The following is a 57,241-nucleotide window of genomic DNA, read 5'->3' as shown; positions in this document are numbered from 1 at the left end:
CGACCTTGCTCTCCAGGCCGTCGACCTTGGTGGTGAGCGCGGCGAGGTCCTCCTTGGTGGCCATCCTGTTCATGATCTCTTCGAACATCGGGGAGGTGTAGGCCATGACCTCCTCCCGGATGACCGCGGGGAGATCGTCCAGCCTCTCCTTGAGGCCGGCGAACTCCGAATCGTGCCTGAAGGCCCAGGCTTCCAGGTCCGCGATGCGCTGACCGGTGGTTCTGATCGCCACGCCGGGCATGCTACCTCCTGATCGGGGGGATGGAGGGGAGGACTACCGCCGGCCGAGGGCATGGCCGTGACGGAACGGAGCCAATTGAACACGTTCGGCGGTGATCGCGTCAGGGTTTCGCGAGTTCCGGCTCCGCACCCCGACGGAGTGGTCCGGCATCGCGTTCCGGCCCGGTGACCCGAGCCGGGGGTCACCGCCGGTGGCCGGTCGTGGCACCACCGGCAGCCGTTTCTGTCCCGGCCCGGCCCGGCCGTCGAACGGGCTCCGCCCCGGCTCGACCCGGTCAGCCGAGCAGTTTGCGGGCGGCCGCCTCGATCTCGGCCTCCGACAGCAGCACGTGCTTGGCCGCCTCACCGAGCGGGATGAAACTGTCGGCCGAGGCCACCCGGGTGATCCTGCCGGTGAAGCCGGCGTCGAGCAGCTCGGTGACGATGCCCTCGGAGACGCCCCCGGTGCGGCGGGTCTCGTCGGCGATCAGCACGTTGCCGGTGAGCTCCGCGGCGCGCATCAGGTCTTCCACCGGCAGGGGGGAGAGCCAGCGCAGGTCCAGCACCCGGCAGCTGTGCCCCTCGGCGGTGAGCCTGACCGCGGCGCGCAGGCTCATCCGCAGCCCGTTGCCGAAGGTCACGATGGTCAGGTCGCGGCCGTCACCGTAGCTGCGGGCGCGCCCGACCGGGATGTGCGTCTCCGCCCAGCGGGCCGGGGGGACGTACGGCGCGAGCCAGCCGTTGTCGCCGTCCTCGAACATGTCGCGGGTGTTGTACAGGGCGATGGGCTCCAGGAAGACGCAGACGCTGCCGTCGACGCGGGCGGCGGCCAGGCAGGTGCGGAGCATCGAGGCGGCGTCATCGGGCCGCGCCGGGGAGGCCACCACCAGGCCGGGAATGTCGCGCAGCGCGGCAACGGAGTTGTCGTTGTGGAAGTGGCCGCCGAAGCCCTTCTGGTAGGCATAGGAGGCCACGCGCACCACCATCGGGTTGTGGAAGGCGCCGCGGGAGAAGAACGAGAGCGTCGCGGCCTCGCCGCGGATCTGGTCGAGCGCGTTGTGCAGGTAGGCCAGGTACTGGATCTCGGGCACCGGCAGCAGGCCGGAGACCCCCGAGCCGAGCGCCAGGCCGAGCACGGCCTGCTCGTCGAGGTGGGTGTCGAACACCCGGCCCAGCCCGAAGCGCTTCTGCAGGCCCCGGGTGACCCCGTAGACGCCGCCCTTGCGCGCGACGTCCTCGCCGAAGACCAGCACGTCGGGGTGGGCGGCCAGGACGTCGGTGAGGGTGCGGTTGATGGCCTGGGAGAGGGTGAGCGGCCCTTCCTGCTCGGGAAGCCGCCCGCCGAAGGCCCGGCTCCGCGCGTCGGACGAGACCGCCGTGCTGGCCGCGGCGACCGCCTGGGGGGTGCGGGGGGCCAGCGGCTCCGTGATGTCGACGGCGGAGACCAGCCGGGGCCGCCGCGAGCTCTCCATGGCCATCTTGAACAGGTGCTCGCGGGTCGTCTCGTAGCGGAGGAGCAGCTCGTCCGGGGTGACCAGACCGGCCTCGACGAGTAGCCGGGCGGTCGCGACGAGCGGGTCGCGCTCCAGGTCGGCGTTGATCTCGCGCTTGGTCCGGTAGGACAGCTCCACGTCGGAGCCCGCGTGCCCCATCAGCCGGACGGTGCTGATGTGCAGCAGGGCCGGGGACCGGTGCGCGCGGACGTGCGCCACGGCGGCCAGCGCCGCGTCGTACACCTCGGCGAGGTCGCACCCGTCGGCCTCGAAGTATCGCAGCAGCGGGTGGTGGGAGGCCGCCACCCAGCCGCTCGGGGTGCGCACGCTGATGCCGAGCCCGTTGTCCTCGCAGACGAACAGGACCGGCAGCGCGAGCCCCTGGTAGGAGCCGTAGGCGGCGGTGTTGAGGCCCGTCAGGGCACTGGCGTGGTTGACCGAGGCGTCGCCGAAGCTGCAGACCGCGACGGCGTCGGCCGGCCACGGGCCCGGCACGCCGAGCTGGCGGGCGCGCTCGATGGCGAAGGCCACGCCCACCGCGCGCGGCAGGTGGCTGGCGATCGTGGAGGTCTGCGGGATCACCGCCAGGTCGGGGTGGCCGAAGACCTTGTGCCGCCCGCCCGCGATCGGCTCCTCGGCCGCGGCGGTCAGGCCGAGCAGCACGTCGCGCATCCCCTCCTCGGGCAGCCGGCCCGCCATGGCGGACCGGGTCAGGTAGAAGGCGCCCGAACGGTAGTGCAGCAGCGCGGGGTCGGTGGCGCGCAGCACGGCGGCGATCGCGGCGTTGCCCTCGTGCCCGGCCGAGCCGATGGTGTAGAAGCCCTGGCCCTGCTCGCGCAGCCAGCGCGCGGTGACGTCGAGGAGCCTGCTGCCGAGCTGGAACTCGAACAGCTCCCGGCAGCGGCTCCCGGTGAGGCCCGTGCCCTCCCGTACGGGCAGGGCGGGATCGCGCGGCGCCCCGGGGGACAGGGCGGTCACGGCCTCGGTGAAGTGGGTTTCAACAGTGTCGCGCGCCACAGCTCGATTATGTCCCTCCCGATGGATCCCGTCCTCAACCTTGACGGCTTTGATGTCGCAGAGTCAGCGGATCGGCACTATCGGACAGGCCGTCATGGCACGTTTCGGATTTGCCGCCCGGCACCCGGCGGGGCGCTCGGTGTCGTGATCGGCGGAAGCGTCTTTGCGGGCGCGAGCCGTAAAACAAGGAAAGTCTTGTGAAAGGCCACCTTTCACGGCGGATGGATCAGAGAAGTATGGAGGTGAGCGACGCGGGAGAGGAGCCGCAATGCGCGTACAGGACGACGAACAGCCGGTGGTGGTCGGATTCGACGGGTCACCGGAGAGCAGACGGGCCCTGCGGTGGGGCGTCGAGGAGGCCCACCTGCGCTTCATCCCGCTGCTCGTCTGCCACGCCTGGCAGTCGCCCTACCCCATGCTCTCCGTCACTCCCGAGGCCACGGACGTCGTGGAGCGCATGGGCCGGCACGTCCTGGACATGGGGTTGATCATGGCGCACGACCTGGCCCCCCGGTGGCCGGTGCGGGGCCGGCTGGTGGAGGGGTCGCCGGGGGCCGCCCTGGTGGGCGCGTCGGGCATCGCCGAGATGATCGTCATCGGTCCGCGCGGCGCGGGCGGCTTCGACGAGCTGCGGATCGGCTCCGCCACCCTCCAGGCCGTCGCGTACTCCCGCTGCCCGGTCGCCGTCGTCAGGGAGCCCGGCCATCCCCGCGCGGACCGCGTGGCGATCGGCGTGCAGGACGCGAGCCTGGAATCGGCCGAGCTCGGCCTCGCCTTCGAGGAGGCGAGGCTGCGCAAGGCGTCGCTGCTGGCGATCTGCCTCTGCCCGGAGGACTGCGTGGACACCCGCGAGGCGGCCGTACGGTTCAACACCAACGTCGCGGTGTGGGAGGAGAAGTATCCCCAGGTGCAGGTGGAGACCGCCGTCGAGACGAGCCCGCACCTGGAGGTGCTGCGCCACGCGGCCGACCGGTCGGATCTGCTGGTGATCCCGCGCCGGGAGAGTGACGACCCGGCCGATCTCCCCGTCGGCCCCGTCTGCCAGGCGCTGCTGCGCGAGGCGCCGTGCACGGTCCTGGCCACCCCGCCGCACGCCTCCGGCGCGGCCGCGCGCTGAGACCACCGGCCGCGGCCCGGGGTGCCGGGTCGATCGGCGCGGCTCGAGACGTGTTAGCAGTCGCTAACTTTGGGCGGCGGCCAGCGCGGCGCGCGCCATGCTCCGCAGTAGCTCGGCCATCGTCGCGGGCGGCAGCTCGTCCGCGCTGTGCGGGGTGGAGTTGAGCAGCCCGAAGACGGCGTGCGTCGCGGCGCGCAGGCGCGGCGGCGGGCAGCCGGGGTAGAGCTCGCTCAGCACGGTCACCCACTCCTCGACGTAGAGCCGCTGCAGCCGGCGGATCCGCCGCCTGGCGGGCTCGGGGACGCTGCCCAGCTCGCGGTCGTGCACGGTGATCAGCGCCGGGTGGTCGAGCGCGAACTCGACATGCCCCTGGAGCAGGGAGTCCAGCGCGTGCTCGGCGTCGGGCGCCTCGGTCACCCGGCGCGTCGCCGAGGTGTGCAGGCGCTCGCTGACGTCGAGCAGCATCTCCGCGAGCAGGGCCTCCTTGCCGCTGAAATGCCGGTAGAGGGCGGGGCCCGAGGTGCCGACCGCGCCGCCGATGTCCTCGATGGAGACGCCGTGGAAGCCGCGCGCCGCGAACAGTCCGGCGGCCGCGTCCAGGATCTCCGCGCGCCGTGAGCCGCGATTGCGGGTAGAGGTCTGGGCAGTCGTCACCCTCGCATGGTAGACGGTGGCGTTAATGATGACTAACATCGGCGGTGCAGTTAGTGACCGTTAACCCAGCGGCGATGGGGCCGGGGGAGGGGCGCGCATGAGTGGCTGGCCGGTGCTGCGAAGCACCTGCGACCCGGGAGGCGAAGACTTCAAGCGCAACGCCGAGGTCAACGAGCGCCTGGCCGCGGAGCTCCGGGAGCGCGTCGCCGTCGCCGGGCTGGGCGGCCCGGAGAGGTCGCGCGCCCGTCACGTCTCCCGGGGCAAGCTGCTGCCCCGCGACCGCGTCGACTCCCTGCTCGACCCCGGCTCGCGCTTCCTGGAACTCTCCCAGCTGGCCGCCAACGGGATGTACGGGGACGAGGCCCCCGCCGCCGGGATCATCACCGGTGTCGGCCGTGTCTCCGGGCGCGAGTGCGTGGTCGTCGCCAACGACGCCACCGTCAAGGGCGGCACCTACTACCCGATCACCGTCAAGAAGCACCTACGGGCCCAGGAGGTCGCCCTCCACAACAACCTGCCGTGCATCTACCTGGTCGACTCCGGCGGCGCCTTCCTGCCCCGGCAGGACGAGGTCTTCCCCGACCGCGAGCACTTCGGCCGGATCTTCTACAACCAGGCCACCATGTCGGCGCGCGGCATCCCGCAGATCGCCGCGGTCCTCGGGTCCTGCACCGCGGGCGGCGCGTACGTCCCGGCGATGAGCGACGAGGCGGTGATCGTCCGCAACCAGGGCACGATCTTCCTCGGCGGCCCGCCGCTGGTGAAGGCCGCGACCGGCGAGGAGGTCAGCGCCGAGGAGCTGGGCGGCGGCGACCTGCACGCCCGGGTCAGCGGCGTCACCGACCACCTGGCCGACGACGACCGGCACGCGCTGCGGATCGTCCGCGACATCGTCTCCACTCTCGCGCCGCGCACCCCCTGCCCGTGGGAGCGCGCCCCCGCGGCGGAGCCCGCGCACGACCCCCGCGACCTCTACGGGATCGTCCCCGCCGACACCCGCACGCCGTACGACGTCCGCGAGATCATCGCCCGCATCGTCGACGGCAGCAGGTTCGGGGAGTTCAAGGCCGAGTACGGCCCCACGCTCGTCACCGGCTTCGCCCGCATCCACGGCCACCCCGTCGGGATCATCGCCAACAACGGCATCCTGTTCGCCGAGTCCGCGCTCAAGGGCGCGCACTTCATCGAACTGTGCGACCGCCGCAACACCCCGCTGCTCTTCCTGCAGAACATCAGCGGGTTCATGGTCGGCAAGGCGTACGAGGCGGGCGGCATCGCCAAGCACGGCGCGAAGATGGTCACCGCGGTCGCCTGCGCCCGGGTGCCCAAGCTCACCGTCGTCATCGGAGGCTCGTTCGGGGCGGGCAACTACGCCATGGCCGGGCGCGCGTACTCGCCCCGGTTCCTGTGGATGTGGCCGAACGCCCGGATCTCCGTGATGGGCGGCGAGCAGGCCGCCAACGTGCTGTCCACGGTGGGCGACGCCGACCCCGACGCCATCCGCAGGCAGTACGAGGAGCAGGGAAACCCCTACTACTCCACCGCCCGCCTCTGGGACGACGGGGTCATCGACCCCCTCGACACCCGCACCGTCCTGGGCCTGGCCCTGTCCGCCTCGGCCAACGCCCCCCTCGACCCCGTCGGCTACGGCGTCTTCCGGATGTGACCGCACCCATGACCCACTCGGCAGCACCCCACCGGATGTTCGACACCGTCCTCGTCGCCAACCGCGGCGAGATCGCCCTGCGGATCACCCGCACCCTCAGAAGGCTGGGCATCCGCTCCGTCGCCGTGTACAGCGACGCCGACGCCGGGGCGCGGCACGCCCGGGAGGCCGACGTCGCGGTGCGGCTCCCCGGCGGCTACCTCGACGTCGACGGCATCCTCGCCGCCGCGGCGGCCACCGGCGCCCGGGCCGTCCATCCCGGCTACGGCTTCCTGGCCGAGAACCCGGCCTTCGCCCGGCGCTGCGCCGAGGCCGGGCTGGTCTTCGTCGGCCCGCCGCCGGGGGCCGTCGAGGCCATGGGCGACAAGATCCGGGCCAAGGCCACCGTCGCCGCGGCCGGCGTCCCCGTCGTCCCCGGCGGGGCCGAGCCCGGCGACGATCTCGTCGAGGCCGCCCGGCGCGTCGGGTTCCCCGCGCTGATCAAGCCTTCGGCGGGCGGCGGCGGCAAGGGCATGGTGCTCGTGCGCTCGGCCGCGGAGCTGCCGGACGCGCTGGAGTCCGCCCGCCGCACGGCCGCCGCCGCGTTCGGCGACGCGACCCTGCTGATCGAGCGGTTCGTGGAGAACCCCCGGCACATCGAGATCCAGGTGCTGGCCGACGCGCACGGCAACGTCATCCATCTGGGCGAGCGCGAATGCAGCCTCCAGCGCCGGCACCAGAAGATCGTCGAGGAGGCCCCCTCCCCGCTGCTCGACGCGGCCACCCGGGCGGGCATGGGCGCCGCCGCGGTCGAGGCGGCCAGATCCGTCGGCTACGTCGGCGCCGGGACGGTCGAGTTCATCGTCCAGGGCTCCACCGCCGACTACTACTTCATGGAGATGAACACCCGCCTGCAGGTCGAGCACCCCGTCACCGAGCTGGTCACCGGCCTGGACCTGGTCGAGCTGCAGCTGCGGGTGGCGGCCGGCGAGCCGCTCCCGCTGACCCAGGACGAGGTGCGTCTCGACGGTCACGCCGTCGAGGCCCGCGTCTACGCCGAGGATCCCTCCCGGGGATTCCTGCCGACCGGCGGCCGGGTGCTCGCCCTGCGCGAGCCCGCCGGTGTCCGCGTCGACTCCGGCCTGCTGGCCGGCGGCACCGTCGGCAGCGACTACGACCCGATGCTGTCGAAGATCATCGCCTGGGGGCCGGACCGGGCGAGCGCCCTGCGGCGGCTCGACGGCGCGCTCGCGGCCACCGCCGTGCTCGGCGTCCCCACCAACGTCGCCTTCCTGCGCGCCCTGCTCAACCACCCCGACGTGCTGGCCGGAGCCCTCGACACCGGCCTGGTCGAGCGCCACCTCGACGAGCTCGTCGCGCACGGCCCCGTCCCCGCCGACGTCCTCGCCGCCGCGGCCCTGGCCCTGCACCAGGAGCACGTCCCCGCCGCCCCCGCCGACCCGTGGGACGTCCCCGACGGCTGGCGCCTGGGTGAGGCCGCGTGGACCGTCTACCGCCTGGACACCCGCGACGGCGTCGCCGAACTGCGGGTGCGCGGTCTGCCCGCCTCCGGGGCCGAGGTCCGCCTCCCCGAGACCGGCCCGCCCGTCTCCGGGGCTCCCGAGACCGGCCCGCCCGCGGACGGAGCCCGCCACCCCGGCGCGGGCGCGCCGCGGGGGATCGTCCGGGCCAGGCTCGCCGCCGAGGGCGACGACCTGCTGGTCACCCTCGGCGAGACCACCCGGCGCTACGCCGCGGCCAGGGACGGCGACACGGTCTGGCTCGCCCGCGACGGGCACGCCTGGGCGCTCACCCGCCACCACCTGGGCGACCCCGCCGACCGGGCGGGCGCGGGCGCCCTCGCGGACGGGGTCGTCCGCAGCCCGATGCCCGGCACCGTCCTCGTGGTCAAGGCGGCGGCCGGGGACCGGGTCGCCGAGGGGCAGCCGCTGCTGATCGTCGAGGCGATGAAGATGGAGCACGTCGTGACCGCGCCGATCGAGGGCGTGATCGCCGAGCTGCCGGCCCGCGCCGGCCAGGCGGTCGCCATGGACGCCGTGCTGGCCGTGGTCCGGCGGGAGGGGGAGGCGTGATGCGCGAGCCGTACGCGGTCGCCGCGGCGGGGCTGCCCGAGCGGGTCACGGTCTACGAGGTCGGACCGCGCGACGGGCTGCAGAACGAGGCCGCGGTGGTCCCCGTCGAGGTCAAGGCCGAGTTCGTCGCCCGGCTGGCCGCCGCCGGGCACCGCGTGATCGAGACCACCAGCTTCGTGCACCCGAAATGGGTGCCCCAGCTCGCCGACGCCGCGGAACTGCTGACGCGCCTGGAACGGGTCCCCGGCGTGCGCTACCCGGTGCTCGTGCCCAACGAGCGCGGCCTCGACCGGGCCCTCGAACACGGCGTCGAGGAGATCGCGGTCTTCGCCAGCGCCACCGAGACGTTCGCGCGCAAGAACCTGAACCGCACGCTGGAGTCGCAGTTCGAGATGTTCGAACCCGTGGTCGCGCGGGCGCTGGACCACGGCCTGAGGGTCAGGGCGTACGTCTCGATGTGCTGCGGCGACCCGTGGGAGGGGCCGACGCCGATCGGCCAGGTCGTCTCCGTGGGACGCAGGCTCCTCGACCTCGGCTGCTTCGAGCTGTCGCTCGGCGACACGATCGGCGTCGGCACACCCGGCCACGTCGCCGCGCTGATCCACGCCTTCGGCGACCCGTCCCGGCTCGCGGTGCACTTCCACGACACCTACGGCCAGGCGCTCGCCAACACCCTCGCCGCCCTGCGGGCGGGTGTGACCGTGGTCGACGCCTCCACCGGCGGCATCGGCGGCTGCCCGTACGCCGAGAGCGCCACCGGCAACCTCGCCACCGAGGACCTGGTCTGGATGTTGCACGGTCTCGGTGTCGAGACCGGCCTGGACCTCGAATCGCTGGTGGCGACCAGTACCTGGCTGGCGGCCGAGCTCGGCCGCCCCAGCCCTTCCCGGGTCGTCCAGGCCCTGGGCGCGGGCCCGGCGCGCCGCGCGACCGATCGAGACGTCAAGGAGTGACCATGCCCAAGCTCGCCGACGAGTACGAAGAGCTGCGCAAGACCGTCGAGGCGTTCGCCCGCGACGTCGTGGCCCCGGTCATCGGGGACCTCTACGAACGCGAGCAGTTCCCCTACGACATCGTGCGGCAGATGGGCGCGATGGGCCTGTTCGGGCTGCCGATCCCCGAGGAGTACGGCGGCATGGGCGGCGACTACTTCGCGCTCTGCCTGGCCCTGGAGGAACTGGCCAGGGTCGACTCCAGCGTGTCGATCACTCTGGAGGCCGCGGTCTCGCTCGGCGCGATGCCGATCTACCGGTTCGGCACGCCGGAGCAGCGCGCCGAGTGGCTGCCCCGGCTGGCCTCGGGCGAGATGCTGGGCGCCTTCGGCCTCACCGAGCCGGGCGGCGGCTCCGACGTGCCGGGCGGCATGCGGACCACCGCCGTGCTGGACGGGGACGAGTGGGTGATCAACGGCACGAAGGCGTTCATCACCAACTCCGGCACCGACATCACCGGCGTGGTCGGCGTGGCCGCGATCACCGGTGAGGGCGCCGGCGGCAAGAGGGAGATCAGCACGATCCTGGTGCCGGCCGGCACGCCGGGGTTCACCGTCTCCAAGAAGTACTCCAAGGTCGGCTGGAACTGCTCCGACACCCGCGAGCTCTCCTTCGACGGCTGCCGCGTCCCGGCACGGAACCTCCTCGGCGAGCGCGGCCGGGGCTACGCGCAGTTCCTGCAGACCCTCGACGAGGGCCGCATCGCGATCGCCGCCCTCTCGGTCGGCCTGGCCCAGGGCTGCGTGGACGAGTGCCTGCGCTACGTCCGCGAGCGCCGGGCCTTCGGCCACCCCATCGGCCACTACCAGGCCATCCAGTTCAAGATCGCCGACATGGAGGTCCGCGCCCACACCGCCCGCCTGGCCTACTACCACGCGGCCGAGAAGATGCTGGCGGGTGAGCCCTTCAAGAGGGAGGCGGCCATCGCCAAGCTCGTCTCCAGCAACGCCGCCATGGACAACGCCCGCGACGCCACCCAGATCTTCGGCGGCTACGGCTTCATGAACGAGTACCCGGTCGGCCGCTTCTACCGCGACGCCAAGATCCTGGAGATCGGGGAGGGCACCAGCGAGGTCCAGCGCATGCTGATCGCCCGGGAGCTGGGTCTGTCCGGCCTCTGAGCGCGGAGGCACGCGGGGCGGCCCGCGGCCGCCGCGGGCCGCCCCGTCGCGGCTGGCCTCCGGGCGGCCGTACGGGCCGGCCGCCCCGGGGAGCGCGCTCCCCGGGGCGGGAAGCGCGCGTGGCGGTGCCCTGCCCGCTCCGGCCACGGCGAGCCGGCCGGGTCCGTCTCCGCGGTGCCCGCCACCGGGGCCGAGGTCCGGGCCGGACACGCGGGGGAGTCCTGAAACTTTCACCGGGTGGGGCGGGCGTCCGCACAGGTCAGCGTGGGCGGAAGCGAGGGGCGGGCGTTCGGGGGTTGCGTGCGGAACGAGCGGCCCGCCTATGGTGGGAGCGCTCCCATGCCCCCCTCGAAGGAGCCCGTCCATGCCAAGAAGGTCAGTTCCGGCCGCGCTCTGCGCGGCTCTGGTGGTCGCGTCCGGTGTCGCGGTCATCGCCGCCTCGGGCGCCTCCGCGGCCGATTCGCCCTTCTACGTCGACCCGGAGACCAACGCGGCCAAGTGGGTCGCCGCCAACCCGGGAGACTCCCGGGCGCCGGTCATCCGCGACCGGATCGCCGCCGTGCCCCAGGGCCGCTGGTTCACCGCCACCAACACCTCCACCGTGCGCGGGGAGGTGTCGGCGTTCGTCGGAGCGGCGGCGAGCGCGGGCAAGATCCCGATCCTCGTCGTCTACAACATCCCCAACCGGGACTGCAGTGGTGCCAGCTCCGGCGGCGCGCCCAGCCACACGGCCTACCGGCAGTGGATCGACGAGATCGCGGCGGGCCTCCAGGGCCGTCCCGCCTCGATCATCCTGGAGCCCGACGTGCTCCCGATCATGACCAACTGCATGAGCTCCGCCCAGCAGCAGGAGACCAACGCCTCCATGGCGTACGCGGGCAAGAGGCTGAAGGCCGGCTCGTCCGCGGCGAAGGTCTACTTCGACATAGGGCACTCCGGGTGGCTCTCCGCCGCCGAGGCCGCCGCCCGCCTGAACGCCGCCGACGTCGCGGGCAGCGCGGACGGCATCTCCCTCAACGTCTCCAACTACCGCTGGACCTCCACCGAGGTGGCGTACGCCAAGAGCGTCATCTCCGCGACCGGCGTCTCCCGGCTCCGCGCGGTGATCGACACCAGCCGCAACGGCAAGGGCCCGCAGGGCAGTGAGTGGTGCGACCCGTCCGGCCGGGCCATCGGCACGCCGAGCACCGACGCCACCGGCGACTCCATGATCGACGCCTATCTCTGGATCAAACTGCCGGGTGAGGCCGACGGCTGTATCGCCGCGGCCGGGCAGTTCGTGCCGCAGCGCGCCTACGACCTGGCCATGGCGGCCCCGCCGCCCACCGTCACCCCGACGCCGACCGTGACGCCCACGGCCACCCCGACGGTCACGCCGACCGGCGGCGCGGCCTGCACCGCGACCTACAAGATCGTCAGTTCCTGGCAGGGCGGCTTCCAGGCCGAGGTGACCGTCAAGAGCACCGGCGCCGCGGCGATCACGGGCTGGACGGCCGCGTGGTCCTTCCCCGGCGGGCAGACCGTCAACCAGCTCTGGAACGGCCTGCACACCCAGAGCGGGGCGAACGTCTCGGTCAAGAACGTCTCCCACAACGGCAGCCTCTCCCCGGGCGCCTCGACCTCCTTCGGCTTCACCGGCACCTGGACCGGGGCCAACGCGGCGCCCTCCTCGGTCGGCTGCACCCCCGCCTGACCCGGTGGTGCGGCGCTGAGCCGGTGCGGCTCGCGCGGCATGCCCCCGCGCGAGCCGCACCGGGCTGTCCGCGTCCCCGGCCGCCCGGGATGTCAGGCGCCCGGAGCCGGGGGCGCCGAGCGGAACGCGTGGCCGGAGGCCGACTCCATCGCGGCGGTGGCCTTCGTCATGATGCGTCTCATGGTCTCGACCTCCTCCGGGGTGAGCTGGTCGATCAGGAAGGCGCGGACGACGGCCACGTGCCCCGGCGCCGTCCGCTCCAGGCAGCGCACACCCTCGTCGGTCAGCACGGCGAGGACACCCCGGTCGTCCGACGGGCAGGTCGTCCGCTCGACGAGCCCTCTCTTCTCCAACTGCCCGATCTGGTAGGTGAGCCCGCTCTTGGACACCACGACCTGGCGGGCCAGCTCGGTCATCCGCATCCGCCTGGCGGGGGAGAGGGACAGTTTTGCCAGGATCTCGTACTGGGCATGGGTCAGACCGGAGGCGGCTTTCAGCTGTTCCTCGACGCGACGCTCAAGCAGGTGTGTGGCGGTGACGTAGGCCACCCATGCGTCCAGTTCGGTCTCGCTGAGCCATCTCGTGTCCTTCACCCGAACATTCTATCGTTTGTTCAAATTTGAACCATCCGCTAGGGTTTGGTGCAAATTCGAATGACAAGAGGGAGTCACCATGTTTGACCAGGCGCGACCGTATGCCCTGCTGCTCGCGCGGATCGCCCTCGGCGTGATCTTCTTGGTCCACGGCTGGCAGAAGTTCGCGACCATGGGGCTGGCCCAGACCACGGCGTTCTTCGAGTCGGTGGGCATCCCGCTGGCGGGCGTCGCCGCTCCGGCCGTCGCCGTCCTCGAGGTCGTCGGGGGCATCGCCCTCATCCTGGGCGCCGCCCTGCCCGTCTTCGGCACCCTGCTCGTGATCGACATGCTCGGCGCCATCGTCTTCGTCCACGGCGCCAACGGCTTCGCGGCGGACAAGGGCGGCTACGAGTTCGTCCTCGCCCTCGCCGCCGGCACCCTGGCCATCGCCTTCAGCGGCGGCGGGGCCCTCGCCGTCGACGCCCTGTGGCAGCGCCGCCGCGCCGCCGCGTAGGCGGGCGTCCGTCCCGCACCATAGGCCCCGGCCCCGGTTTCCCGTAACCGGGGCTTATCACATTGATACGTATACCGCGTGAAACGCGATGGCCGGTGTGATCCGAATGCCCGACAATGGGCATGAGAATGCTGACAACGCCCGACGACTGGGGGTCGACATGCGTTGGCTGCGGCGAATCGGAAATGATTTCAAGGCTCGGCAGCACATCGACGCGTACGCCCTCACGGTCGTCGTCTTCGCCTTCGCCTTTCTGTCAATCTTCAGCGACGAGCTCAACGACAATCTCAGATGGGCCGTGCTGCTGTCCGGAGTCGGTCTTCTCATCTACCGGATCACCCTCCCGGCGGACCCCCCGCAAACGCCCTCCCAGCTCCTGCACGACCGGTCGGTGTACGACACGGCGCCGCTGGCGTCGACGTTCGCCGACGTGCGGGACGTCCGGATCTTCGCGCCGTCCGCGGTCAACCTGCTCTCGGCCCAGACCTGCGAGCTCATGCGCAACACCGTGCTCGCCCGCGAGGGAGGGGCCGTCCGGATCGTCGTTCTCGACTTCAAGGAGAAGGAGGCCGTACGGCAGGCGTCCAGGCAGCTCGACGATTCGATCGAGTTTCCCGTGCAGAGACTTCCCGCCGCGCTGGACAGCGTGATGGAACGCCTCCGGCTGATGAACGGCTGGAAGACCGTGGGCCGATTCGACTACCGCCTTCTCGCCTACAGCCCGGGATTCAGCCTGGTGCTCTTCGACCCGGAAACCCCCAAGGGGAGAATCATCGTGGAGGTCCACGGTTTTCATAATCCGTCGACCTCCGCGCGCATGCACCTGGAGCTGACGCGCGGCCGGGACGAGCGCTGGTACACCTACTGGGTGGACCAGTTCGAGCACATATGGGAGGCGGCCAGGGCGGATGTCACGCCGTCTTCGGGAGAAGCTCCTCGGCCTGCTTCCGCAGATGCGGTGGAAGCCCGGGAGTGACCGCGCCGAGCGCCCGGGTGGCCAGGGCCACCGCCGAGGACGACCGGCCGAGCAGGGCGTGGACGCGCGCGGCCCGCAGCAGGACCGGCCCGCTGCCGGACTCCCCGGCGACCGCGTCGAGGATCTCCTGCTCCGCGGCGTCGAACCGCTGCGTCAGGGCCAGGGCCAGCGCGCGGGCGGCCACCGTGCCCGGCCGCTGGTGCTCGCGCACGCGCTCCAGGTCCCGCAGGGCGTCGCCGGCCCTCCCGAGGTCGGCCAGTATCTCGCCCCGCAGCGCGATCGCCTCGGCCGGAGGCTCGCCCGCGAGCGCCACGGCACCGTTGAGAAGCGCGAGGGCGGCGCGCGGCTGCCCGAGATGCCACAGCGCCTGCCCGAGCGCCAGCTGCGCGGACAGGTCGTTGGGCACCCACGACAGAGCGGCACGCAGCCGCTCCACCGCGGTGGTGTACCGGCCCTGCGCCAGCCAGAGCCGCCCCTCCGCGGTCAGCGCGGCGGCCACCCCGGTGAACCGCTGGAGCGTCGCGAACAACTCCGCCGCCTCCTCGAACCGGCTCCGGGCGAGCTCCGCCTCCCCCTGCGCCGCCGCGACCTCTCCCAGGACCACCAGGGCCTCCGCCCGCACCCACGTCTCGCCGACCGCCGAGGTACGCATCGCCTCCTCGGCGAGCCGGCGCGCGGCCTCCCAGCTCCGCCGCGCCAGCGCCGCCCGCGCGTCGTCGAGGCAGGTCGCCGGAGGCCGCGCCCGGCGCACCGAGCCGATCAGGCGGTCGTGCTGCAGCTCGTACCAGCGGACCCCCAGCCGGTGCTCGCCCCGGAGGACGTGACGGTCCTCCAGCGCCTTGGCGACGTGGTTCGGCATGCCGGCCGTCTCGTGCAGGCCCTCGTAGACGGTGTTGCGCGTGCCGTGCTCGGTGACGAAGACGTCGCGGAGCCACGACCGGATCTCGCCCGCGGTCACCCCGCACTCGTCCGCGACCTGCCCCAGCATGCGCTCGCAGAAGCCGACCAGGAACCGGTCGACGTTCACGTGCAGGTTCACGTGCTCCACGGTGATCTCCCGCGAGGCGGGCGGCAGCGACTCCCACAGCGCCGAGCAGACGACCTGGAGCTGGACCGGCTCGACCGTGTTCAGCGTCAGCGTGGTCTCCCGCCCCTCGTCATTGGAGATCGTGACGGTACGCAGGTCGTCGACGAGCCTCTCGGCGGCGCCCGGGGCGAAGAACCGGCCGGTGCGCTCCAGCGGCCTCGTCGTGGCGTCCAGCGCCGCCGCACGGGTGAGGGGTGACAGGTGGAACCGGGCCCGCGAGCCACGGCCCAGGGGGCGCTCGTGCGGCAGGACGGCGGCCAGGTACTCCTCGCGCAGGGACAGCAGCAGGTGGAGACCGTCATGGTCCCGTACGGCCTCCGCCAGCTGGAGCAGGAGCGCGGCCCGTTCCTCCTCGCGGTCGAGCGGACCGCCGAACAGTTCCTCCGCCTGGTCGACGGCCGCCAGGGTGGGGACCGGGTCGCCGTACCTGTCGGTGCGTTCCGGACGCCGGGCCAGGAACTCCGAGATCGTGAGCCCGGCCAGCGCCGGCAGCGGCTGCTCCGGCGCCCAGGCCGAGAGCAGCGCCAGCACGTAGGGGTTGCCGGACACCTTCGGGCGCAGCGAGGTGATCCCGCGCGGCGACACGCGGGCGACCGGAAGGACGTCGGCGCGCTCGGGTTCGAGGCGGGGCAGGACCCCCGCGTGCAGAAGGGACGTCTTGCCGACCCCGGACGGCCCGAACAGCACGGTCAGGCCGGTGGCCTGCCAGATCGTGGCCACGTCGCGGGCCTCGCGGTCCCGTCCGAAGAACAGCGCGTGCTCACTCGGGTCGTAGGGGCGCAACCCCACGTACGGCCGGGCGGTCCCGTCGCCGGCGCGCGTCGCGGTCGTCATGTCGTCCGTCCCATTCTCCGCCGGAGCTCCGTGCAGAACTCCGACGCGGTCCCGAGGAAGATCGAGATGTTCCAGCCGTCGAGGTAGTGGGTGAGGTAGCGTTTCGCCTTGCTCTCGGCGTCGCGCGCGGAACCGTTGATCTGCGGCATCAGCTGCACGCTCACGTGCCGCCGCTTGTTGCTGCGGGGGGTGCCGCGCGCCAGGCCGTGGAACAGCACCCGGAACGTCCAGTCCTGCAGGCTGTAGCCGACGAAGAGCAGGGGCCGCGTGGTCAGCGCCCGCAGGACCGGGGTCGGCAGCGGATGCCGTCCGTCGGTCGCGACGGCGTCGACCATGTTGACGAGGTAGGTCAGGTAGTCGGCCTCGGTCAGCACCAGCGACGCGGGCTCCGACCAGCTGCCGTGCAGGTGGTAGACCAGGGGCCGCTCCACCGTCGGCTCGGGCAGCGGCGGCGCGGCGGCGGGGTCGGTGTCCCACCAGGGGGAGAGGGCGACGTGCGGGTCCTTGCCCTCCGCCCGCAACGCCTCGGCCAGGAAGTTGTCGTAGTTCGTCGTGAGGAACGTCGTCACCGGGAAGCCGGCCAGCAGCCCGTGCGGCTCCCCCGGATCGCCCGGGGCGGGACTCCCGTGCGACCGCAGATGTCTGCAGACCGTCTCCTTGAGATCCACCGGATCCCGCACCACGGCCTCGCCGTACTGCATCACGCGGGCGAGGTTGTGGACGTCGGCGAACGGATAGCCGTAGTGCAGGGCGTACTGGTTGCTCAGGGCGGAGCCGGTGGGAAGCGTTCCGGCACAGGCTCCCGCCCCGAGAAAAGGGGTGCAGTCACCCCTGCGGAGCTGGGCGATCAACCGTTGCCAGTCGTCGTCGTCCATGGGCCACCCTGGTCACTGGGAAACAGTCCCTTATGAGACTCTATTTCCCGTCATGGCCGCACGGAAGTCAAGATCTTTCATATGGAGGATGTGAACCCGGCAACCGGTCCGGTGTTATCGTCATCGAGTATCCGCCGTAATGCATGCTTAAGGTGGAAATTGTCGACCCGGTCAAGGTCGGCCAAACTCAGCCCGGTCACGTCGACGAGGCCGCCTCCGACGAAAGCGGCATCCTCTGCGGTGACTTCCTCGTCCATGCGGACCCCCTCGCGTAGCACGTCCCGTGCGCGTCATACGGGCCGTGTGCACCCCATACGCCGTCATCTTTCCACGCCCGCCCCGTGCTTGTAACCCCGGCCGTGCGTTTGTTTCCCGATCACAACGAGAAAATGGTTCACGTCCTATCCCGAATTTGGCGTCCCGTCATGACACTCTGACTTCCCCGCGCATGCATCCGGCGCGTCCGGCGGTCTAGGCTGAACCGGAATCGGGCCAGCGGAGGCGGTCGCATGTCCATTTCTGAGGCTTCAGGGATTTACGGGGCGCCCAGGCGCCAGCCCCAAATCTGGGGCAAAGTCCCGCAGCAGAACAAGAACTTCACCGGCCGTGAAGATCTTCTCGACAAGCTGCACACCGGGGTCACCGCCGAGGTCACCGCGGTGGTGCCACACGCCCTCCACGGGTTCGGCGGCGTCGGCAAGACGCACGTCGCGATCGAGTACGCCTACCGCTTCCGGCACGAGTACGACCTGGTCTGGTGGATCCCCGCCGACCAGCCGATGCTGGTGCGCTCCTCGCTGGCCGCGCTCGCCCCCCACCTGGGGGTGCCCTCCTCGGCCGCGATGGGCGTGGAGGACGCCTCCGAGGCCGTGCTCGACGCCCTGCGCCGCGGTGAGCCGTACTCCCGGTGGCTGCTCGTCTTCGACAACGCCGAGCAGCCCGAGGACATCAACGACATCATCCCGCGCGGCCCGGGGCACGTCCTGATCACCTCACGCAACCACGCCTGGCAGAGCGTGGCCGACACCGTGCCCGTCGACGTCTTCACCCGGGCGGAGAGCATCGAGTTCCTCAGCAAGCGGGTTCCCCGGTCGACCAGCCTCGAAGACCGGAACCGGCTGGCCGAGCAGCTCGGCGACCTGCCACTGGCGCTGGAGCAGGCGGGAGCCCTGCAGACGGAGACCGGGATGCCCGTCGACCAGTACCTCCGGCTGCTGGAGGAGCAGACGGCCCGGCTGCTCGACGCCAACAAGGCGTCCGACTACCCGCTGTCCATGACGGCGGCCTGGTCGCTGTCGGTGTCGCAGCTCAAGGCGAAGCTGCCCGAGGCCGTGGAGCTCCTGCGCTGCTGCGCCTTCTTCGGGCCCGACCCCATCCCCCGTGACGTGTTCGGGGCGCTGCCCCACGACCTCGCCGCGGGGTCGCGCCTCAACCCGCTCCTCAGCGACCCGATCCTGCTGAGCAAGGCGATCAGGGAGCTGGGGCGCTACGCCCTCGCGCGGATCGACTCGGACAACCGGACCATCCAGGTGCACCGGCTGGTCCAGGCGCTCCTGCGCGACGAGCTGAGCTGGGAGGAGCACCTGTCCTTCCGCCACGAGGTGCACCTGCTGCTGGCGGCGGCGGCGCCGGGCCTGCCCGACGACAACAGCCTCTGGCCGCGCTACGGGGAGCTGATCAGCCACATGAGGCCCGCGATGGTGGAGGTCAGCCGGGACCCCCGCATCCGCCGCTTCGCCCTCGACGTCGTGCGGTTCCTCTACTCGTCGGGGGGCTACACGTCGGCCCGCGACCTCGCCGAGCGCTTCATCGAGAGGTGGCAGGCCGAGAGCGGAGACGATGACCAGCACGTGCTGTCCGCGCAGCGGCATCTCGGCATCGTCCTGCGCGAGCTCGGCGACTACCGGGCCTCCTTCGAGCTGAACCGCGAGACCCTGGCGCGCATGCGGACGGTCCTCGGGCCCGACCACGAGGAGACCCTCCTGCTCACCAACAGCCACGGCGCCGACCTCAGGACGCAGGGCGACTTCCAGGCCGCGCTGGTGCACGACAACGAGTCGCTCCTCCGGCACCAGGAGGTGTTCGGCCCCGAGCACCGCCGGACGCTGCGCGTCATGAACAACCTCTCCGTCGACTACATGCTGCTCGGCGACTACCCGAAGGCGTTCGAACTGCAGAGGAGGCTCTACACGCTGCAGCGTTCTCCGACCTCGCTGTCGAGCCCGCTGGTCGTCCTCGCGTCGTGGAACGGCCTGGCACGCATCGTCCGGCTCAGGGGCGACTACTCCGAGGCGTGCGACATCGGCCAGGACGCCTACGAGTTCGGCGTCCAGGAACTGCGCGCCGACCACCCCTGGACGCTTCGCACGGCGAAGGACCTGTCCATCGCCAAACGCCGGGCGGGGCTGATCGACGAGGCGTTCGAGATCGCCCAGCGGACGTTCGAGCTGGAGGAGCGCATCTTCGGGCGCGACCACCCCGACACGCTCGCGGCCGCCCTGTGCCTGGCCAACGCGCTGCGCACCAGGGGAGAGGTCACCGAGGCGCTGGAGCTGCTGCGCGACACCGCGGAGCGCTACCCCCGGATGTACGGGCAGGAACATCCCTTCACCTTCGGCTGCGACATGAACCTGGCGCTGCTGCTGCGGGTCAACGGGAACCTGGCGGAGGCCACCGCGCTCGACCGCAGCTCGCTGGACGGCTTCGACAGCACCCTCGGTCGCGAGCACCACTACTCGCTCACCTGCGCGATCAACCTCGCCAGCGACCTCGCCGCCCTGGGGGAGGTCTCCTCGGCCAGGCGGCTGGGCGAGAAAACCCTGGGCCAGCTGCGCGAACTCCTGGGCGTGGACCACCCGCTGACCCTGGCCTGCGCGAACAACCTGATCGTCGACCTGCGGGCCGAAGGGGCCGGCGAGGAGGCCGGGGAACTGGAGACCGACACCTTCGAGCGCTACCGGCGGGTGCTGGGCGAGGAGCACCCGGACACGAGGGTGGCGCTGAGGGGCGAACGGCTCGACTTCGACTTCGATCCGCCCGCCGTCTGAGGCCTCCCGCCGGGGCGACGCGCGACCGGTCCGCGCCGCCGCCTGAAGCGGCCGGCGAGGCCCGGTTCGGCCCGGCCCGGCTCGGTCCGGTTCGGCCCGGTCGGGTTCGGCTCGGTCGGGTTCGGCCTGGTTTGGTTCGGCCTGGTTCGGTCGGGTTCGGCGAGGCCCGGCTCGGTTCGGTCCGGTGCGGGCGGTGTCGCACCGCCCGCACCCGGCGATCCGTCCGGCGAGCACAGGTGGGAGAGGACGTCGTCGATTCGGCCGGTCATGATGACGCAGGGCGGCTCCCGCCGGCCGGAGAGAGGACCGTCATGCGATGCCCCCGCTGCTCATGTGACCTCGTGGCGTTCGCCGGGCCTTCACGGCGCCGTCCGGAAGCGCTGTGGTGGCGATGCGACGGCTGTGAATGGCTGGGCTGCCAATGGCGGGGGGCGAGTTCCCCGCTGGAGGAGCTGATCAGGTACGAGGGCGAGGAAGCCATATGCATGTGGTGCGGCGACGAGTACTTCGCGACGTTCGTGGAGTACCGTCGCACCCCGGTCACGCTGGACGACGGCAGGACGGGCCACCACGTCGTCGACGTGTGCCTCGGCTGCGGCCGTGTGGGCAGCTGGTTCGACGACCGGAAGCGGTGACGACTCTCCGCCCCGAGGGGTTCACCGGACAGCCCGCCAGGCTCGACGCCGCCCTCGCCGAGCTTGAGGCGGCCGGCCTGCCCGCCGCGATGGCCGGGGTCCGGCCGGGGCCCGTCATCGTCGGTGAGTCACCACGCGTCGTACCCAGCTCCCTACCAGGGTCAGGCCGCGCCGCGCGGGGGAAGCCGCAACCCCGTGATCCAGGCCTCGGAGAGGTCCCAGGTCGGGCGCGGTGAGGGTGAGGTGGCTCAGTGTTCCGGGCGGGGCGGCCCCGTTGCGGTTCTGGTAGAGCGTGGTGAGGGCGGTGAGGTCGCCCAGCCATCCGGGCAGGGCGGTCAGCTCGTTGCGACCCAGGTCGAGCTCGGTCAGGTGGGTGAGGTCGCCGAGCGGCTCGGGAACCGTCTCCAGGCCGAGACCGGACAGATCGAGCCTGGTCGAGCCGTCCCGCAGACAGTCGCTGATCCGCGCGGCGGCGGCCGACCGGTTGTCCTCGGGCCTCATCACATCTTCTCCTCGTCGGCGTCGGCGTCGGCGTCGGCGTCTTCGGGCTCGGCCCTGCCACGCCGGAGGCGAGGGCCGGTGACGAGGCTAGAGACCGGCACTGGGGAGAGACTTGTAGATCGTTGCAAGTCCGCCGCGATCTCGTCCCGCTGCCGCTCTCGGAGGTGCACTCCGCCCGACGTGCCCGGCACACCATGAACTCGTGAAACAGCTGACGTGTCATACGCCGCAGCCGCGTCGGCGCCGGGTGTCTCGGAGCAGACGAAGTGCCGCAGGGTGAGGGACTGCCCGCCGGTGAAGAGGCGGAAGAAGCCGAGCGTGCCCGGCCGCCGCCGCGTGGAATTGTCGGAGGGCGACGCTACGGTGACGTCGGCCGATCTTCACCCACCCGGCGGCACGCCGGGTACCGACACGGAAGGCACCAGCACATGACCGTCGCCCTCACCGGTGACCCCCGCGCCCGTGGCGGGCGAGCCGGGCTCCCCCGCCTCCTCGCGAGCGTTGCGGAGCCCGCGCGTGGCTGACCGCAAGTACGGCCGTCCCGCGCCGGAGACGCACTCGACTGTCGCGTCCGAAGACTGGTACGGCGACGACCTGTCGGGCCAGAGCCACGAGCGGGTCGCCTTCGTCGACATGGACATGACCGAGACGGAGAGCCGGGGCGCGGTCTTCTCCGAGTGCACCTTCCACGACGTCCGCTTCAACGCCTCCACACACGTCGACACGGCGTTCCTGAACTGCACCTTCGTCCGCTGCACGTTCTTCGATGCCACCTTCACCAGTTGCAAGTTCGTCGGCAGCATGTTCGACCGCTGCACCTTCGACCTGCTGAAGGTCAGCGGAGGAGATTGGTCGTTCGCCGGTCTGCCCGGGGCCGACCTGCACAGCGCCTCGTTCGTCGACGTGCGGTTGCGCGAGGCCGACCTCACCGGCGCGCGGTGCGAGGGCGCCGTCCTCCGCGGGGTCGACCTGACGGGCGCCTGGCTCCACAGCGCCAAGCTCTCCCGCTGCGACCTGCGGGGCAGCGAGCTGTCCTCTCTCGACCCGTTCAACGTCGAGGTGCGGGGGGCGATCGTCGACGTCCAGCAGGCCGTGGTGATCGCCGAGGCCCTGGGCCTGGAGGTGCGCCCCGGCTGAGCCGCCGAGGCAGGGCCTGCCGGCCGGCGAGGAGGCCGAGCCGCAGGGTCCGGTCAGGACCGAAACGGCCCGGTGCCGCACCGAAGACCCCGGTCAGGAGTGGTCAGCCGGATACCCGGCACTTTCTCAGGCGTGACGTCCGTGCCAGCGGTTCCGGTGGCGCTCCGCCTGTTCGCGGGCGAGATCGCGGGCGCCGGAGGGCACCGCCTCGTCTGCCCAGTCGTCGAGCCGCCGGGCCATCCCGGCGGTGAAGGACTCGCCGAGGTCGGTCAGCCTGCCGCTGTCGAGCAGGGTGGTGGTGACCGCGCGCGCGGCCTCCCGCCACCGGACGAATTCGGCACCCGCCCGTACGGCCGACTCGCCCCTCTCCAGCGGGAACTGGCGCATCCAGAAGCCGGCCACGCCCAGGAAGGCGTACGCCCCCTGCAGCAGCCCGGGGATCGGGCGGGGGTCGTCGCGCCAGGGGGCGTAGTGGCGCGAGCCGTCGTCGGGCAGGGTGAGGGGGACGAGGTCGAGCAGGGCCGAGAGCTTCGCGTGCTGCGTCTCGTGCGTCAGGGTGACCGCGAGCGTGGCGGCGTCCGGCGGTGCGGACAGGGCCACGCAGCCGAACGTCTCGCGGGACGTCGAGCTCGACAGGCCCCGGGGAGGCGCGACCAGCGGGGTGAGGACCGTGATCGCGGTGATCACCTCCTCGGCCACGGCCCGGTGGTGGCGCACCAGCAGGTGCCACGCCTCGTTCAGCGTCGCCTGCCACCGCGAGGTCTCGGCCTCGGTGAGGCGCCCGCCGATGTTCGCGGTCTCCGGCATCCGGTACGGGTCGAGGTCGTCGACGACCAGGCGCAGCGGCATGCCGTCGGCCTCGGCGGACAGCGAGCGCAGGCCCCTCCACCCGGAGGCGTCCCGCGCCGGGTCGTCGGGGATGCGGACGACCGCTCCGTCGGCGAGCACCTCGGCGCCGTCCGGGGTGCACTCGACCGTGACCCAGGAGACGGTCGGGGACAGGACCGCCTGGCCCAGCGAGGGAAGCGTGACCACTCCGTCCACCGCGGGCACGTCGATCTCGCATGCCGTGCCCGAGCGGATCGCCGCCGCGGCGGCGAGCGCCGCGAGCTGTCCCGGCGCGGCGGCCCCGTCGCCCGTCCGGAGCATCCTGATGGTCCGTCGCGCCCAGGCACCCACCGGTGAGTGGCGGAGAACGGCGTCGACGGCGTCGGGGCGACGGCGCTGGACGGCGGCGAGCAGATCGTAGGCGCGGCGGGCGGCGGGCGCCTGGGGGTGGCCGGCCGCGCGGGCGTTCTCCATCACCCCTCGCACGAGAAGCACGTGCTTGCTGTACTCGGCGGCGACGAGCCGGCCGACCGCGGGAGCACCGCCGCCGCCGACGGCCAGCTCCGAGAACACCCTCACCGGAATCCGGTGCTCATGCAGGTCCATCGTGCCCCTCCGGTCTCCGTCCCCTCGCCGGGGACGCCATGTCGGCTACGACTGAGCTCTTGACGCGTGCGATGCGGCGGAACAGGCCGGGGCGGTGAGCCGGCGGGCCGGCGAATCCGTGATCCGCGTCCGCCATTTCGTGTATATGGCGGTATTCGCGAACAAGATCACACCGGTCGCGGATCCTCATAATGGACCGCCGAGGGGAAGCGGCCGCCGGCCTGCCGGTGTCCAGGCTCGACGGCCAATCGCGCACGCTGACCAGCTCCTGCCTTTGCACCGTGCCGTGTGATACCCGAAAGACGGCTCCAGGATAACGGGAGGGCGGTCGATGTCACGGCCAAAGAGCCGACCGGCTGTATGGTCGTGGTGCATTGCTGGGGCGATGTTTGCTCCGTTCCCTTGACTAATGGCAACAAATGGTGCGATATGGAATTGGCGCAAGAGAGGTGTGCCGCATTTGCTGGAGAAGATCGAGTCAAAAATTCCGACACCCGAAAACACGTTTCCGGCCACACTTGATGTGGTCGCGCTGGTGGCTTCGGGATGGCGTCCGTCTGCTTTCCGGCAGTTCATTCTGAAGATCCATAGCAGATGCGACCTCGCCTGCCGGCACTGTTACGTCTACGAGATGGCGGACCAGTCCTGGAAGGCCCAGCCGCGGCGCATGTCCGAGGCGATCGTCGACCAGACGGCGCGGCGCATCGCGGAGCACGCCCTCACCCACGAACTGGCGGAGGTGGAGGTCATCCTCCACGGCGGGGAACCGCTCCTGGCCGGCCCCGAGCTCATCTCCCACGCCGTGCGCGCGATCAGGAGCGCGGCCGCCGACGTCGGGACGCGCGTGCACGTGGGGGTGCAGACCAACGGGCTGCGCCTGGACGACGTCTACCTGCGCCTCTTCGACAGCCTTGAGGTCCGGGTGGGGGTGAGCCTGGACGGCTACGAGGCGGCTCACGACCGGCACAGGCTCTTCGCCAACGGGAAGGGGAGCCACGCCAGGGTCGCCGCCTCGCTCCGGAGGCTGACCACGGGACCTTTCCACCACCTTTTCAGCGGCCTTCTCTGCACGATCGACGTCCGGAACGATCCGCTGGCCACCTACGAGGCGCTCCTGGAGTTCGATCCGCCGGCGGTCGACTTCCTCCTGCCGCACGGCAACTGGCTCACGCCTCCGCCGTTCCGCGACCCCGGCTCCACCGCCACGCCCTATGCCGACTGGCTGCTGCCGATCTTCGACCGCTGGTACGGATCCGCCGTGGAGGAGACCGAGATCCGCTTCTTCGGCGAGATCGTGCGCCTGCTCACCGGGCGCGCCTCGCGTACGGAAGCCGTCGGTCTGTCACCGGCGCGGATGGTCGTCGTCGAGACGAACGGCAGCATCGAGCAGTCGGACATCCTCAAGTCCAGCTACCACGGAGCCTCCGCGACGTGGCTGCACGTTCTCCGCGACTCCTTCGACACCGTCCTCATGCACCCGTCGGTCGCCGCCCGGCAGATCGGCGAACTCGCCCTGGCGCCCGTCTGCCAGTCCTGTGACATCCGCACCGTCTGCGGCGGCGGGCTCTACCCGCACCGCTACAGCGTCACGGAGGGATTCCGCGGCCCGTCGGTCTACTGCCCCGATCTCTACCGGCTCATCACCCACATTCGCCGGCGACTCGTCCGTGACGTCGCCCGTCTGAAAGGGTGCGGATGACGCCCATCGCGCAGCTGGTCTCCGACGAGACGTTCCGCAAGCTCGCCGCGGGCGGAGGTGGAAGCGAGGTCATGGCCGGGCTGCGCGCGATGCAGCTCCTCAAGACCAGGTTCCTCATCCGCGGGCTCGTCCTGGAGGCGCGGGCGGCGGGCCATCCCCACGCCGGTCTCGCCGCCCGTGCCTACGACCTCCTGGCGGAGATCGAGGCCGGCCGGGGAGAGCCGGTGGAGGCGCAGCTGGGCCATCCGGCCGTGGGGGCGTGGGCGTTGCGGACCTACCTCTCGCTGAAGGAGGGCAGGGCCACGGGTGACGATCCCGGCCGGCTGGCCGCCCTGGCCGTGGCGGTTGCGGTACGGTCGCGGACCGCCTGCGGGATCCGGCTGGCCGTCGACGGGGACACCGTCGTCCTGCCGGGGCTCGGCCGCCTCGCCACGCCGGCCGGCGTCGGGGGAGTGGCCGAGGTGACCGTGCGGCCGGACGGTGAGGGGGCCGAGCTCCGGTTCGGCCGGTCGCAGGTCCGCGTCGACCCGACCCGCGACGGGGACGGCTGGCAGGCCCTGCACCGGTTACCGGTCAGCTCCGCGTTCGGCCCGGTCATCGACGACGTCGACCCGTACCGGTGGAACGCGGTCCAGACCGTCGAGCCCCGGCTGAGCCGTTCGCAGCGAGAGCACTGGACCTCGTGCGCGCGCGACGCGTGGCGCATCCTGACGAGCCGTCACTGGACCGTCGCCGGGGAGGTGGCCTCCGGCGTCTCGGCGCTCACCCCCATCCAGGCACCGGCCTTCGGGCAGAACAGCGCCACCTCCCGCGAGACGTTCGGGACCGTCGCCCTGTCCGAGCCGCAGCACGGCCTGGGGATGGCAGCGACCCTCGCCCACGAGATCCAGCACGCGAAGCTGACGGCGCTGACCGACGCGGTCGACCTGACCCTGCCCGACGACGGGCGCCGGCACTACGCCCCGTGGCGGAAGGATCCCCGCCCCGTCTACGGACTGCTGCAGGGCGCGTACGCGTATCTCGGGGTGGCGGGGTTCTGGAGGCGCCAGCACCGCTTCGAGGGCGGCGCCCGCGCGTTCCGGGGCCAGGTCGAGTTCGCGCGCTGGCGGCGGGCCGCGTACCGCGTCACCGGGACGCTCATGGCCAGCGGGGGCCTGAACGACCGCGGGCAGGAGTTCGTGAAGGCGATGCGGGGCACGCTGGAGCGGTGGCTGGACGAGCCGGTCGACCTCGCGGCGGCGGCCCAGGCCCGTCGCGAGGCGGACCAGCATCTCCAGGCCTGGACCGCCCGGAACGCCCGCGGTTAGTACTCCGGTGCCGGTCTCGTCCACGATCGGCACACCGCGTGAGGCGGCGCGACCGTCCGGCGGGTCACCGGGTCAGAAACGGCGGCACTGGTCTTCCTTGTCGCCGCCGACGGCGTTCCCGCTCCCGGTCGGCTTCGGGCGGTTCTCCTTGCACTGCAGGTTGCCCTTGACCGAGTTGCGGTGGATCTGCGCGCCGTTGCGGTTGCCGACCACCTGGATGTTCCCGCCGACCCGGTTGCCGTTGACCCGCAGGTAGCGGTGGTTGGCGTCAAGCTGGATGTCACCGTTGATCCGCGACGAGACCACGGTGGCGGCGCCGCCCTGCTTCACCTGGACGCTGCCCCGCACCACCGAGCCGCCGACCACCGACACGGCGCGGGCACCCTCGCCCTGGACGTTGCCGTCGACGCCCACCTCGCGGGCCACCAGGGTCGCGTTCCGCTCCACCCTGATGTTGCCCTTCACCCGCGTGCCGACGAGGGTGCAGCTCGCGCCCTTCGGCACACGCACGTCGTCAAGAGTCACGGCCCGGATGATCCCCCGGCAGGAACGCTCGTCCGCGAACGCCGGGGTGGCCACGACCAGCCCACCGGAGACGGCGCCGAGGGCGGCGCCGGCCAGAGCCTTCTTGATCCTGTTCATGTCGTCCCCTCCGTCAGCTTGGGATCGGGCTGCCTGCCCGGCCATACGAAGGATTTCGACCGGCGGTGAGGGGCCGGTGAGGCGGACATTAGCGTTTTCTCACCTATATGCAGCTATGTGGCGATCTGTGGAGAAGGCGCCGCGGCGCATCGCCCCAGGCGCCACCGGAGAGCCGCCGCTCGGCCGCCGTTCCGCGCCGCCGCCGGCGAGCTGCGGCGATGGCCGGGATGCGCCGGTTCCGCATGCGGCACCTGGTCACCGGAATCGGCCGCGCCGGCGAAGACCTGTGGCATCGTGAGCCCTACGGAACGACCGGCGAACGGGGAGAAGAGCATGGCGACGTACGAGCTCGGCGAGGTCGTGGCCGAGCGGCGGGTGGAGGCCGTCACCGGGGGCGGCGCCCGCACGCCGGTGACCCTCAGGTTCGGCAGACCGCGTCCCGACGCCCTGAGCGAGGGCGGAGACTGGTGCTGCCCCCACCAGATCCTGGGCCTGGGCGACGAGAGCGTCGGGGCGTCCTTCGGCGTCGACTCCCTGCAGGCGTTCCTGTTGAGCGTGTACAAGGTGCAGTTGAAGCTGGGGGAGCGCGCGGAGGCCGCGTCGGTCCGGCTGGAATGGCTGGGTCAGCCGGACCTCGGCCTGAAGGTGGACCCGGAGCTCCACAACGCGGCCGCCCCGGGATCGGGCTCCTGACCGCTACCACCGACGCCCGCCTCGCGGTCCTCGACGACTCCTACGGGATGGCGCCGCCAGGCTGAGCGCGGTCGACGTGAGGTTTCGGCCTCGGACGCAGCGACCTCGGAAAGCGCGGCAAGCTGTCCTCAGGGGCGTGATCGCTCCGGAGATCTCGGAACGGCACCGGAGTACCGGGCCCGGTCAGATCGGCGGGGGGTCGAAGTCGCAGTCGATGCGCTTGCCCGCGTTCGCGAGGAGGGCGTCGGGGTGGCCGGCGTCCAGGGGGCGTGCGTACCGCCGCATGGTGTCCTCGTACAGGGACTCGGCCTCCTCCTTCGCCCCGGCCGCCCTGAGGTCCAGGACGAGGTTGGCCGCGCACGACAGGCTCAGGAAGTGGTTCTCACCGAAGAGCTTCCGCAGCTTGCCGAGCGTGTCCTTGCCGATCTCGCAGGCCCGGTCGGCCTCGCCCAGCGCCGAGAGATCGCTCTGAAGGCTGACGGCGCAGGTGAGCGGGTAGTGGTGGCTCGGACCGACTTTGGCGGCCAGGCTGTTCACGGCCTTCTCGTTGAGGCCGCGGGCCGTCGCGGCGTCGCCCAGCAGCCGGTGCAGGATCGCCAGGTTCCCGCTGCAGGCCAGGCTGTAGGGGTGGTCGGCGCCGAACACCTTGGGGTAGCGGGCGACCGCCCTGTCGGCCGTGGCGAACGCCTCGTCGAGCTCCCCGGCGGTGCGCAGGGCGTTGGAGAGGTTGATCGCGGCGGCCATCGTGTCGGGGTGCCCGTCTCCGAAGAGCCGCTGGAGCCGGAGGTGTGTGTCACGCGCGAGGTCCAGGGCTTCGGCGATCTCTCCTGCCCGCCGTTTGGCGATCGACAGGTCCTTGGCGGTCAGCAGGGTGTAGTGGTGGTCGAGGGACAGCTCCTGGACGCCGTAGGCGTAGGCCTCCTCGCCCAGGTCGCACGCCTCCTTGTAGTCACCGCAGAGGCGCACCGCTCTGGCCAGGCCGTTCCACGACAGCAGGAGGGAGCCCCTGCTGACCTGCTCGGGCGCGCCGCTCTGCTCCAGGAAGGTCTCCTGGTGGAGGATGCGCGCCGCCGTGTAGTCACTGGTGAGCGCGTAGTCGAGGGCCAGGTTGTTCAGCACGCGCAGGGTGGACGGGGAGGTCGGCCCCTTACCGGCCAGGTGGACGTCCCGGGAGCCCTCGTCCAGCTTGCGGGCGCCGATGAAGTCGCCGCGGGCCCGGAGAGACGCCCCGTAGCCGTTGGTCATCAGGAGGGTCTCGTCGTGCTCCGGGCCGAGTGTCTCCCGCATCTCGTCGAGGGTCCGGTGGTCGATCTCGTACGCCGCCGTGTACTGGCCGAGCCCGCGCAGGACGTTGCCGAGATGCCTGCGCGCGACCAGGACGTCCGGGTGCCTCGGCCCGCTGACCCTGCTCCACCTGTCGATGAAACTCCGCAGGAAGGAGTTGGCCGACTGGTAGTTGCCCGAGGTGTACAGGTAGCGGGCGACGTCGAGGGCGAACTTCCTGACCGCGGGCTCCGCGCACTCCTCCAGGCCGGAGGGGGTCACATGGGCGACCAGTTCCTCGAAGATCCGCCATTTGGCGGCTTCGTCGGGGTTGCCGGGGGCGGTGCCGGCGAGCAGCACGTGGACCTCGTGCCGGATCTCCCGCTGATCCTCCTCCGTCAGGTCGTCGCGGAGGAGGGCCTGGACGAGGCGGTGCACCTGGATCGTGCGGGTCGAGGGCTCGATCCGGGCCAGGGCGAAGCGCCGCAGTTCGCTCAGGGCCGTGGCCAGCAGGATGGGGTCGGCCAGGATCCGCCCCAGGCGGGGGACGACGGACTTGTTGCCCCGGCTGAAGACGTCGCGGGGAATCGGCTCGGGGCCGAAGAAGGCGCAGCAGCGCAGGAGCGTGATCGCCTCGGGGAGCCGGTCCTCCAGGAGCGACACCGACACCTTCCAGGCGGCCGTCATCGACAGCGGGTATCCCGGTGCCCTGTTCACGCCCAGCAGCCGGCTCGCCTGCTCTTCGAGCTGCTCCAGATACTCGTCGACCGACATCCCGGTCTCGTACTGCAGCGCGCCCGCCTGCTCCAGGGCCAGGGGGAGGTCGCCGAGCTGTTCGGCCAGCCGCGAGGCGTCGTCGTCGGGGACCTCCCGGCGCAGGCGCTTCTTCAGGAAGGCCACGCTCTCGGCGCGGGTGAAGACGTCGACCTGGAGGGTCTCGAAGTGGTCCTCCCACTTGGGGTTGCGGGAGGTGATCAGAACGTGGCCGGGGCCGCGCGGGATGAACTCCTCGACCTGACCCGGCTCCTCGGCGTTGTCGAAGATCAGCAGCCAGCGGCGGTAGGGCTCGCCGCTCTGCAGCATCCTGCGCACGGCCTCGGCGGCCTCCTCGACGCCCGTGGCCGAGGCCGGTGGCAGGCCGAGGTGGGGCGCCATCGCCGCCAGGGCGGACGGCACCAGGACGCGCTGGTCGGCCGGGATCCACCAGACGAGGTCGTAGTGCGACCGGTAGCGATGGGCGTACTCGATGGCCAGGTGGGTCTTGCCGACGCCGCCCCACCCCTGCAGCGCCTGGGGCTGGGGAACGACGGCGGTGACGGTGCTGATGCCCTGGCGGAGCCTGAGGAGCAGATCGTCGCGCCCGGTGAAGTTCCTGTTGCGGGGCGGGACTTTCTCCCAGACCTCGGGCTGCCGTTCCGGCACCGTGTTCGCCGCGTGTGAAAGCTCCACCATCTCTGGCCTCCACCCTGTCAAGCCGAAGAGATTCTGCCGCCATCTTAGAGGTTGATTCGATAACCCGGGCATTACAGAATCGAATAAAATCGCAGAGGGGAGTACGAATCGGCGCCGAACGAGAAGCGCGGAGAACCGTATTTTGGGCGGCCGAAACCTGGTCGACCGTAACGTTTCGAAGTGAGGGGTGAAAATGCATTACGACGGGCCGGGGGCCACGGCCTCCCTCGATCTCACCGGCCTGACGCTGGAAGATCTCGCGAGGATCGACAGCGCCGCTTTCCGGAGGGTGCTTTCGGACTGGTTCCTGCGGCCGAACGTGGATCTGGAGGCGAGCGCGGGGTTCGACAGCTCGATATGAGAAATCGCCTTGCGGTTTGGGGCAGACTGCGACAGAAAGACGACCGTGAAGCATCCGCCCGTCTCTTTGCGCTCGGTGAGCCAGGTGTCTCGGCCTCGCCCGCCGGGAATCGACCGCGGCGACGACGTCGTTCGGCGCCGGGTCCGTTACCCGGCCAGGCCCTCAGCCGGTGAGGTGGTGCCCCGCGTGCACGACATGGGGGAGGCCGAGTGGGAGCGCCTGCTCGACCAGCTGAACAGCGGAGACTGCACGCCGTTCCTGGGGTCCGGAGCGTGCGCGGGCACCCTGCCGACGGGGACGGCGCTCAGTCGCGACATGGCGCGCCGCTGGGACTACCCGTTCGACGACGACCATGACCTTCCGCGGGTGGCGCAGTTCGCGGTGATGAGATACGGCGATTCCGTCTACGTCAAGAGACGGGTCTGCGACGAGCTCGACGCCGGGGGCGTGCCCGACTTCCTGGACCCCCTGGAACCGCACGGCCTGCTCGCGAGTTTTCCGCTCCCGGTGTATCTGACGACGAACTATGACGACTTCATCCTGCGCTCGCTCGAAGCCGCGGGAAAAAGGCCGAACGTGGCCGTCTGCCCGTGGAACAAAGGGCTGGCCCATGCCGAGGATCTCTTCAGCAGCGAGGCCGGATGGAATCCCCAGCCCGACGCGCCGCTCATCTACCACCTGCACGGAAACCTGCAGGATCCGGCGTCGATCGTGCTGGCCGAGGACGACTACCTGGAGTTCCTGACGAATCTGGCGGTGGACGGCGTGGCGGGCGGCCAGCGGATGCTTCCCACCTCCATTCTCGCCGCGCTCACCAGGAGACCCCTGCTGTTCATCGGATACAGCCTGCAGGACTGGACGTTCCGCGTCCTCTTCCACGGCCTGCTGAAAGCGGTCCCCGGAATCAACCGCCGCAGGCACGTGAGCGTGCAGCTGGCCCCCTCGCTCGCCAGCACGAAGGCGGACGTGCTGGAGGTCCAGCGCCAGCTGGCCAGATACTACGAAGACTGGCGGATCTCCATTTTCTGGGGGACGGCGCAGGAGTTCTGCCGCGAACTGCGGCGGAGGATGGGGCCGGTGCCGTGACCCCCGAACGCGTCCGGCCGGACGCCGCCGACCAGCCGTACGTCGGCCTGCGCGCCTTCCGCCGAGAGGACGACGCCAAGTTCTTCGGCCGCGCCAGGGAGTCCTACGAGGTCTCGGACCTGTGGCAGGCCGGTCGCCTGACCGTGCTGTACGGGCCGTCCGGGGTGGGCAAGACCTCGCTGATCCAGGCCGGCGTGCTGCCCCTGCTCGACCCGGGCAAGACCGACGTGCTCCCGGTGGGCCGGGTGTCGCACGGCTCGTCCTTCCCGTCCGCCGCGCTCTCCCGGCACAACCCGCACGTGTTCGCGCTGCTGTCGTCGTGGTCCCCGGCGGAGACGCCCACCCGGCTGGCCGGCCTGACGATCCGCGAGTTCCTCAGGCGGCGCCCCCCACGTCACGATCCGTACGGCGACCCGGTTCTCACCCTGGCGGCGATCGACCAGGCCGAGGAGCTCTTCGGAGACTTCGCCCATCGCCAGCCGTACCGCGAGTGGTTCATCAGCCAGCTCGTCGAGGCGCTGGACGACGACCCGAACCTGCGCCTGCTCATCTCGATCCGGGACGACTACCTCGCCGCGATCCTCCCCCACGAGCCCAAGCTCGCCGGCATGGCCAGGGCCCGCTTCCTGCTGACCGCCCTCGACACGGCCGCGGCGATCCAGGCGACCGAGGGCCCGCTGGAGGGGACGGGACGCTCGTTCGCCCCCGGCGCGGCGCGGCGCCTGGTGGACGACCTCCGCATGATCAGGGTCGGCAGGGCGATGGGTGAGGAGGTCGTCGCGGACGCCAAGGTGGTCGAGCCCGTCCAGCTGCAGGTGGTGTGCTCCGCCATGTGGCGCTCCCTGCCCGAGGACGTGCGGGTCATCTCCTCCGACCACGTGCGCAGGTTCGCCAACGCCGACCGCTCCCTCACCGACTTCTCCGAGCGGATGATCGCGGAGGTGGCCAGGGACCACTTCGAGGGCGACGCCGTCCGGCTCAGGAGCTGGCTGCGCCGCGCCTTCATCACCGAACTCGGCACGCGCGAGGTCGTCTACCAGGGGGAGACCGTCACCGCCGGCATGCCGAACGCGGTGATCAGAGCGCTGGTGGACCGCCACATCCTGCGCGAGGACATCAAGGCCGGCACGCGGTGGTGCGAGCTGTCACACGAGCGCCTCATCCAGCCGATCCTCCAGAACGACCACGTCGTCGTGGAGACCGAGAGCCGGGCCGCCCCGGACGACTACCTGCGGGCCGCCGAGCTGTCCTTCCGCGACGGGGAGTTCGCGCTGGCGGTGAAGCAGGCCGAGGAGGCTCTGGAGCGGTGCGGCGACAACACCAGGATCCGCGCGGAGATCGAGTCGTTCCTCGGCAACGTCGCGTACCGGCGGGAGGACTTCGAGAAGGCCGTCTCGCACTACCGGACCGCCGCCGTCCTCTTCGAGACGCTGGGGGCCACCTCCGCCGTCGGCCGGCTGCTCGCCGGGATCGGCCGGCTGCGGCTGGCCCAGGGGCGCACCTCGGTCGCCGTGCGGGAACTGTACTCGGCGATAAGCCGCATCCCCAACGATATGAACATCCAGACCGAGCTCGCCTGGGCGCTCTGGCACGACGGCCACCCGGACGCGGCGCGCGACGTCCTCAACGACGTCCTGGGACGGGAGGGCAACCTGGCCGAGGCGCTGCGGGCGCGGGGGGAGATCCTCGCCGGGCTCGGCCGGGCGGAGGCGGCGCTGCGCGACCTCGACCGGGTCCGGCCGCTGCAGTGGCCGTCCACCCGGGCCGCCCACGCGCTCGCCCTGGCCTTCCTCGGGCGCTTCACGGAGGCGGAGCGGGAGATCGCCGCGGTGCTGGCCGAGGCGGGAGACCACGGACCGGTGCTGCTGTACGCGGCCATGATCAGTTCCCTGGACGGTGACGTCAGGAGAGCGGACGATCTGGCCCGGCGGGCGCGGACGGCAAGGGAGCCCGCGCTTCCCACGCATCTCGCCGCGGAGGCGGACCGGCTGATCGAGCGACCGTGACGGCTTCCCGGGGGGCGCTCCGGCGGCTGCGGGCGGGCAGCAGGCTGCCGCGCAGGGAGGGCAGGGCGGTCACCGTGATCGCGATCAGGGCCATGGCGGCGAAGAGGACCATGGCCGCCCACGTGACTCCGAACAGGGTGACCAGAAGGGCGCCCAGCGGCGCCGCCACCGACACCGCGCCGCGGCTGGTGAGCCGGGACACGCTCGCCACCCGGGCGAGCTTGCCCAGGGCGACCTCGTGCGCCTCGAACGTCCTGACCGTGATGTTGCTGAAGGCCCCGGTGCAGCCCGTGATCAGCGTCGCCAGGCCGAAGAAGACCGGATGACCGCCGAGGGCGGCGAAGCCGAGGGCGGCCACCCATATCCACATCTGCGCGAAGAGCATGGAGGGCGGCGGTGCGATGCGCAGGATCATGAAAGATCCCAGGGCCCCGCCTATTCCTCCGCCGGCCAGCACCAGGCCGACGGTCAGCGGCGACAACTCCGCCGAGCCGGCCAGGAAGACCATGGTCAACGCATTGACCATCAGATTCGTGATCGCGGTGAGGGCCATCGCGGTGCGCAGGAAGGGCTGCCGCGCGACTTCCCGCACGCCGTCGGAGACCTTCACCAGGAGGTGAGGGCTGCGCGGTTGCCGGACGCCGTCCGTCTTCATCCGCAGGAGGAAGACGAACGAGAGAGCGAACAGCAGGGCGTTGACGGCGGACGGTATCGCCTGGCCGAGCCCCAGCAGGAATCCGCCGAGCGGTCTGCCCGTCAGGACCGCGACGTGGAAGCTCGTCTCGCTGCGCGCGAGCGCGCGGGGGAGCTGGCCGCGGTTCACGAGTGAGGGGATCAGCGCCGTCTCCGCCAGCGAGTGCAGGACCCACAGCGCTCCCTCGACGGTGGCGGCCAGCACGAGATGGGTCAGTGAGGCCCAGCCGAAGAGCAGGGCCACGAACACGCTGGCCGCGGCGACTCCCCGGGCGGCCTCGGCGCACAGCATGATCCGGCGGGGGGCGAACCGGTCGACCAGGACACCGGCGGGGATGTAGAGCAGCAGGCCGGGAATCGTCGAGGCGAACCCCACCCATCCCGCGGCCATGGGCGAACCGGTGAGGGCGAGGGCGATCAGCGGATAGGAGACACCGAGGGTCCGGAACGCTGTCATGGACAGCGTGGACCCCGCCCATACCAGCCTGAAATCCTTGACGCCGCGGGTCCGGACCGCTTTCTTCTCCTGTCCTTCCCACACAGCCTACGTGTTCCTGTCCTCGTGCCAGCCGTTGCACACCAGCTGACAGGCGGCCCACGAAGTAAGCCGTGGCACCCACCGATCAATAGGAATTCTTGCCACAAAAACGACTACTGGGACCCCTGCTGCGTGGGCCCCAGTAGGAACTTCTGGTTCGGCGACCAAGCATAGCGGTGATTAACGTAAGTCATCCCGGTCTTTGGAGCGCTCCAATTCGGCATGTCGGGAAGCCCGGGAGTTCCCGGACCGCGTTTCCCGCGTGGGGAACCCGGCCGCGCGGGCCGCTCCGGGGAGATCCTCCGGGACGCCCGTCATCGCAAGGCGCGACCGGGCGGGCCGGTCCGGGGCAGACCTCCCCGGGGCCCGCCCGTGCGGCGCCACACCGGGTGACGCGTCCCCTCCGCGCGGGGGCGGTGGGACGGGCCGGCGGAGCCGGTCGCACCGGGCGCGGGCGCGCCCCTCCGCGCGGGCGTGGCGCACGATCCGTACGGCCCGCGCGGGACGGCGGCAGCGGCCCCCACGCGGCTCAGGCGGGCAGCTGGGCGTCCAGGCGGTAGCCGTCGACCGTGACGTAGACCTGGTCGCCCGGACGGGCGTTCAGGCGCATGAGAACCGGCTGCAGGGAGTCGAAGACGGGCTGGTCCCGCCAGACGAGCACCACCGCGTTGTCGCCGGGACCGGTCACCGAGAGCAGCGTGCCGGGGCGCATGCCCAGCTGGGCGGCGTACCCCTCCGGCACGGCCACCGGGGCGCCCCGCAGGTGGTCGCTGGTGACCTCGATCCGCTGCCAGCGGCTCGGGTCGGTGGACGGGCTCGTGGGCGGGTGGAGCGGCGCGCGCTGGCTGGTGATCAGGTGGGGGCGGGTGTTGCCGCCGGACAGCGCCGACAGCGTGGCCAGCGCGGCGCGGGGATCGATGTTGGAGGCGCTCACCTGCGGGACCGGCTGACCACCCCGGTGGTGGTGGCCGTTGGCCCCCGGCGTGCGACGCGGCAGCTGCCTGCTCGCCTCGGGCGCCGGCGCAGCCGCGGGCTCCTGCGCCCCGCTCGTGGTCAGGGCGTCGAGCCACGCCTGGGCGGAGTGGGTGCGGATGCCGAGCTGGTGCTCCATGAGCGCGAAGACATCGGCGTCGGCCGGCTTGGTGGCCAGCAGCCGGCGGGTCCGCTCGCGGAGCCCGCCCAGGTCGCCCACGACGAGCCAGCCGTCCTGGAGCCGCCGGTCGGGCATGAGGGTGACCAGCACCCGCCAGAGCGGGGTACGGAGCGTGGGCACCTCGATCGGGTGCGCGGGATCGGCCCCGATGAGCTGTTCCTCGGTCGCCGCGGCGCCCAGCCACTCGGTGAGCCCGAACATGTGGCCGGTGAGCGGGGCGGACTCGGGGGAGCGGAGCCAGAGCAGGATGCGTTCCTCGGCGGTCCGCTGGGCGGCGGAGAGCGCGTCGCGGTCGGCGTTGAGCTTGTGGGCGAGCGCCCGCAGGCTGATCGGGTCGACCGCGAACAGCCGCTCCACGGCGACCGCGCGCTCCAGCGGGCTCCAGTCGCGGAACATGTTCTCCACCAGGCCCACCAGCGGGTAGTCGCTGAGACGGATGGGCGGCGGCTCGGGCGGCGCCACGGGCGCGGCGGGCGCGACGGGTTCCGCGGGCGCGGCGAGCGGTGCCTGCCGCTGTTCCTGCAAGGCCGGGTCCTGCGTCGGGGCCTGAGAGGGAATCTGCGGGACCGGGCCCTGCGCCGGGACCTGAGGGGGAGACTGCGGGACCGGGGCCTGGGAGGGGACCTGTGGGGCCGCCGGGGCGGGGATCTGCGGGGCCGCCGGAGCGGGGGCCGCCGCGCCGGCCTGCTCGGCGGGGGCGGCCTGCTCGGCGATGCCGGGGAGGTGGCCGAGGACCTCGCGGAACATGGCCGTGACCAGGGCCTCGGGGGTGGAGGTCATCGCTGGGCCGGTCAGGTCCGCGGCGGTCAGGCGGCGCAGGCGGGACCAGCCGCCCAGGCCGCTGATGGACGAGCGCGTCGCCTCGGGCCAGCCGGGCAGGGTGGGGTCGACCGTGTGCACGTGGAGCGCGGGGAGCACGTCGCTCAGCGGCAGGTGGTCCCAGCGGGAGAGCGAGAGCCGGGCCAGCCGGTCGCAGATCCAGTCGAGCCCGGCGGCGCCGAGAGCTTTGGACAGGGTGACCGAGGACCACCAGCCGGCGGGCAGCCGCGGGTCGGCCAGGGCCTCGGCGACCTGCTGTGGACGGCTCCAGCGCAGGGCCGGGATCAGATCACTCAGGCAGATCGATGACTCGGCATCCATCGGCGGACCGCATCCTCCCCAAAGTGACGCATGTGGCTAATGGTGCAGCCTACGCCGCAAGCTATCAATTGGTGTTAAGAGGGTAAAGCTGGTTGAGGCTCAAATCAGACGGAAGGATACGGGGTCTGCCGCCTACGACCGACACCGCTTCCGCCCCGGCACGGCGTCCGGCGTCCAGCGCGGCCCCGTCGTCGGCCCCGTTCAGCAGGGCGGTCAGCAGGCCGGCGGCGAACGCATCCCCCGCTCCAATGGAGTCAATCACCTCGGCGGCGAGTCCGGAAACCCGAGCCGCCAACTTTCCGTTCCTGGCCATGAGGGCGCCCCGGGAGCCCAGCTTCACCGCGGCCGCCCCGTAGCGCAGGCTCAGCTTCTCCGCCGCGCCCTCCGCGGCGGTCTCGCCGGTGAGCAGCAGCGCCTCGTCCAGGTTGGGGATGATCAGCTGGGCGGCGAGCGTCTCCCGGACGAACCGCTCGGGCCCGAACGAGCGCAGGAACCCCGTCGACGCGGGGTCCACGCTGATCGACACCCCGCGCCGGGACGCCTCGGCCATGGCCAGCCGGGCCAGCTGCAGTCCCGGCTCGGCGAACAGCGTGTATCCGGACAGGTGAAGGTGGCCGACCCCGTCGAGCAGGCTCTCGTCCCAGTCGTCGATGCCGATGTGCCCGCCCGCGCCCCGGTTGGTGAGCATGGAGCGCTCGCCGCTCCCGTCGACCATGGCGATCACCACCGCGGTCGGCCGGTCCGGGTCGATCCTCAGGTGCGGCCGGACCCCGAACCGCCGCAGTTCCGCGGCGTGCCACTCGCCGGTGTCGAAGCCGACCCGGGTCAGGATGCGGGCGTCGGCGCCCAGCCGGGCGGCCCAGGAGGCCGTGTTGGCCCCCGAGCCGCCGGGCCGCAGCACGATGTCGGCGGCGGTGTCCGTCCCGACGGCCAGGCCGGTCAGGGCCGATCCGTCGTGAAGCGCGACGACGTCGGTGACCACGTCGCCGATGACCAGCAGGCCCGTTCCGGTCAAGGCTCCCTCAGTTTCCCCGGCGGAAGGCTGCCGCGATCTGCCCGGCGAGACGGGCGTTGCCCCGTACGGCGGCCAGGTTCGCCTCCAGCGAGGCGCCGTCGGTGCCGCGTACCAGGTAGCCGAGGAGGAACGGCGTGATGGCCTGGCCGGTGATCTTCTCTTGTTCGGCGGCGGCGAGGGCCCCGGCGAGGACACGGTCGTGCAACTCGGGGTCGAGCTGCTCGGACACCGGCACCGGATTGGCCACGATCAGCGCGGTCTCCGGGCCGCCGAGCCCGTCCTGGGCCCGCATGATGTCCGCGGCCTCGGCCGCGCTCTCGATCCTCCAGTCGACCCGCTCGCCCGAGGAGTGCAGGTAGAACCCGGGGAACTCGTCGGTGCGGAACCCCGCGACGGTGACGCCGCGCGTCTCCAGACGCTGGAGCGTGGCCGGGACGTCCAGGATCGACTTCACGCCCGCGCAGACGACGGTGATGCGGGTCCGGCTCAGCATGTCGAGGTCGGCCGACTCGTCCTGGGTCTCGGCCCACTCGCGGTGCACGCCGCCCAGACCGCCGGTGGCGAAGATCCGGATGCCCGCGCGGGCGGCCAGGAACGAGGTCGCCGAGACCGTCGTCGCCCCGCTCGCCCTCAGCGCGGCGGCGGCCGGCAGGTCACGGAAGCTCAGCTTGCGCAGGCCGGGGTCCTCGGCGACGCGCTCCAGCTCGCTCTTGCTCAGCCCGATGCGCGCCACGCCGTCCAGCACCGCGATCGTCGCCGGGACGGCCCCGGCCTCGCGGACGATCCCCTCCAGTTCCACCGCGACCTCCAGGTTGCGGGGGCGGGGCAGGCCGTGCGAGATGATCGTGGACTCCAGCGCCACGATCGGGGCGCCCTGCGCCAGTGCCTCCGCCACCTCGGCCGAGGGGCGGAGCATGCTGTCGTCGGGCTGTCGGGTGGTACCCATGGGCTGGTTCTGTCTCCTCATCCGAGGCCGTAGTCACTGCCCCTGTTCGGAACGGTGTAAACGGTACTCTCTTCTCCGAAATGAGCACGTTACGGTTGTTGGGGGTGGACGTCCACTCAAAGATCAGCCAACGACGAGGACCCCGATCAGTGTGATCCCGCCGATGATCGCCGTGGCCGCCCCGCCCAGGAGCAGCGAGCGCCCGCCCCGCGCGAGCTCGCGGAGGTCGACACCGGTGCCCAGGGCGAAGAGCGCCGCCGCGAGCAGCGTCGCCGTCACCCCGGGGACCGCCCGCGCGACCTCGGCCGGCACCGCGCCCAGGCTCCGCGCCGTCACCATCGCCACGAACCCCACGACGAACAGCGGCACCACCGGCGGGCGCCGGGCCGCCCGCCCGTCCCCGGAACGCCCCGGCCCGTCCGGCTCCGCACCGGGGCGGGCCGCCGGGGCGCGGCGCAGCGCGGCGGAGGTCAGCGCGACCAGGGGGGCGAGCAGGACGACCCGGGCCAGCTTGACCGCCACCGCGCTCGCCAGCACCCCCGCCCCGGCCGCCGCGCCGATCGCCGCGACCTGCGCGACCTCGTGCACCGACGCGCCCGCCCACATGCCGAGCTGATGCGGCGAGAGGCCCAGCGCCCGGGCCAGCAGCGGCAACGCGGCGATCGAGGCGCTGCCGTACAGGACGACGACCCCGACCGCGGCGGCGGCATCGTCGTCGTCGCTGCCGGCGACCTCGTGCATGGCCGCCACGGCCGCCGCGCCGCACACGGACACCCCGGTCGCGATGAGCAGCGACCTGCGCGGGCCCACCCCGAGGCGGGCCCCGATCCAGCGTGTCGCGGCGAACGTGACACCGGTCCCCACCGCGACCACCGTGAGCGCCCGCCAGCCGAGCGCCAGCAGCTCCGGCAGCGCGATCTGCAGGCCGAGCAGCACGATCGCCAGGCGGAGCACCCGGCGGACGGTGAACCGCAGGCCCGGCAGCAGCGACCGGTGCAGCCCGCCGAGGTTGGTGAGCGCCGCACCGAGGACCACCGCCGGCACGGCCGCGTTCACCCCGGGCAGGATCCGGCTCACCGCCGTCGCCACCGCGACCCCGGCGGCCGTCGCGACGAGCCCCGGCACGAGCGTCCCGAACCCCGCCGCCCGGCCGCGGAGTCCCGTCGCGGGCGTCCCGGCCCGCGGCGCGGGCACCCCGATGCCGGACGCCGGCTGCCCCGTCCGCGGCGCGTGCGCCCGGCGCCTCGGCCGCCTTCGCCGTACGGGCGTCGTACGGATGCGCGCGGAGCGTCCGGACGAACGGGGAGACGGGAGGAAAGTCATGATCCGAGTGTCCGAGCGGGCCGGCGCGTACGGTAGCCGCCGCCTGCCTGGAAGGTCATAGCCTAGGGCTATGAGCGAGCTGCCCGATCTCGAATCCCTGCGGTTGCTCGTCGACGTGGATCGCCTGGGCAGCCTGGGGCAGGCCGCCCGGGTCGCGGGCATCGCCCAGCCGTCGGCGAGCAAGCGGATCGCGCTGCTGGAGCGCCGTCTCGGGCTGCCGCTCCTGGAACGCACCCCCCGCGGCTCCACCCTCACCCCGCAGGGGGTGATGATCTCCGCCTGGGCCTCGCAGGTGCTGGCGGCGGCCGAGGAGCTGATGCGGGGCGCCGAGGCGGTCCGGCACGGCCGGGCGGCTCACCTGCACATCGCGGCCAGCATGACCGTCGCCGAATACCTGCTGCCCCGCTGGCTGGGGGAGCTCCAGAACCGGGAGCCGCAGGTGCAGGTCGGCCTGGACGTGCAGAACTCGGCCGAGGTGGCGAAGCTGGTCGACGGGGGGATCGAGCTCGGGTTCGTGGAGGGGCCCTCGGTGCCGCCGGGGCTGACGTCGCGGGTGGTGGCCACCGACCGGCTGGTGGTGGTCGTCGCGCCGAGCCACCCGTGGGCGCGCCGCCGCACCCCGCTGCTGGCCGCCGAGCTCGCCGCCACCCCGCTGGTGGTCCGCGAACGCGGCTCCGGCACCCGCGAGACCCTGGACCTCGCGCTGGCCGGTCACCCCGTCGCCGCGCCCAAGCTGGAGCTCGGCTCCAACACCGCCGTCAAGGGAGCCTCCCGCGAGGGCGCCGCGCCCGCCGTGCTCAGCGGCTACGCCGTGGAGGCCGAGCTCGCCACCGGCCGCCTGATCGAGGTGACCACGCAGGGCATCGACCTCGAACGCCGCATGCGCGCGGTGTGGCGCCGCGGTCGCACACCCACCGGTCCCGCGGCCACCCTCCTGCGGATCACTCTCGCCGCCCGCGAGCGGTAACGCGGCAGGGACTCCACCGCCTCCGGGCCGCGGCCGCCGGAACCTGCCGCCGCGGCCGGTCCGTGCCCGGGTCGCGGTGGGTTCACCCGCCGCCGTGCACCTCGACGGGCATCTCGACGTGCACCTCGACGGGCACGGGACCGTGCCCGTCCGGAGGCCACGGCCGGGGCCGGGGCAGATGACCGGCCCGGCGAACACGAGCCGGGCTCCTGGTCCGGGGATGTTTCGGGATATGGTGCCTGACATGGTGACGACCCAGGTGGCAAGCGTGCTCTGTCCCGAGCCGCACTGGCAGACGGGCCTCTGACCGGGCGACACCGGCGGACCGGCTCCCGGCCGAGCCCGATCGGGCAAGGCCGGAAAGACGGCCTCCCACCATCCCGGACCGGCCGGCCGGTCCCCGAGCGGGCCTGACCGGAGCGGCGGCTCCGGCCGGAGCCCGCGCACCCCCGTCTCATTCCTCTCATCCCGACCTGGATGTTCCGTGCCACGTTCCCATCATGACGTCGTGATCGTCGGCGGCGGCCACAACGGCCTCGTCGCCGCCGCCTACCTCGCCCGCGCCGGACGCCGGGTGCTCGTCCTCGAACGCCTCGACCATGTCGGCGGCCTGGCCGTCTCGGCACGGGCGTTCTCCGGGGTCGACGCCCGGGTCTCGCGCTACTCCTACCTGGTCAGCCTCCTGCCCTCGAAGATCGTGGCCGATCTCGGGCTCAGGGTCGAGCTGCGCCGCCGCCGGTACGCCTCGTACACGCCCGTGGGGGACACCGGGCTGCTGGTCGACAACGAGGACGCCGGGCGGACCGCCGCGTCCTTCGCGCGGGTCACCGGCGGCTCCGGTGAGCTGGCGGCCTGGCGGCGCTTCTACGGGATGACGGCCGCCGTGGCCCGGCGGGTCGCGCCCACCCTGCTGGAGCCCCTCGTGGACCGCGCGGCCATGCGGAGCCTGGTCGGCGCGGAGGCATGGCGAGACCTGTTCGAGCGGCCGATCGGCGAGGTGGTCGACGAGCGGTTCGCCGACGACACCGTGCGAGGCGTGGTCCTCACCGACGCCCTCATCGGCACCTTCGCCGACCCCCGGGACCCCGGCCTGCTGGCCAACAGGTGCTTCCTCTACCACGTCATCGGCGACGGGACCGGCGACTGGAACGTCCCCGTCGGCGGCATGGGCGCGGTCTCCGGCGGCCTCGCCGACGCCGCCCGCGCGGCCGGGGCCGAGATCCTGACCGGGGCCGAGGCCGTCGCGGTCGACCCCGCGGGGGAGGTCACCTTCCGCGACACGGCGGGGGAGCACACGGTCGGGGCCGACCGGATCCTGGCGAACGTGCCGCCCGCCGTGCTCGCCCGCCTGCTGGGCACGGCCGAGCCCGCCCCCGAGGGGGCCCAGCTCAAGGTCAACATGGTGCTGTCGCGGCTGCCGCGGCTGAAGGACGCCGCCGTGGACCCGGCGGCGGCCTTCAGCGGCACGTTCCACGTCAACGAGGGGCGCGACCAGCTCGCCCGCGCCTACGCCGAGGCGGCGGCCGGCCGCATCCCGGAACTGCCCCCGGCCGAGGTCTACTGCCACTCGCTGACCGACCCGTCCATCCTCGGCCCCGGGTTGCGGGCCGCCGGAGCCCACACGATGACGCTGTTCGGACTGCACATGCCCGCCCGGCTGTTCCGCGACGACCCGGCGGGGTCGCGCGAGACCGCGCTGCGCGCCACGCTCGCCTCGATGAACCGGGTGCTCGCCGAGCCCATCGAGGACTGCCTGCTCCGCGCTCCGGACGGCAGCCCCTGCCTCGAGGTCAAGACCCCGGTCGACCTGGAGACGGAGGCGGGTCTGCCCGGCGGCCACATCTTCCACCGCGACCTGTCCTGGCCGTACGGGGAGCCGGGACGCTGGGGCGTGGAGACCGGCTTCGAGCGGATCCTGTTCTGCGGCGCGGGCGCCCGGCGCGGCGGAGGCGTCAGCGGCATCCCCGGCCACAACGCCGCCATGGCGCTGCTCTCCTGAAGAGCCGCGCGCCCCGGACACGGCACCTCCGGGACGGATCCCCGCCGCCGTGCCCGCCGCGGGCTCTCCGACGCCGTCTCCCACCCGCGCGGGGCGCCGGCCAGGGCGGACACCGTCGGCGGCGTTCATGGGGTTCTCATGATGGGCGTCTAACGTGGGGGCATGGCTGATGGTGAGACGGCGCGGGTGCTGGTCGTGGACGACGAGCCCGCGCTCAGGGAGGCGCTGCAGAGCAGCCTGGAGTTCGAGGGGTACCGGGTCGGCCTGGCCGCGGACGGCCAGGAGGCGCTCCAGACGCTGGAGCGGGAGCCCTACGAGCTGGTCCTGCTGGACGTGATGATGCCCCGGCTCGACGGGCTGACCACCTGCCGCCGCCTCCGGGCCGCGGGCAACCACGTCCCGGTGCTCATGCTCACCGCCCGCGACGCCGTCGGCGACCGGGTCTCCGGCCTGGACGCCGGGGCCGACGACTACCTGGTCAAGCCGTTCGAACTGGACGAGCTGTTCGCCCGGGTCAGGGCGCTGCTGCGGCGCAGCGCGCTCGGCGCCCCCGCCGCCGGGAACGACGAGGTCCTCGTCTTCGGCGACCTGCGGATGGACACCGCCAGCCGTGAGGTCACCCGGGGCGGCGAGCCGCTGGAGCTCACCCGCACCGAGTACCTGCTGCTGGAACTGCTCATGGTGCATCCCCGCCAGGTGCTCACCCGCGAGCAGATCCTCAGCGAGGTGTGGGGCTTCGACTTCGAGCCGTCCTCCAACTCCCTGGACGTCTACGTCATGTACCTGCGCCGCAAGACCGAGACCGGCGGGCGCCCCCGGCTGATCCACACCGTCCGGGGCGTCGGCTACGTGCTGCGGAACTCCTCTTGAGCCGTCGCCGCTCCCTGCGCTCGCGGCTGACCCTGCTGGTGGCCACGGCGGTGGCGCTGGCCATCGCCGTGTGCGCGGCGCTGTGCTGGTTCGTCGTCAGGGCCGAGCTGCTCCGGCAGGTGGAGCGCTCGCTGGACGGGCCCAAGGGCATGCAGAACGTCGCGTGGATCCAGCAGTACTGCTCCGGGTCGGTCTCCGACCGCCCGTTGCCGCCCCGCCTCCCGCCCCTCCAGCTGATCTACGCCGACGGCACCACGTGCGTCGTGGGCAGCACGCCCGTCAGGGTCACCCGGGGAGACCTGATGCTGACGCAGGCCCCGCCGGGGAGCAGGGAGCTCAGGAGCGGCGTGACCGAGAGCGGCGAGGAGGTCCTGGTGATGGTCAGGAACGTCGAGCCCGGCCTCGCGGTCATGGAGTCCCGGTCGCTGGAGGACGTCGACTCCACCCTGACCACGCTCGCCTGGGTGCTCGCGGGAGTCGCCGCGCTCGGCGTGATCGGTGCGGCCTCCGCCGGGCAGCTCGTCTCCCGCGCGGCGCTGCGCCCGGTCGGCCGCCTGACCGAGGCCGTCGAGTACGTCGCCAGGACCGAGGACCTCGACACCAGGATCCCGGTCGAGGGCACCGACGAGATCGCCCGGCTCAGCACCTCCTTCAACGCGATGACCGGCGCGCTGGCCGGGTCCCGCGAGCGCCAGCGGCGCCTGATCGCCGACGCCGGGCACGAGCTGCGTACCCCGCTCACCAGCCTGCGCACCAACATCGACCTGCTGCTGCGCAGCGAGAACGCCGGGCGCCCCCTCGACCCGGATCCCAAACGCAGGCTGCTGACCAACCTCAAGGCCCAGTTCGAGGAGATGTCCACGCTGGTCGGGGACCTGCTCCAGCTCTCCCGTCCGGAGGACGAGCACGAGCCGTATGTCGAGGTGGGCTTCCACGACGTGGCCGAGTCGGCCGTGCGCCGGGCCCGGCTCCGCGCCCCGGATCTTCCGATCGAGGTGGAGCTGGCCCCCTGGTACGTGCGCGGGGACCAGGCTGCCCTGGAGCGGGCCGTGGTGAACCTGCTGGACAACGCGATCAAGTTCTCCGGCGGGCGGGGCGGCCCGGTGGCGGTGCGGCTGCGCGCGGGGGAGCTGACCGTCCGGGACCGCGGTCCCGGCATCCCCCCGGACGAGCTGCCGTACGTGTTCGACCGGTTCTGGAGGTCCTCCACCGCCCGCGGCATGCCCGGCTCCGGCCTGGGCCTGGCCATCGTGGCCAAGGCCGTGCGGGACGCCGGGGGAGAGGTCGCGCTGGAGAACGCCGACGGAGGCGGCACCCTCGCCCGCGTCCGGCTGCCCGGCTCCGCCACCGGGTCCTCTTCCGTTCCGGGGAGGTGACCGCGGGCACCGCGGGGCGACGGTCCTCCCGCCGCGGCCGGAGGGTCCGCTGCCCCCGCCCGGCGTTGACGATGCCCAGGCCCGTCAGGGGTTCACGGACCGCGGTGCGGGCCCGGACTTTCTCACCCGGCGTTAATGATCGCCTCAGCCTCGTTCAAGATCAGCTGGCGACTCTGACGGCATGAGAGAACCGAGCCGTCACCCCAGGGGGGCAGCGTGAAGCAGCTGATGGCACCGGCACGCACCCGGCTGGTCGAGATCGTGGTCCCCGTGTACAACGAGCAGCGGGTGCTCGCCGCGAGCGTCCGCCGCCTCCATGCCTACCTGACGGGGACCTTCCCCTACGGCTTCCGCATCACCATCGCCGACAACGCCAGCACCGACGCCACCTGGCAGATCGCCGTGGGCCTCAGCCGCGAGCTGCCGCACGTGCGCGCCGTCCACCTGGACGCCAAGGGACGGGGCCGGGCGCTGCGCAAGGTGTGGTCCGAGAGCGACGCCGACGTGGTCGGTTACATGGACGTCGACCTCTCCACCGACCTCGACGCCTTCCTGCCGCTGGTCGCCCCGCTGCTGTCCGGTCACAGCGACCTGGCCATCGGCACTCGGCTGTCGAAGGGCGCCAACGTGGTCCGCGGGTCGAAGCGGGAGTTCATCTCACGGACGTACAACCTGCTGCTCAGGTCGGCGATGGGGGCCCGGTTCTCCGACGCCCAGTGCGGGTTCAAGGCGGCCCGCACCGAGATCGTTCAGGCGCTGCTGCCCGCGGTCGAGGACGAGGAGTGGTTCTTCGACACCGAGCTGCTGCTCCTCGCCGAGCGGCACGGCCTGCGCATCCACGAGGTGCCCGTCGACTGGGTGGACGACCCCGACAGCCGCGTGGACATCGTCAAGACAGCGAAGGACGACCTCAAGGGGATGGCTCGGGTGGCCCGCAAGACCCTCTCGGGAGCAGCGCGGATCCCGGTTCCGCCGCGCGTGCAGCGGGCGCAGCTGCCCGCGGGCATGGCGCGACAGCTGCCCGCCTTCGCCGTCGTCGGCGTGCTCTGCACGCTGGCGCACCTGGGCCTGTTCGTCACCCTGCGCCTGGTGATGCCCGCCGTGGCGGCCAACGGCGTGGCCCTGTTCGTCACCGCCGTCGCCAACACCGCCGCCAACCGCCGCTTCACCTTCGGCGTCACCGGCCGCACCGGGGCCCTGCGTCACCAGCTCGAAGGCGGGCTGGCCTTCCTCATCGGCCTCCTGCTCAGCACCGGCGGCCTGGCCCTGCTCACCCTGCTGGCGCCCGGCGCCTCCGCCGCGGCCGAGGTCACCGCCGTGATCGTGACCAACGGCCTCGCCACCCTGGTCCGCTTCCTGCTTCTGCGCACCTGGGTCTTCAACCCCCGCCGCACCGAGGAGACCGGTCGATGACCACCCGCACCCCGTCCGGCACGGGACCGTTCACGCCTCCGCCCGGCGCGGCGGATCCCCCCGAGCGCGCGGCCGCGGCGGATCCCCCCGAGCGCGCGGCCGCGGCGCGGACCGCCGAACCGCACGCGGGCTCCGCACCCGGTGAGGTCTCCGAAGGGACCCCGCCGCGTCCGGGCGACCGGCACGCCGCCGGGGGCGGCCACGCGGAGCGGGACACGGGACCCGGCGGTGCCGTGCGCCGGATCTTCCTCGGCGGCCCGGCCGACCCCCGCTGGGCGCGGCCCGCCCTGTGGGGGGTGCTGGCGCTGGCCGCCGTCCTCTACACGTGGGCGCTCGGGCAGAACGGCTACGCCAACAGCTACTACTCCGCCGCGATCCTGTCCGGCACGCAGAGCTGGAAGGCGTTCTTCTTCGGCGCCCTGGACGCCGGGTCGTTCATCACCGTGGACAAGCCGCCGTTCGCGCTCTGGGTGATGGGGCTGTCGGCGAGGATCTTCGGGTTCGGCACGTGGAGCATGCTCCTGCCCCAGGCGCTCGCCGGGGTCGCCGCCGTCGCCGTGGTCCACTCGGCCGTGCGGCGGGCGCTGCCCGGCACGTACGGGCACGCGGCGGCGCCGGTCGCGGCCCTGGTGATGGTGTTGACCCCGATCACCGTGGCGATCAACCGGGACAACAACCCGGACACCGTCCTGGTCCTGCTGCTGGTGCTCGCCGCCTGGTTCTGCCAGGAGGCGGTCCGCACCGGCCGGATGCGCACGCTCGTCGTCACCGCCGTGTTCGTCGGCCTGGCGTTCACCACCAAGATGCTCCAGGCCTACCTGGTGCTGCCGGGCTTCACCGTCCTCTACCTGGCGATGGCGCCGGGCACGCCGCTCCGGCGTCTCGGGCACCTGCTGGCGGCCGGGGCCGCCCTGGTGGTCTCCAGCGCCTGGTGGATGGTGATCGTCGACCTGTGGTCCGCGTCGAGCCGCCCCTATGTCGGCGGCAGCACCGACAACTCCGTCCGGGACCTCGTCATCGGCTACAACGGCCTGGGCCGGATCTTCGGCAACGGCGGTCCCGGAGGCGGAGGCGGTCCCGGCGGCGGGGGCGGCTTCGGCGGCGAGTCGGGCGCGGGACGCCTGTTCAACGACGTCATGGCCGGGCAGATCTCCTGGTTGCTGCCTTTCGCCGTGATCGCCTTGGTCGCGGGGGTGGCGTTGACCGCCCGCGGCCCGCTCCGGAGCACCCGGGCCGGGCTGCTGCTGTGGGGCGGGTGGCTCGCCGTCCACTACGCGGTGTTCAGCTTCTCCAGCGGCACCTTCCACCCGTACTACACCACCGCGATGGCCCCGGCCGTCGCCGCGCTGACCGGCCTGGGCGGGGTGCTCCTGTGGCGGGCCTACCGGGACTCCCGGGTGTGGTCGTGGGTGCTGCCCGCGGGGATCGCGGTCACCGGCGCGTGGGCGTTCACCGTGCTGCGCCGCACCGAGGACTTCGTGCCCTGGCTGGCCTGGGCCGTCGCCGGGGCGTCCGCGGTGGCCGTCACCGGGCTCGCCCTGGCCCGTCTCGGGCGCCGGCTCAGGGTCCGCGTCGCCGCGGTCGCGCTGGTGGCCGGGGTGGTCGCGGGACTCGCCGGTCCCGCCGCCTACGCGATCACTCCGCTCGGCTCGGCGGTCAACGGCACCAATCCCACCGCGGGCCCCGCGGGGAGCGGCTTCGGGTTCGGGGGCATGCGCGGGGGCTTCCCCGGAGGCATGCCGGACGGGCCCGGTGGCCTCCCCGGTGGTGCCGGGCAGGGCGACGCGGGCCGGCTGCCCGGCGGTGACCTTCCCGGCGGCCGGTCCGGGCAGGCGCTCCCGGAGGGCGCATCCGGCGCGGACGCGGCGGCGGCCCGGCAGCGGTCCGGCCTCGGCGGCATGCGGGGCGGCCCCGGCGGGGCCGTGGACCAGAAGATGATCGAGTACCTGAAGAAGAACCGGGGGAGCGCGACCTGGCTGGTCGCGGTGAGCAGCGCGCAGAGCGCCTCGTCCGTCATCCTGTCGACCGGGCTGCCCGTCATCGCCATGGGCGGCTTCACCGGCGGCGACCCGGCGATGACCGCGGACCGGCTCGCCGAACTCGTCTCCTCCGGCCGGCTGAAGTACGTGATGACGGGCGGCGGCCGGGGCGGACCCGACGGTGGCGGCGCCCAGGTCACCGAGTGGGTGCAGGCCAACTGCGCCGCCGTCGAGGCGCCGGAGTACGGGGGCACCGCCGGCGAGTCGTCCCTGTACCGCTGCGGGTGACCCACCGGGGAGGGTCCCGCCGGGGTGCCGGACCCCGGCCGGCCCTTTCCACCGGTGTCATCGCTCATCCGGCGGTCCCCGGGGGACGGACAGGACGGACGGTACGGAACCAGGCTATTGACTGATTGGCCAATCAGTAGTAGTGGGGCGGCGGGACCGCGCTGCTGTAGTCTTGCGCCGTGCACAGCGGAGGAGGGGCGCGCAGCAGCCGCGCCGACCAGGCCGACCAGCGCCGGGCGGAACTGCTCGACGCCGCCAGGCGGGTGGTGCTCGAACGGGGGCTGGCCAGCACCCGCGTCGCCGACATCGCCAAGGCGACCAACGTGAGCGGTGGGCTGATCCACTACCACTTCGCCACCAAGGACGATCTCATCACCGAGATGCTCCGCAGCACCAGCGACACGGAGGTCCAGCGGCTCAAGGAGATCGCCGCAGAGCCGGGCACCGCCGTCCAGCGGCTCGACCGCGTCCTGCGCTTCTACATCCCGGCCTCCCGCTCCGACCAGAGCTGGATCCTCTGGCTCGACGCCTGGGCGGTCGGGGTGCGCGAGGAGCACGTCCGGACGATCCTGCTGGAGCTGGAGGGCGCCTGGATCGAGATCCTCGGCCGGGTGATCGCCGAGGGCGTGGCCGCGGGAGAGCTCGTCTGCGACGACCCTCAGGGCTCGGCCGAGCGGATCGACGGCATGCTCGACGGCCTCGTGGTCCGCTACACCCTGCACGCCGGCAACATGTCCCGTTCCCGGCTCCTCCACCACGCCAGGGTCGCCGCCGCCCGCGAGGTCGGCCTCGACCCGTCGGTCTTCCCCGCCGACCCCGCCGAGGCCCCTTAGGGGCGCGAGGAGGACCCTCCGCGGAGGGTCCCGGCGGCCGGTGCCGTTGCCGGACGCCGGACACGCGGGTCATGCGGCTCGGGGCCGGATCGGCGGACGGCGTCACGGCGGGGACCCGGGAGGCCGCTGCCGCGTGCCGTGGGCGGCGCCTTCGGCCCGGCGGCCCGCTTGGCCCGGCCGCGGCGGGACCGCCCGCGGGTCAGTTCCGGGTGGGCAGGGCCGCGAGCAGGAAGGCGAGCCGGGCGGCGGCGTCCTCGATGTTGTCGGCGGAGCCGAGCCGGTAGCCCCACGACGTGATGAAACCGCCGTCCTGCGAGCACGTCACGGTCTCCATCAGGGTGTTGCTGAAGCGGTTGCGTACGCACACGTAGGCGGGGTCGCCGAACGAGATCCGCTGTACGGCCAGATCCGCGTGGGGCCGTACGGCGGCAACGAACCTCTCCAGACAGGACAGTGCGTCCAGCATCGTGCGTCACCTCCGTCCCGACAGAGAATTGCACGATCTTGGGACGCTAATCAAGCAATTGCGATTTTTAGTCCCCCGGTTGTGCGGCGAAATCGTGGAGTACACGGACGATCACGGACCGGGCGTCCTCGCGGAAGGCCGCGACCGCGCAGAACTCCTCGAAGGCCCGCGCGTAGAAGGCGACGTCCTCGGGGTCGCGCAGGAGCAGGTCCCTGGTCCTGGTGGGCACCCTGACGTGGTCGTCGTCGTAGATCCAGAAACCGTTGAGCAGCGCCGAGGGGAGGGGTGTCTCGAAGGGGACCACGCCGAACTCCACGTTGGGGAGCGCGGTCACCGCCAGTAACCGGTCGAGCTGCCCCCGCATCACGTCCAGCGGGGCCAGCCGGTAGCGCAGCACGGCCTCCGGCACGATGAACCTGAACCGCCTGCTCTGGTCGTAGAGGATGTCCTGGCGCTGCATGCGCACCCGGATGGCCGCGTCGATCTCGTCGGGTGCCTGGTAGAGGCGCTTGATCCGGGTGAAGACACTCCGGGCGTACTCGGTGGTCTGCAGCAGGCCGATGACCACGCCCGGTTCGAAGGCCCGCAGCAGCGTGGTCCGCGCCTCCATGTCGCGGATGTCCTCCTGGACCGCGGCCAGGCCGCTGCGGTGGCGCTGCCGCCAGGAGTCCTGACGCTCCAGCAGTCCGGAGGCCTGCTCCACCAGTTCCTCGACCACGTCGGGGGCGGCCTGCACGGCCTGCGCCCACTGGGCGATGTCCTCCTCGGTGATGGTCTGGCGGGCGTTCTCGATCCGGGAGACCTTGGACGCCTGCCACTTCAGCCGCTCGGCCAGATCCTTGCCCGACAGGTGGGCCGCCTCGCGCAGGTGCCGGAGCCGCACGCCCAGGTCGATCCTGGCCTGCTGGAACCCGCTCACCCGATCTCCCCGGCCCGTCGCGCGGGCCGGACGTCGCGGCCTTCGCCCGCCCGTCCGCCTGCCGCGATCATGTCATCTCCCGCATGGTGCGCAAGACGCTAGACCCCAAGGCGTGGATCAAGCCAGAGGGCACTCCGAATCGTGACCAATAGTTACGGAATCACTCTTCGGGCGATGTCTACCAGCAGTTCCCTGGGGACCTCCACGGCGGTCTCGCCGTCCAGGACGTGGCGCAGATCGGCCAGGGCCGCCGGGTCGGTCACCTGGAGGCCCTGGACCACGACGGTGCCGCGGTCGGTCTCGTAGAGGGAGGGGCAGGCACCCGCCTCGGAGGTGGAGCCCAGGAACCGCAGGCGCATGACTGATCCTTCCCCGAACCAGGCCCGTGGTGCAATTGCGAGCAATCCTAGAGCTCGGGAGGTTGCACGGTGGTTTCAAACACGAAATTACGCATATTTCGCCCTGGGTGTCGGGCGGTCGCGGGAGCGCGGCCCGGAGACCGCCGGCCAGGCCGGAGGCGGGCCTTCACATGAAGGTCCGGGCGCGGGCGAACAGGTTCAGCGTGATCGAGTGCAGCAGGTCCCCGATCTCCTTGGGAGCCTTGCCCGCGCAGGCGCGGGCGTGGGTGCCCTCCAGGACGATGCCGAGCTTGAAGCAGGCCAGCACCGTGTACCAGTCGACGGCCGACAGGTCGCGCTCCGACAGCGCCGCGTAGCAGGCGACGAGCTCCGCCGTCGTGGCCAGGTCGGTGACGCCGCCGTACAGCACGCTCGTGCCGTCGGGGGAGGGCCAGGTCGCGAGCAGCCAGCCGAGGTCCACCAGCGGGTCGCCCACCGTGCACATCTCCCAGTCGACGATCGCGGCCACCCGGGGGCCGTCGCAGGCGAACATGAGGTTGGCCAGGTGGTAGTCGCCGTGCATGATCCCCGGTGTGAAGTCGCGCGGCCGGTTCCGCTCCAGCCAGGCGGCCGTCTCCTCCAGGCCGGGGATGTCCGGCCCGGGGTAGCCCTCCAGTGCCGCGTAGCCGTCCAGTTCGCCCATCCAGCGGGGCACCTGCCGCTCCAGGAACCCCTCCGGACGGCCGAACCCGTCCAGCGGGCGGTGGTCCACCCTGCCCAGGTCGGCCAGGGCCGAGGCCGCCTCCAGGCCCATCCGGTGCCGGATCGCGGGGTCGCTCGCGTGCGGCTCGGGCAATCCGACGGTGGCGTTGAAGCCGTCGACCGGCTCCATGAGGTAGAAGACCGCGCCGCCCATGACGCTCTCGTCCGCGCAGGCGGCGACGAGGCGGGGCGCGGGGACCGGGGTGTCACGCAGCAGCGCGAGCACCCGGGCCTCCCGGCGCAGCACCTCGTTGCTCCGGGCCCGCAGGTGCAACGGGGGCCTGCGGAGCACGTACGCCGCGCCGCCCCGCTCGAAGCGCACCATGATGTTCTGCGTGCCACCGGCCACCGGCGTGATCTGCTCGAACGGCCCACCGGGCAGCCCTTGCGCGTCCATCCACGCGCCGAGCACGTCGAAGTCGATCGCGGTGACGTCGATGTGCGGGGAAGACATACACCCACCTTAACCGAATGATGTTCTAGTGTGGGTGAATCTACGGCCCCCGCCCGCGGCGGTCAACAGCGCCCGCCGCGGCGTTCCCGGGACGCCCGTGAGCCCGAGCCCCCGAGCGGCCCGGACGCCGGATCCGGCGGAGACGGCGAAGACGGCCGGTGGCGCCGGGCTCAGGGGGTCACAGCAGGTCGCGGGGGATGTCGGCGGTCCGGGCGCGCAACTCCTCGCCGAGGGCCTTGGCCTGGGCGTCGAGGCGGGGGTTGGCGGCCACGCCGCGCCCGAGGAGGCCGTGGACCACGAAGTTGAGGGCGAGCAGATTGGGCAGCTCGAAGCGCTCGACCCTGAGCCCGGCGGTGGACGGCAGCAGCTCCGTCAGGCGTTCGGCCGTCAGGTAGGCGGCCAGCCACTCGAACTGCCCGGCCGTGCGGACCCAGACTCCCAGGTTCGCGTTGCCTCCCTTGTCGCCGGAGCGGGCGCCGACGATCGAGCCCAGCGCGGCCCGCACGGTCCCCACGCCTCCGGTGGCCCGCTCCCCGCTCCCGGCCCGCCCCTCCCGCCCACCGGGTCCCGGCGGGGCACCGGTCACGTCGGGGGAGGGGCCGGTGTCCGCGGGGTGTTCGAGGCCGCTGCCCTCACGCGGTGCCGGGACCGCGGGGCCCGGACCGGCCCCCGGCGTCCCCGGGACGGTCGCGGGCCCGCCGCCCTCCCGGCCCGCCCCGGCGGTGCGGCCCCCGCCGTCCCCCGGGCCGGCGGGGAGCTCCCGGCCGTCGAGCCACACGCGCGCCCGCACGCTCTCCGCCGGGACCAGCGTCGGCCAGTAGATCCCGTACGGTGTGGCGTCCCCGGGAGGGGTGAGGCCGTAGCAGCCGGGGTAGCCGGCCAGACCCGTCTCGACCACCGCGGAGGAGAACGCGCGTCCCGCCTTCCTCCGGTCGGCGTCCATCACGGTGATGCGCAGCAGGGCCGTCCCGCCGAGCGGGGTGAGCTCCACGTGGACCTGGTCGAAGGAGTCGCGGGGGACGCGGGCCCAGACGGCCTCCTGGGCGAGCTCGGCCTTGGCCTCGATGTCCAGTCCGGTCAGGACCAGGGTCATGGTGTTGCGGTAACCGCCCGGGTAGGTGACCGCGACCTTGAGGGTGTCGGGCGGGGCCTCGCCGCGCACCCCCGAGATGCGGACCCGGTCCGGCCCCACCTGCTCCAGGCGGATCGTGTCGAAGCGCGCGACCGCGTCCGGGCCCGGGTAGCGGGGCGAGCCGATCTCGTACAGCAGCTGTGCCGTGACGGTGCCCACCGAGACCAGCCCGCCGGTCCCGGGATGTTTGGTGACCACGCTGGACCCGTCCGCCGCCAGCTCCACCAGGGGGAACCCGCAGTGCGCCAGGTCCGGCACCTCGCCGAAGAACGCGTAGTTGCCGCCGGTCGCCTGGCAGCCGCACTCGATGACGTGCCCGGCGACCATCGACCCGGCCAGCGCGTCGTGGTCGTCCGGCCCCCAGCCGTACCGCCAGATGCCCGGCCCGGTGACCAGCGCGGCGTCGGTGACCCGGCCGGTCACCACCACGTCGGCGCCGGCGGACAGCGCGGCGGCGATGGGCCGCCCGCCCAGGTACGCGTTGGCGGTCAGCGGCGCCCCCGGGAGTTTCTCGCCGGTGTCGAGGTTGACCGCGTCGCCCATGTCGTACCCGGTGAGGTCGTCCCCGGTGACGTGCGCGATCCGGGCGCGCAACCCCAGCCGCGCGGCCAGCTCGGCGACCGCCCCGGCGCACCCGGCGGGGTCGAGCCCGCCCGCGTTGGAGACGATCCTGATACCCCGGTCCAGGCACGTCCCCAGGACCTCCTCCAGCTGCGCGAGGAAGGTCGGCGCGTAGCCGGGACGGCCCTTGAGCCGGTTGCCCGCCAGGATCAGCATGGTCAGCTCGGCGAGCCAGTCGCCGGTGAGCACGTCGATCGGGCCGCCCTCCACCATCTCCCTGGCGGCCGAGAGCCGGTCGCCGTAGAAGCCGGAACAGTTGGCCACGCGCAGCATCAGGTCTCCTCGGGGTTCGGCAGGCGCGCTCTCACGCCTGCCCGGAGTTCGGGTCCGGGTGTCGCGCCCGCCCGGGGGCCGGCACGCGCGCTCTCACGCCCGTCCGGGGTCCGGTGCCCGCGGTGTCATGCCTTCTCCGGAGCGGGAACCCACGAGGGGAGCCGCTTCTCCATGAAGGCGGCGATGCCCTCCTGCCCCTCGGCGGAGGTGAAGCGCCGGGCGGACAGTTCGGCCATCTGACGCATGCCCTCCTCCACGCTCAGCGCCGGCACGGTCCGCACGAGCTGCTTGGTGAGCGCCAGCGCCTCCGGGCCACCGCGCAGCAGCATGTCGGTGTAGTGGGCGACCGTCGCGTCCAGCTCCTCCTCGGGCACGGCCCGGGTGAGCAGGCCGATCTCCTGGGCGCGGGCGGCTCCGAAGGTCTCACCGGTGAGCAGGTACTCGGCCGCGGCGCGCGGGTCGAGCCGCCGCAGCACGGTCACCGCGATCATCGCGGGCACCACGCCGAGCCGCACCTCGGTGAACGCGAACGACGCCGTGTCGGGGGCGATCGCGAAGTCGCAGGCCGCGACCAGGCCCAGGCCGCCGGCGCGCGCGGTGCCGTTCAGGCGGCAGACGACCGGCTTCGGGCTCTCCCAGATCAGGCTCATGATCTCCGGGAACGAGGCGGTCACCGGCGCCTCGTGCGCGCCGGCCGGGGCGACGCGCTGCTCCTTCAGATCGGCGCCCGCGCAGAACACCGGACCGGTGCCGGTGAGCACGATCACCCGCACGCTCTCCTCGGCCAGCGCCCAGTTGAGCCGGTCCTCCAGGTCACCGAGCAGCCGCACCGAGAGCGCGTTGCGGTTGCGGGGGGAGTCGAGAGTGATCGTCGCGACCCCTCCGGACACCTCCTTGTGCACCAGGCGCTCCACCGGCCAACCTCCGTCGCTTCTCATTCTCGCTCCTCGATCACGGCCAGCACGGCCCCCGCCTCGACCTGGCGGCCCGGCGTCACGTTCAGCGCGGACACCGTGCCCGCGACGGGAGCGGCGATCCGATGCTCCATCTTCATCGCTTCGAGCACCACGACCACCTGGCCCGCGCCGACGGCCTCGCCGGCTTTGACGTCGACCCGCAGCACCGTACCGGGCATGGGCGCCAGCAGGGAGCCCGCGAGCACGTGTTCCGCCGGTTCGGGGAGGCGGGGCAGCGGCGTGAGCCGCACCGGGCCGAGGGGGGAGTCGACGTGCGTCACCCCGTCGTACCTGGCGACGGCGAAGCGGTGCCGCAGGCCCGAGGTCTCCAGGACGACCAGCGAGGGCGCCGCCTCGACCAGCTTCGTGTCCGGGAACCCCTCGGCCCGCAGCCCGTCCCGGGTGATCCGGTAGGCGACCTCGGCCTCCGCGAAGGCGGCGCGTTGCGGCTGCGACACCACGTTGCGCCATCCGCTCGGCAGGCCCGCCTGCGCGGTCGCCGCCGCCAGGTTGGTCGCCGCCTGCGCGATCGCCGCGGCGAGCGCGGACAGCTCCAGCGCCCCGGGACCGGCGCCCGTGCCGTCCCCCCGCCCGGCGCTCGTACCCTCCCGCCGCCCGG

The 57,241-nt window shown here is 72.5% G+C and carries 47 protein-coding genes (2 of these 47 only partly in view); 24 read left to right on the top strand and 23 right to left on the bottom strand.

The features are described from left to right. A protein-coding gene (locus ABD841_RS11380) for a hypothetical protein (RefSeq protein ID WP_344970436.1) crosses the window boundary here: on the bottom strand, positions 1–232 show its 5' portion. It extends 290 nt beyond the left edge of the window; only the first 232 of its 522 coding nucleotides appear in the window; it begins with the start codon at positions 230–232; its stop codon lies beyond the left edge, outside the window. Between the two features lie 283 nt (positions 233–515). Beyond that, complete coding sequence (locus ABD841_RS11375; protein WP_344970434.1) at positions 516–2,729, bottom strand: thiamine pyrophosphate-dependent enzyme; 2,214 nt, start codon at positions 2,727–2,729, stop codon at positions 516–518. 268 nt (positions 2,730–2,997) lie between these two features. Between ABD841_RS11375 and ABD841_RS11370 the strand changes: the two genes are divergently transcribed. Continuing rightward, positions 2,998–3,846 carry a universal stress protein gene (locus tag ABD841_RS11370; protein ID WP_344970432.1) on the top strand — a complete coding sequence of 283 codons (849 nt, stop codon included), beginning with the start codon at positions 2,998–3,000 and terminating at the stop codon, positions 3,844–3,846. A 63-nt stretch (positions 3,847–3,909) separates the two neighbouring features. On the opposite strand, the gene ABD841_RS11365 is transcribed toward ABD841_RS11370, so the two are convergent. Further along, positions 3,910–4,539: an SACE_7040 family transcriptional regulator gene (locus ABD841_RS11365; RefSeq protein WP_344970430.1), complete on the bottom strand. Its 630-nt coding sequence runs from the start codon at positions 4,537–4,539 to the stop codon at positions 3,910–3,912. Between the two features lie 58 nt (positions 4,540–4,597). On the opposite strand from ABD841_RS11365, the gene ABD841_RS11360 reads away from it, so the two are divergent. The 5 genes from ABD841_RS11360 (at position 4,598) to ABD841_RS11340 (ending at position 12,044) form a co-directional block, all read left to right on the top strand. Continuing rightward, positions 4,598–6,166 (top strand): carboxyl transferase domain-containing protein, encoded by a 1,569-nt coding sequence (locus ABD841_RS11360; protein WP_344970429.1) that lies wholly within the window; start codon positions 4,598–4,600, stop codon positions 6,164–6,166. A 35-nt stretch (positions 6,167–6,201) separates the two neighbouring features. Continuing rightward, on the top strand, positions 6,202–8,238 hold the full coding sequence (locus ABD841_RS11355) for an acetyl/propionyl/methylcrotonyl-CoA carboxylase subunit alpha (RefSeq protein WP_344970491.1): 2,037 nt from the start codon (positions 6,202–6,204) through the stop codon (positions 8,236–8,238). Then, complete coding sequence (locus ABD841_RS11350; protein ID WP_344970427.1) at positions 8,238–9,191, top strand: hydroxymethylglutaryl-CoA lyase; 954 nt, start codon at positions 8,238–8,240, stop codon at positions 9,189–9,191. The genes ABD841_RS11355 and ABD841_RS11350 overlap by 1 nt, the downstream gene beginning before the upstream one ends. Before the next feature lie 2 nt (positions 9,192–9,193). Further along, positions 9,194–10,351 carry an acyl-CoA dehydrogenase family protein gene (locus ABD841_RS11345; RefSeq protein ID WP_425581974.1) on the top strand — a complete coding sequence of 386 codons (1,158 nt, stop codon included), beginning with the start codon at positions 9,194–9,196 and terminating at the stop codon, positions 10,349–10,351. 364 nt (positions 10,352–10,715) lie between these two features. Further along, the gene (locus ABD841_RS11340) at positions 10,716–12,044 is read left to right on the top strand and encodes a glycoside hydrolase family 6 protein (RefSeq protein ID WP_344970423.1); all 1,329 of its coding nucleotides are present in this window, start codon (positions 10,716–10,718) and stop codon (positions 12,042–12,044) included. Between the two features lie 92 nt (positions 12,045–12,136). Here the strand turns inward: ABD841_RS11340 and ABD841_RS11335 are convergent, their stop codons facing one another. Continuing rightward, complete coding sequence (locus tag ABD841_RS11335) at positions 12,137–12,637, bottom strand: MarR family winged helix-turn-helix transcriptional regulator (protein WP_344970422.1); 501 nt, start codon at positions 12,635–12,637, stop codon at positions 12,137–12,139. 79 nt (positions 12,638–12,716) lie between these two features. On the opposite strand from ABD841_RS11335, the gene ABD841_RS11330 reads away from it, so the two are divergent. Together ABD841_RS11330 and ABD841_RS11325 are read left to right on the top strand one after the other, a co-directional pair. Beyond that, complete coding sequence (locus ABD841_RS11330) at positions 12,717–13,133, top strand: DoxX family protein (protein WP_344970420.1); 417 nt, start codon at positions 12,717–12,719, stop codon at positions 13,131–13,133. Between the two features lie 160 nt (positions 13,134–13,293). Further along, the gene (locus ABD841_RS11325; RefSeq protein ID WP_344970419.1) at positions 13,294–14,109 is read left to right on the top strand and encodes a hypothetical protein; all 816 of its coding nucleotides are present in this window, start codon (positions 13,294–13,296) and stop codon (positions 14,107–14,109) included. Here ABD841_RS11325 and ABD841_RS11320 read toward each other — a convergent pair. The 3 genes from ABD841_RS11320 to fxsA all read right to left on the bottom strand — a co-directional run bounded on the left by ABD841_RS11320 (position 14,045) and on the right by fxsA (position 17,162). Then, a complete protein-coding gene (locus tag ABD841_RS11320; protein WP_344970417.1) occupies positions 14,045–16,030 on the bottom strand; it encodes an nSTAND1 domain-containing NTPase in 1,986 nt (661 codons plus the stop codon). The genes ABD841_RS11325 and ABD841_RS11320 overlap by 65 nt on opposite strands. After that, entirely contained in the window at positions 16,027–16,905 is an 879-nt protein-coding gene (locus ABD841_RS11315; RefSeq protein ID WP_344970416.1) for an SIR2 family NAD-dependent protein deacylase, read from the bottom strand. The genes ABD841_RS11320 and ABD841_RS11315 overlap by 4 nt, the downstream gene beginning before the upstream one ends. A gap of 77 nt (positions 16,906–16,982) precedes the next feature. Then, positions 16,983–17,162, bottom strand: a complete 180-nt coding sequence (gene fxsA, locus ABD841_RS11310) for an FxSxx-COOH cyclophane-containing RiPP peptide (RefSeq protein WP_344970414.1) — start codon at positions 17,160–17,162, stop codon at positions 16,983–16,985. A gap of 252 nt (positions 17,163–17,414) precedes the next feature. Between fxsA and fxsT (ABD841_RS11305) the strand changes: the two genes are divergently transcribed. Together fxsT (ABD841_RS11305) and ABD841_RS11300 are read left to right on the top strand one after the other, a co-directional pair. Beyond that, positions 17,415–19,952: an FxSxx-COOH system tetratricopeptide repeat protein gene (gene fxsT, locus ABD841_RS11305; protein WP_344970412.1), complete on the top strand. Its 2,538-nt coding sequence runs from the start codon at positions 17,415–17,417 to the stop codon at positions 19,950–19,952. A gap of 341 nt (positions 19,953–20,293) precedes the next feature. Next, a complete protein-coding gene (locus ABD841_RS11300) occupies positions 20,294–20,587 on the top strand; it encodes a hypothetical protein (RefSeq protein ID WP_344970411.1) in 294 nt (97 codons plus the stop codon). 114 nt (positions 20,588–20,701) lie between these two features. Here ABD841_RS11300 and ABD841_RS11295 read toward each other — a convergent pair whose 3' ends face one another. Next, positions 20,702–21,088, bottom strand: a complete 387-nt coding sequence (locus ABD841_RS11295) for a hypothetical protein (RefSeq protein ID WP_344970409.1) — start codon at positions 21,086–21,088, stop codon at positions 20,702–20,704. 516 nt (positions 21,089–21,604) lie between these two features. Here ABD841_RS11295 and ABD841_RS11290 point away from each other — a divergent pair. Next, positions 21,605–22,225: a pentapeptide repeat-containing protein gene (locus tag ABD841_RS11290; RefSeq protein WP_344970408.1), complete on the top strand. Its 621-nt coding sequence runs from the start codon at positions 21,605–21,607 to the stop codon at positions 22,223–22,225. Positions 22,226–22,351: 126 nt separating this feature from the next. On the opposite strand, the gene ABD841_RS11285 is transcribed toward ABD841_RS11290, so the two are convergent. Further along, a complete protein-coding gene (locus ABD841_RS11285; RefSeq protein ID WP_344970406.1) occupies positions 22,352–23,659 on the bottom strand; it encodes an HEXXH motif domain-containing protein in 1,308 nt (435 codons plus the stop codon). A gap of 451 nt (positions 23,660–24,110) precedes the next feature. Between ABD841_RS11285 and ABD841_RS11280 the strand changes: the two genes are divergently transcribed. Both ABD841_RS11280 and ABD841_RS11275 read left to right on the top strand, forming a co-directional pair. Beyond that, the gene (locus ABD841_RS11280) at positions 24,111–25,358 is read left to right on the top strand and encodes an FxsB family cyclophane-forming radical SAM/SPASM peptide maturase (protein WP_344970404.1); all 1,248 of its coding nucleotides are present in this window, start codon (positions 24,111–24,113) and stop codon (positions 25,356–25,358) included. Continuing rightward, positions 25,355–26,665 carry an HEXXH motif domain-containing protein gene (locus tag ABD841_RS11275; protein WP_344970403.1) on the top strand — a complete coding sequence of 437 codons (1,311 nt, stop codon included), beginning with the start codon at positions 25,355–25,357 and terminating at the stop codon, positions 26,663–26,665. Before ABD841_RS11280 ends, ABD841_RS11275 begins: the two co-directional genes overlap by 4 nt. Positions 26,666–26,737: 72 nt before the next feature. On the opposite strand, the gene ABD841_RS11270 is transcribed toward ABD841_RS11275, so the two are convergent. Then, positions 26,738–27,307 (bottom strand): hypothetical protein, encoded by a 570-nt coding sequence (locus ABD841_RS11270; protein WP_344970401.1) that lies wholly within the window; start codon positions 27,305–27,307, stop codon positions 26,738–26,740. Positions 27,308–27,640: 333 nt separating this feature from the next. Here ABD841_RS11270 and ABD841_RS11265 point away from each other — a divergent pair, with 333 nt between their 5' ends. Further along, positions 27,641–28,000, top strand: coding sequence for a DUF6968 family protein (locus tag ABD841_RS11265; protein WP_344970399.1), 360 nt, complete (start codon positions 27,641–27,643; stop codon positions 27,998–28,000). 183 nt (positions 28,001–28,183) lie between these two features. Here the strand turns inward: ABD841_RS11265 and fxsT (ABD841_RS11260) are convergent, their stop codons facing one another. Then, positions 28,184–30,715 (bottom strand): FxSxx-COOH system tetratricopeptide repeat protein, encoded by a 2,532-nt coding sequence (gene fxsT, locus ABD841_RS11260; RefSeq protein ID WP_344970397.1) that lies wholly within the window; start codon positions 30,713–30,715, stop codon positions 28,184–28,186. 193 nt (positions 30,716–30,908) lie between these two features. Between fxsT (ABD841_RS11260) and ABD841_RS11255 the strand changes: the two genes are divergently transcribed. From ABD841_RS11255 to ABD841_RS11245, 3 genes are all read left to right on the top strand, one after another. Continuing rightward, positions 30,909–31,076 (top strand): hypothetical protein, encoded by a 168-nt coding sequence (locus ABD841_RS11255; RefSeq protein ID WP_344970396.1) that lies wholly within the window; start codon positions 30,909–30,911, stop codon positions 31,074–31,076. A gap of 195 nt (positions 31,077–31,271) precedes the next feature. Further along, complete coding sequence (locus ABD841_RS11250) at positions 31,272–32,162, top strand: SIR2 family NAD-dependent protein deacylase (RefSeq protein WP_344970490.1); 891 nt, start codon at positions 31,272–31,274, stop codon at positions 32,160–32,162. Continuing rightward, entirely contained in the window at positions 32,159–34,168 is a 2,010-nt protein-coding gene (locus ABD841_RS11245; RefSeq protein WP_344970394.1) for a tetratricopeptide repeat protein, read from the top strand. Before ABD841_RS11250 ends, ABD841_RS11245 begins: the two co-directional genes overlap by 4 nt. Here ABD841_RS11245 and ABD841_RS11240 read toward each other — a convergent pair. The 5 genes from ABD841_RS11240 to ABD841_RS11220 form a co-directional block, all read right to left on the bottom strand. Further along, on the bottom strand, positions 34,065–35,402 hold the full coding sequence (locus ABD841_RS11240) for an MFS transporter (RefSeq protein ID WP_344970393.1): 1,338 nt from the start codon (positions 35,400–35,402) through the stop codon (positions 34,065–34,067). The two genes, ABD841_RS11245 and ABD841_RS11240, sit on opposite strands and share 104 nt — an antisense overlap. 526 nt (positions 35,403–35,928) lie before the next feature. After that, positions 35,929–37,692: a hypothetical protein gene (locus tag ABD841_RS11235; protein WP_344970391.1), complete on the bottom strand. Its 1,764-nt coding sequence runs from the start codon at positions 37,690–37,692 to the stop codon at positions 35,929–35,931. A 64-nt stretch (positions 37,693–37,756) separates the two neighbouring features. Then, positions 37,757–38,707, bottom strand: coding sequence for a carbohydrate kinase family protein (locus ABD841_RS11230; protein WP_344970390.1), 951 nt, complete (start codon positions 38,705–38,707; stop codon positions 37,757–37,759). Between the two features lie 7 nt (positions 38,708–38,714). Continuing rightward, complete coding sequence (locus ABD841_RS11225; RefSeq protein ID WP_344970388.1) at positions 38,715–39,653, bottom strand: pseudouridine-5'-phosphate glycosidase; 939 nt, start codon at positions 39,651–39,653, stop codon at positions 38,715–38,717. A gap of 123 nt (positions 39,654–39,776) precedes the next feature. Further along, the gene (locus tag ABD841_RS11220) at positions 39,777–40,847 is read right to left on the bottom strand and encodes a YeiH family protein (RefSeq protein WP_344970387.1); all 1,071 of its coding nucleotides are present in this window, start codon (positions 40,845–40,847) and stop codon (positions 39,777–39,779) included. Between the two features lie 199 nt (positions 40,848–41,046). Between ABD841_RS11220 and ABD841_RS11215 the strand changes: the two genes are divergently transcribed. The 7 genes from ABD841_RS11215 to ABD841_RS11185 all read left to right on the top strand — a co-directional run bounded on the left by ABD841_RS11215 (position 41,047) and on the right by ABD841_RS11185 (position 50,701). Beyond that, positions 41,047–41,943, top strand: a complete 897-nt coding sequence (locus ABD841_RS11215; RefSeq protein ID WP_344970385.1) for a LysR family transcriptional regulator — start codon at positions 41,047–41,049, stop codon at positions 41,941–41,943. 484 nt (positions 41,944–42,427) lie between these two features. Next, positions 42,428–43,942, top strand: a complete 1,515-nt coding sequence (locus ABD841_RS11210) for a phytoene desaturase family protein (protein WP_344970383.1) — start codon at positions 42,428–42,430, stop codon at positions 43,940–43,942. Between the two features lie 162 nt (positions 43,943–44,104). Beyond that, complete coding sequence (locus ABD841_RS11205) at positions 44,105–44,812, top strand: response regulator transcription factor (RefSeq protein ID WP_344970382.1); 708 nt, start codon at positions 44,105–44,107, stop codon at positions 44,810–44,812. Further along, the gene (locus tag ABD841_RS11200; protein ID WP_344970380.1) at positions 44,809–46,188 is read left to right on the top strand and encodes a HAMP domain-containing sensor histidine kinase; all 1,380 of its coding nucleotides are present in this window, start codon (positions 44,809–44,811) and stop codon (positions 46,186–46,188) included. The genes ABD841_RS11205 and ABD841_RS11200 overlap by 4 nt, the downstream gene beginning before the upstream one ends. A 228-nt stretch (positions 46,189–46,416) precedes the next feature. Continuing rightward, positions 46,417–47,601 (top strand): bifunctional glycosyltransferase family 2/GtrA family protein, encoded by a 1,185-nt coding sequence (locus ABD841_RS11195; protein ID WP_344970488.1) that lies wholly within the window; start codon positions 46,417–46,419, stop codon positions 47,599–47,601. After that, a complete protein-coding gene (locus tag ABD841_RS11190) occupies positions 47,598–49,868 on the top strand; it encodes a mannosyltransferase YkcB-related protein (protein WP_344970378.1) in 2,271 nt (756 codons plus the stop codon). Before ABD841_RS11195 ends, ABD841_RS11190 begins: the two co-directional genes overlap by 4 nt. 179 nt (positions 49,869–50,047) lie before the next feature. Next, positions 50,048–50,701, top strand: coding sequence for a TetR/AcrR family transcriptional regulator (locus ABD841_RS11185; RefSeq protein WP_344970376.1), 654 nt, complete (start codon positions 50,048–50,050; stop codon positions 50,699–50,701). Positions 50,702–50,900: 199 nt separating this feature from the next. Here the strand turns inward: ABD841_RS11185 and ABD841_RS11180 are convergent, their stop codons facing one another. The 7 genes from ABD841_RS11180 to ABD841_RS11150 form a co-directional block, all read right to left on the bottom strand. Beyond that, positions 50,901–51,167: a hypothetical protein gene (locus ABD841_RS11180; RefSeq protein ID WP_344970375.1), complete on the bottom strand. Its 267-nt coding sequence runs from the start codon at positions 51,165–51,167 to the stop codon at positions 50,901–50,903. Positions 51,168–51,234: 67 nt separating this feature from the next. Next, a complete protein-coding gene (locus tag ABD841_RS11175; protein ID WP_344970373.1) occupies positions 51,235–52,086 on the bottom strand; it encodes a helix-turn-helix domain-containing protein in 852 nt (283 codons plus the stop codon). A 152-nt stretch (positions 52,087–52,238) separates the two neighbouring features. Beyond that, the gene (locus ABD841_RS11170; RefSeq protein WP_344970372.1) at positions 52,239–52,445 is read right to left on the bottom strand and encodes a hypothetical protein; all 207 of its coding nucleotides are present in this window, start codon (positions 52,443–52,445) and stop codon (positions 52,239–52,241) included. A 166-nt stretch (positions 52,446–52,611) separates the two neighbouring features. Beyond that, entirely contained in the window at positions 52,612–53,640 is a 1,029-nt protein-coding gene (locus ABD841_RS11165; RefSeq protein ID WP_344970370.1) for a phosphotransferase family protein, read from the bottom strand. Positions 53,641–53,818: 178 nt separating this feature from the next. Further along, positions 53,819–55,666, bottom strand: coding sequence for an acyclic terpene utilization AtuA family protein (locus tag ABD841_RS11160; protein ID WP_344970368.1), 1,848 nt, complete (start codon positions 55,664–55,666; stop codon positions 53,819–53,821). Positions 55,667–55,791: 125 nt separating this feature from the next. Beyond that, positions 55,792–56,604 (bottom strand): enoyl-CoA hydratase-related protein, encoded by an 813-nt coding sequence (locus tag ABD841_RS11155; protein ID WP_344970367.1) that lies wholly within the window; start codon positions 56,602–56,604, stop codon positions 55,792–55,794. Next, positions 56,601–57,241: the 3' end of an acetyl/propionyl/methylcrotonyl-CoA carboxylase subunit alpha gene (locus tag ABD841_RS11150; protein ID WP_344970365.1), read on the bottom strand. Its footprint extends 1,453 nt past the window's final position; the window shows 641 of its 2,094 coding nt (coding positions 1,454–2,094); its start codon lies off the right edge, out of view; it ends in the stop codon at positions 56,601–56,603. The genes ABD841_RS11155 and ABD841_RS11150 overlap by 4 nt, the downstream gene beginning before the upstream one ends.

Origin of the sequence: Streptosporangium fragile (genome assembly GCF_039534445.1) — a bacterium.
Taxonomy (GTDB): Bacteria; Actinomycetota; Actinomycetes; order Streptosporangiales; family Streptosporangiaceae; genus Streptosporangium; species Streptosporangium fragile.
The sequence above is the reverse complement of the archived record's forward strand: the minus strand, read 5'-3'. Positions and strand labels throughout refer to the sequence as shown.

What these genes read in the sequence shown, in the direction of transcription:
- ABD841_RS11370 (WP_344970432.1), top strand. Translation starts at nt 2,998, where the DNA reads ATGCGCGTACAGGACGACGAACAGCCGGTGGTGGTCGGATTCGACGGG.
- ABD841_RS11365 (WP_344970430.1), bottom strand. Translation starts at nt 4,539, where the DNA reads ATGTTAGTCATCATTAACGCCACCGTCTACCATGCGAGGGTGACGACT.
- ABD841_RS11360 (WP_344970429.1), top strand. Translation starts at nt 4,598, where the DNA reads ATGAGTGGCTGGCCGGTGCTGCGAAGCACCTGCGACCCGGGAGGCGAA.
- ABD841_RS11355 (WP_344970491.1), top strand. Translation starts at nt 6,202, where the DNA reads ATGTTCGACACCGTCCTCGTCGCCAACCGCGGCGAGATCGCCCTGCGG.
- ABD841_RS11350 (WP_344970427.1), top strand. Translation starts at nt 8,238, where the DNA reads ATGCGCGAGCCGTACGCGGTCGCCGCGGCGGGGCTGCCCGAGCGGGTC.
- ABD841_RS11345 (WP_425581974.1), top strand. Translation starts at nt 9,194, where the DNA reads ATGCCCAAGCTCGCCGACGAGTACGAAGAGCTGCGCAAGACCGTCGAG.
- ABD841_RS11340 (WP_344970423.1), top strand. Translation starts at nt 10,716, where the DNA reads ATGCCAAGAAGGTCAGTTCCGGCCGCGCTCTGCGCGGCTCTGGTGGTC.
- ABD841_RS11330 (WP_344970420.1), top strand. Translation starts at nt 12,717, where the DNA reads ATGTTTGACCAGGCGCGACCGTATGCCCTGCTGCTCGCGCGGATCGCC.
- ABD841_RS11325 (WP_344970419.1), top strand. Translation starts at nt 13,294, where the DNA reads ATGCGTTGGCTGCGGCGAATCGGAAATGATTTCAAGGCTCGGCAGCAC.
- ABD841_RS11320 (WP_344970417.1), bottom strand. Translation starts at nt 16,030, where the DNA reads ATGACGACCGCGACGCGCGCCGGCGACGGGACCGCCCGGCCGTACGTG.
- ABD841_RS11315 (WP_344970416.1), bottom strand. Translation starts at nt 16,905, where the DNA reads ATGGACGACGACGACTGGCAACGGTTGATCGCCCAGCTCCGCAGGGGT.
- fxsA (WP_344970414.1), bottom strand. Translation starts at nt 17,162, where the DNA reads ATGGACGAGGAAGTCACCGCAGAGGATGCCGCTTTCGTCGGAGGCGGC.
- fxsT (WP_344970412.1), top strand. Translation starts at nt 17,415, where the DNA reads ATGTCCATTTCTGAGGCTTCAGGGATTTACGGGGCGCCCAGGCGCCAG.
- ABD841_RS11295 (WP_344970409.1), bottom strand. Translation starts at nt 21,088, where the DNA reads ATGAGGCCCGAGGACAACCGGTCGGCCGCCGCCGCGCGGATCAGCGAC.
- ABD841_RS11285 (WP_344970406.1), bottom strand. Translation starts at nt 23,659, where the DNA reads ATGGACCTGCATGAGCACCGGATTCCGGTGAGGGTGTTCTCGGAGCTG.
- ABD841_RS11275 (WP_344970403.1), top strand. Translation starts at nt 25,355, where the DNA reads ATGACGCCCATCGCGCAGCTGGTCTCCGACGAGACGTTCCGCAAGCTC.
- ABD841_RS11270 (WP_344970401.1), bottom strand. Translation starts at nt 27,307, where the DNA reads ATGAACAGGATCAAGAAGGCTCTGGCCGGCGCCGCCCTCGGCGCCGTC.
- ABD841_RS11265 (WP_344970399.1), top strand. Translation starts at nt 27,641, where the DNA reads ATGGCGACGTACGAGCTCGGCGAGGTCGTGGCCGAGCGGCGGGTGGAG.
- fxsT (WP_344970397.1), bottom strand. Translation starts at nt 30,715, where the DNA reads ATGGTGGAGCTTTCACACGCGGCGAACACGGTGCCGGAACGGCAGCCC.
- ABD841_RS11255 (WP_344970396.1), top strand. Translation starts at nt 30,909, where the DNA reads ATGCATTACGACGGGCCGGGGGCCACGGCCTCCCTCGATCTCACCGGC.
- ABD841_RS11250 (WP_344970490.1), top strand. Translation starts at nt 31,272, where the DNA reads ATGGGGGAGGCCGAGTGGGAGCGCCTGCTCGACCAGCTGAACAGCGGA.
- ABD841_RS11235 (WP_344970391.1), bottom strand. Translation starts at nt 37,692, where the DNA reads ATGGATGCCGAGTCATCGATCTGCCTGAGTGATCTGATCCCGGCCCTG.
- ABD841_RS11225 (WP_344970388.1), bottom strand. Translation starts at nt 39,653, where the DNA reads ATGGGTACCACCCGACAGCCCGACGACAGCATGCTCCGCCCCTCGGCC.
- ABD841_RS11215 (WP_344970385.1), top strand. Translation starts at nt 41,047, where the DNA reads ATGAGCGAGCTGCCCGATCTCGAATCCCTGCGGTTGCTCGTCGACGTG.
- ABD841_RS11205 (WP_344970382.1), top strand. Translation starts at nt 44,105, where the DNA reads ATGGCTGATGGTGAGACGGCGCGGGTGCTGGTCGTGGACGACGAGCCC.
- ABD841_RS11195 (WP_344970488.1), top strand. Translation starts at nt 46,417, where the DNA reads ATGGCACCGGCACGCACCCGGCTGGTCGAGATCGTGGTCCCCGTGTAC.
- ABD841_RS11190 (WP_344970378.1), top strand. Translation starts at nt 47,598, where the DNA reads ATGACCACCCGCACCCCGTCCGGCACGGGACCGTTCACGCCTCCGCCC.
- ABD841_RS11180 (WP_344970375.1), bottom strand. Translation starts at nt 51,167, where the DNA reads ATGCTGGACGCACTGTCCTGTCTGGAGAGGTTCGTTGCCGCCGTACGG.
- ABD841_RS11170 (WP_344970372.1), bottom strand. Translation starts at nt 52,445, where the DNA reads ATGCGCCTGCGGTTCCTGGGCTCCACCTCCGAGGCGGGTGCCTGCCCC.
- ABD841_RS11165 (WP_344970370.1), bottom strand. Translation starts at nt 53,640, where the DNA reads ATGTCTTCCCCGCACATCGACGTCACCGCGATCGACTTCGACGTGCTC.
- ABD841_RS11160 (WP_344970368.1), bottom strand. Translation starts at nt 55,666, where the DNA reads ATGCTGCGCGTGGCCAACTGTTCCGGCTTCTACGGCGACCGGCTCTCG.
- ABD841_RS11155 (WP_344970367.1), bottom strand. Translation starts at nt 56,604, where the DNA reads ATGAGAAGCGACGGAGGTTGGCCGGTGGAGCGCCTGGTGCACAAGGAG.